This window comes from Paenibacillus kribbensis (assembly GCF_002240415.1).
Taxonomy (GTDB): Bacteria; Bacillota; Bacilli; order Paenibacillales; family Paenibacillaceae; genus Paenibacillus; species Paenibacillus kribbensis.
In genome coordinates this window covers 3,576,690-3,634,360 of record NZ_CP020028.1, presented here as the reverse complement: position 1 = coordinate 3,634,360, position 57,671 = coordinate 3,576,690, and the positions used below count along the sequence as shown (strand labels likewise).

The 57,671-nt window shown below is 46.5% G+C and carries 46 protein-coding genes and 1 other annotated feature (2 of these 47 cut by a window edge); of the genes, 31 read left to right on the top strand and 15 right to left on the bottom strand.

The window, feature by feature from the left end; translation table 11 throughout:
- From B4V02_RS16080 to B4V02_RS16070, 3 genes are all read left to right on the top strand, one after another.
- On the top strand, window positions 1-424 hold the 3' portion of the coding sequence (locus tag B4V02_RS16080) for a 3-oxoacid CoA-transferase subunit B (RefSeq protein ID WP_094155566.1). Its footprint begins 233 nt before the window's first position; only the last 424 of its 657 coding nucleotides appear in the window; the start codon falls outside the window, past its left edge; its stop codon occupies window positions 422-424.
- Between the two features lie 252 nt (window positions 425-676).
- Window positions 677-2,191 carry a peptide MFS transporter gene (locus B4V02_RS16075; protein WP_094155565.1) on the top strand — a complete coding sequence of 505 codons (1,515 nt, stop codon included), beginning with the start codon at window positions 677-679 and terminating at the stop codon, window positions 2,189-2,191.
- A gap of 53 nt (window positions 2,192-2,244) precedes the next feature.
- A complete protein-coding gene (locus B4V02_RS16070; RefSeq protein ID WP_094155564.1) occupies window positions 2,245-4,473 on the top strand; it encodes an alpha-galactosidase in 2,229 nt (742 codons plus the stop codon).
- Between the two features lie 76 nt (window positions 4,474-4,549).
- Here B4V02_RS16070 and B4V02_RS16065 read toward each other — a convergent pair whose 3' ends face one another.
- The gene (locus B4V02_RS16065; protein WP_244188340.1) at window positions 4,550-5,410 is read right to left on the bottom strand and encodes a helix-turn-helix transcriptional regulator; all 861 of its coding nucleotides are present in this window, start codon (window positions 5,408-5,410) and stop codon (window positions 4,550-4,552) included.
- Between the two features lie 136 nt (window positions 5,411-5,546).
- Between B4V02_RS16065 and B4V02_RS16060 the strand changes: the two genes are divergently transcribed.
- From B4V02_RS16060 to B4V02_RS16045, 4 genes are all read left to right on the top strand, one after another.
- Window positions 5,547-7,826, top strand: a complete 2,280-nt coding sequence (locus B4V02_RS16060) for a beta-L-arabinofuranosidase domain-containing protein (RefSeq protein WP_094155562.1) — start codon at window positions 5,547-5,549, stop codon at window positions 7,824-7,826.
- A gap of 59 nt (window positions 7,827-7,885) precedes the next feature.
- Complete coding sequence (locus B4V02_RS16055) at window positions 7,886-8,971, top strand: M24 family metallopeptidase (protein ID WP_244188339.1); 1,086 nt, start codon at window positions 7,886-7,888, stop codon at window positions 8,969-8,971.
- Window positions 8,972-9,086: 115 nt separating this feature from the next.
- Entirely contained in the window at window positions 9,087-9,599 is a 513-nt protein-coding gene (gene msrA, locus B4V02_RS16050; protein WP_094155561.1) for a peptide-methionine (S)-S-oxide reductase MsrA, read from the top strand.
- 124 nt (window positions 9,600-9,723) lie between these two features.
- Window positions 9,724-10,677 (top strand): divergent polysaccharide deacetylase family protein, encoded by a 954-nt coding sequence (locus B4V02_RS16045; RefSeq protein ID WP_094155560.1) that lies wholly within the window; start codon window positions 9,724-9,726, stop codon window positions 10,675-10,677.
- Here the strand turns inward: B4V02_RS16045 and B4V02_RS16040 are convergent.
- Entirely contained in the window at window positions 10,652-11,413 is a 762-nt protein-coding gene (locus B4V02_RS16040; RefSeq protein WP_094155559.1) for an N-acetylmuramoyl-L-alanine amidase, read from the bottom strand. The two genes, B4V02_RS16045 and B4V02_RS16040, sit on opposite strands and share 26 nt — an antisense overlap.
- A 192-nt stretch (window positions 11,414-11,605) precedes the next feature.
- Between B4V02_RS16040 and B4V02_RS16035 the strand changes: the two genes are divergently transcribed.
- Complete coding sequence (locus B4V02_RS16035) at window positions 11,606-11,797, top strand: YqzE family protein (RefSeq protein ID WP_007429871.1); 192 nt, start codon at window positions 11,606-11,608, stop codon at window positions 11,795-11,797.
- Window positions 11,798-11,892: 95 nt separating this feature from the next.
- Here the strand turns inward: B4V02_RS16035 and B4V02_RS16030 are convergent, their stop codons facing one another.
- The 4 genes from B4V02_RS16030 to B4V02_RS16015 all read right to left on the bottom strand — a co-directional run bounded on the left by B4V02_RS16030 (window position 11,893) and on the right by B4V02_RS16015 (window position 16,940).
- Window positions 11,893-12,981: a hypothetical protein gene (locus B4V02_RS16030; protein WP_094157019.1), complete on the bottom strand. Its 1,089-nt coding sequence runs from the start codon at window positions 12,979-12,981 to the stop codon at window positions 11,893-11,895.
- Window positions 12,982-13,240: 259 nt separating this feature from the next.
- The gene (locus B4V02_RS16025) at window positions 13,241-14,203 is read right to left on the bottom strand and encodes a YqhG family protein (protein ID WP_094155558.1); all 963 of its coding nucleotides are present in this window, start codon (window positions 14,201-14,203) and stop codon (window positions 13,241-13,243) included.
- Between the two features lies 1 nt (window position 14,204).
- Window positions 14,205-15,965 carry a DEAD/DEAH box helicase gene (locus B4V02_RS16020; RefSeq protein ID WP_094155557.1) on the bottom strand — a complete coding sequence of 587 codons (1,761 nt, stop codon included), beginning with the start codon at window positions 15,963-15,965 and terminating at the stop codon, window positions 14,205-14,207.
- Between the two features lie 135 nt (window positions 15,966-16,100).
- Entirely contained in the window at window positions 16,101-16,940 is an 840-nt protein-coding gene (locus B4V02_RS16015) for a helix-turn-helix transcriptional regulator (RefSeq protein ID WP_007429875.1), read from the bottom strand.
- Window positions 16,941-17,101: 161 nt separating this feature from the next.
- Between B4V02_RS16015 and fabF the strand changes: the two genes are divergently transcribed.
- From fabF to B4V02_RS15995, 4 genes are all read left to right on the top strand, one after another.
- Entirely contained in the window at window positions 17,102-18,337 is a 1,236-nt protein-coding gene (fabF, locus tag B4V02_RS16010) for a beta-ketoacyl-ACP synthase II (protein WP_094155556.1), read from the top strand.
- Between the two features lie 530 nt (window positions 18,338-18,867).
- Window positions 18,868-19,821, top strand: a complete 954-nt coding sequence (locus tag B4V02_RS16005; protein ID WP_094155555.1) for a helix-turn-helix transcriptional regulator — start codon at window positions 18,868-18,870, stop codon at window positions 19,819-19,821.
- Window positions 19,822-19,927: 106 nt separating this feature from the next.
- Entirely contained in the window at window positions 19,928-20,668 is a 741-nt protein-coding gene (locus B4V02_RS16000; RefSeq protein ID WP_094155554.1) for a zinc ribbon domain-containing protein, read from the top strand.
- Between the two features lie 368 nt (window positions 20,669-21,036).
- Window positions 21,037-22,395, top strand: a complete 1,359-nt coding sequence (locus tag B4V02_RS15995) for an MFS transporter (RefSeq protein ID WP_167383807.1) — start codon at window positions 21,037-21,039, stop codon at window positions 22,393-22,395.
- 103 nt (window positions 22,396-22,498) lie between these two features.
- Here the strand turns inward: B4V02_RS15995 and B4V02_RS15990 are convergent, their stop codons facing one another.
- Window positions 22,499-23,683, bottom strand: coding sequence for an aminotransferase class I/II-fold pyridoxal phosphate-dependent enzyme (locus B4V02_RS15990; RefSeq protein ID WP_094155552.1), 1,185 nt, complete (start codon window positions 23,681-23,683; stop codon window positions 22,499-22,501).
- A 43-nt stretch (window positions 23,684-23,726) separates the two neighbouring features.
- Window positions 23,727-23,964 (bottom strand) — a binding site (T-box leader).
- 348 nt (window positions 23,965-24,312) lie between these two features.
- Here B4V02_RS15990 and B4V02_RS15985 point away from each other — a divergent pair.
- Window positions 24,313-25,020 carry a DUF1361 domain-containing protein gene (locus B4V02_RS15985; protein ID WP_094155551.1) on the top strand — a complete coding sequence of 236 codons (708 nt, stop codon included), beginning with the start codon at window positions 24,313-24,315 and terminating at the stop codon, window positions 25,018-25,020.
- Between the two features lie 54 nt (window positions 25,021-25,074).
- Here B4V02_RS15985 and B4V02_RS15980 read toward each other — a convergent pair whose 3' ends face one another.
- Window positions 25,075-26,004 (bottom strand): ArsR/SmtB family transcription factor, encoded by a 930-nt coding sequence (locus B4V02_RS15980; RefSeq protein ID WP_094155550.1) that lies wholly within the window; start codon window positions 26,002-26,004, stop codon window positions 25,075-25,077.
- A gap of 509 nt (window positions 26,005-26,513) precedes the next feature.
- Between B4V02_RS15980 and B4V02_RS15975 the strand changes: the two genes are divergently transcribed.
- The 7 genes from B4V02_RS15975 (at window position 26,514) to B4V02_RS15945 (ending at window position 35,077) form a co-directional block, all read left to right on the top strand.
- The gene (locus B4V02_RS15975; protein ID WP_094155549.1) at window positions 26,514-27,857 is read left to right on the top strand and encodes an ABC transporter substrate-binding protein; all 1,344 of its coding nucleotides are present in this window, start codon (window positions 26,514-26,516) and stop codon (window positions 27,855-27,857) included.
- A 91-nt stretch (window positions 27,858-27,948) separates the two neighbouring features.
- Complete coding sequence (locus B4V02_RS15970) at window positions 27,949-28,839, top strand: carbohydrate ABC transporter permease (RefSeq protein WP_010348846.1); 891 nt, start codon at window positions 27,949-27,951, stop codon at window positions 28,837-28,839.
- 27 nt (window positions 28,840-28,866) lie between these two features.
- A complete protein-coding gene (locus B4V02_RS15965) occupies window positions 28,867-29,709 on the top strand; it encodes a carbohydrate ABC transporter permease (RefSeq protein ID WP_094157018.1) in 843 nt (280 codons plus the stop codon).
- A gap of 81 nt (window positions 29,710-29,790) precedes the next feature.
- The gene (locus B4V02_RS15960; protein ID WP_094155548.1) at window positions 29,791-31,176 is read left to right on the top strand and encodes an arabinan endo-1,5-alpha-L-arabinosidase; all 1,386 of its coding nucleotides are present in this window, start codon (window positions 29,791-29,793) and stop codon (window positions 31,174-31,176) included.
- 40 nt (window positions 31,177-31,216) lie between these two features.
- Complete coding sequence (locus B4V02_RS15955; protein WP_094155547.1) at window positions 31,217-32,188, top strand: glycoside hydrolase family 43 protein; 972 nt, start codon at window positions 31,217-31,219, stop codon at window positions 32,186-32,188.
- A gap of 244 nt (window positions 32,189-32,432) precedes the next feature.
- On the top strand, window positions 32,433-34,535 hold the full coding sequence (locus B4V02_RS15950) for a class I SAM-dependent methyltransferase (RefSeq protein ID WP_094155546.1): 2,103 nt from the start codon (window positions 32,433-32,435) through the stop codon (window positions 34,533-34,535).
- Window positions 34,536-34,651: 116 nt separating this feature from the next.
- Window positions 34,652-35,077, top strand: a complete 426-nt coding sequence (locus tag B4V02_RS15945) for a VOC family protein (protein WP_094155545.1) — start codon at window positions 34,652-34,654, stop codon at window positions 35,075-35,077.
- Window positions 35,078-35,164: 87 nt separating this feature from the next.
- Here the strand turns inward: B4V02_RS15945 and B4V02_RS15940 are convergent, their stop codons facing one another.
- The 4 genes from B4V02_RS15940 to nrdI all read right to left on the bottom strand — a co-directional run bounded on the left by B4V02_RS15940 (window position 35,165) and on the right by nrdI (window position 39,196).
- Window positions 35,165-35,584: a GNAT family N-acetyltransferase gene (locus tag B4V02_RS15940; RefSeq protein WP_094155544.1), complete on the bottom strand. Its 420-nt coding sequence runs from the start codon at window positions 35,582-35,584 to the stop codon at window positions 35,165-35,167.
- A 15-nt stretch (window positions 35,585-35,599) separates the two neighbouring features.
- Window positions 35,600-36,565 (bottom strand): class 1b ribonucleoside-diphosphate reductase subunit beta, encoded by a 966-nt coding sequence (gene nrdF / locus B4V02_RS15935; RefSeq protein WP_094155543.1) that lies wholly within the window; start codon window positions 36,563-36,565, stop codon window positions 35,600-35,602.
- A gap of 200 nt (window positions 36,566-36,765) precedes the next feature.
- Window positions 36,766-38,850, bottom strand: a complete 2,085-nt coding sequence (nrdE, locus tag B4V02_RS15930) for a class 1b ribonucleoside-diphosphate reductase subunit alpha (RefSeq protein ID WP_094155542.1) — start codon at window positions 38,848-38,850, stop codon at window positions 36,766-36,768.
- Window positions 38,837-39,196: a class Ib ribonucleoside-diphosphate reductase assembly flavoprotein NrdI gene (nrdI, locus tag B4V02_RS15925; protein ID WP_094155541.1), complete on the bottom strand. Its 360-nt coding sequence runs from the start codon at window positions 39,194-39,196 to the stop codon at window positions 38,837-38,839. The genes nrdE and nrdI overlap by 14 nt, the downstream gene beginning before the upstream one ends.
- Before the next feature lie 382 nt (window positions 39,197-39,578).
- Here nrdI and B4V02_RS15920 point away from each other — a divergent pair, with 382 nt between their 5' ends.
- Window positions 39,579-39,680 (top strand): DUF2500 domain-containing protein, encoded by a 102-nt coding sequence (locus B4V02_RS15920; protein ID WP_244188338.1) that lies wholly within the window; start codon window positions 39,579-39,581, stop codon window positions 39,678-39,680.
- A 69-nt stretch (window positions 39,681-39,749) separates the two neighbouring features.
- Complete coding sequence (locus B4V02_RS15915) at window positions 39,750-40,310, top strand: GNAT family N-acetyltransferase (protein ID WP_094155540.1); 561 nt, start codon at window positions 39,750-39,752, stop codon at window positions 40,308-40,310.
- Window positions 40,311-40,422: 112 nt separating this feature from the next.
- Here B4V02_RS15915 and ahlS read toward each other — a convergent pair whose 3' ends face one another.
- A complete protein-coding gene (gene ahlS, locus B4V02_RS15910; protein WP_094155539.1) occupies window positions 40,423-41,271 on the bottom strand; it encodes an AhlS family quorum-quenching N-acyl homoserine lactonase in 849 nt (282 codons plus the stop codon).
- 173 nt (window positions 41,272-41,444) lie between these two features.
- Between ahlS and B4V02_RS15905 the strand changes: the two genes are divergently transcribed.
- Window positions 41,445-41,828 (top strand): winged helix-turn-helix transcriptional regulator, encoded by a 384-nt coding sequence (locus B4V02_RS15905; RefSeq protein WP_025720753.1) that lies wholly within the window; start codon window positions 41,445-41,447, stop codon window positions 41,826-41,828.
- A gap of 145 nt (window positions 41,829-41,973) precedes the next feature.
- On the opposite strand, the gene B4V02_RS15900 is transcribed toward B4V02_RS15905, so the two are convergent.
- Complete coding sequence (locus B4V02_RS15900; RefSeq protein WP_094155538.1) at window positions 41,974-43,665, bottom strand: ABC transporter substrate-binding protein; 1,692 nt, start codon at window positions 43,663-43,665, stop codon at window positions 41,974-41,976.
- A 281-nt stretch (window positions 43,666-43,946) separates the two neighbouring features.
- Between B4V02_RS15900 and B4V02_RS15895 the strand changes: the two genes are divergently transcribed.
- The 3 genes from B4V02_RS15895 (at window position 43,947) to B4V02_RS15885 (ending at window position 49,556) form a co-directional block, all read left to right on the top strand.
- On the top strand, window positions 43,947-45,014 hold the full coding sequence (locus tag B4V02_RS15895) for a LacI family DNA-binding transcriptional regulator (RefSeq protein WP_094155537.1): 1,068 nt from the start codon (window positions 43,947-43,949) through the stop codon (window positions 45,012-45,014).
- Between the two features lie 215 nt (window positions 45,015-45,229).
- A complete protein-coding gene (locus B4V02_RS15890) occupies window positions 45,230-47,788 on the top strand; it encodes a beta-mannosidase (protein WP_094155536.1) in 2,559 nt (852 codons plus the stop codon).
- A 370-nt stretch (window positions 47,789-48,158) separates the two neighbouring features.
- Window positions 48,159-49,556 carry a helix-turn-helix domain-containing protein gene (locus B4V02_RS15885; protein WP_094155535.1) on the top strand — a complete coding sequence of 466 codons (1,398 nt, stop codon included), beginning with the start codon at window positions 48,159-48,161 and terminating at the stop codon, window positions 49,554-49,556.
- Between the two features lie 301 nt (window positions 49,557-49,857).
- Here the strand turns inward: B4V02_RS15885 and B4V02_RS26695 are convergent, their stop codons facing one another.
- The gene (locus B4V02_RS26695) at window positions 49,858-49,944 is read right to left on the bottom strand and encodes a DUF1804 family protein (protein WP_244188550.1); all 87 of its coding nucleotides are present in this window, start codon (window positions 49,942-49,944) and stop codon (window positions 49,858-49,860) included.
- Window positions 49,945-50,419: 475 nt separating this feature from the next.
- Here B4V02_RS26695 and B4V02_RS15880 point away from each other — a divergent pair, with 475 nt between their 5' ends.
- From B4V02_RS15880 to B4V02_RS15860, 5 genes are all read left to right on the top strand, one after another.
- Window positions 50,420-52,735 carry a helix-turn-helix transcriptional regulator gene (locus tag B4V02_RS15880; protein ID WP_094155534.1) on the top strand — a complete coding sequence of 772 codons (2,316 nt, stop codon included), beginning with the start codon at window positions 50,420-50,422 and terminating at the stop codon, window positions 52,733-52,735.
- A gap of 179 nt (window positions 52,736-52,914) precedes the next feature.
- A complete protein-coding gene (locus tag B4V02_RS15875; RefSeq protein ID WP_094155533.1) occupies window positions 52,915-53,946 on the top strand; it encodes an ROK family protein in 1,032 nt (343 codons plus the stop codon).
- An 18-nt stretch (window positions 53,947-53,964) separates the two neighbouring features.
- Window positions 53,965-55,176 carry an MFS transporter gene (locus B4V02_RS15870; RefSeq protein WP_094155532.1) on the top strand — a complete coding sequence of 404 codons (1,212 nt, stop codon included), beginning with the start codon at window positions 53,965-53,967 and terminating at the stop codon, window positions 55,174-55,176.
- 387 nt (window positions 55,177-55,563) lie between these two features.
- Complete coding sequence (locus B4V02_RS15865) at window positions 55,564-57,171, top strand: extracellular solute-binding protein (protein ID WP_094155531.1); 1,608 nt, start codon at window positions 55,564-55,566, stop codon at window positions 57,169-57,171.
- 30 nt (window positions 57,172-57,201) lie between these two features.
- Window positions 57,202-57,671 carry the 5' portion of an ABC transporter permease gene (locus tag B4V02_RS15860; protein ID WP_094155530.1) on the top strand. The gene runs 433 nt beyond the window's last position, so the window shows 470 of its 903 coding nt (coding positions 1-470); the start codon lies at window positions 57,202-57,204; the stop codon falls past the right edge of the window.

Below are 57,671 nucleotides of genomic sequence, written 5' to 3'. Positions count from 1 at the left end.
AGCAAGCTTTTTTGACAGTGCGCTTTCATTTTCCATCATCCGCGGAGGGCATGTGGATATCACCGTTTTGGGCGCCCTGGAGGTCGATGCGAAAGGCAATCTGGCAAGCTGGATGATCCCAGGGAAAAAGGTGCCGGGTATGGGAGGAGCCATGGATTTGGTGGTCGGAGCCAAGAGAGTGATTGTAGCCATGGAGCATGTGAACAAAAATGGGGCGCCCAAAATACTGACACAATGCAAGCTCCCCCTGACCGCTGTAAATGTTGTAAAGACCATCGTAACCGAAAAGGCTGTCATCGATGTTATTCCGGGTAGAGGCCTGATGCTGAAGGAAATTGCTCCGGGTTTGACAGTGGAAGATGTTCAAATGGCAACAGAGGCTGAGCTGATCGTTTCACCACATCTGAAGGCCATCGCAGTGTAAAGGTTATCATACTTACGATTTTACAAGCTCTTGAATTTCCTAAATGGAGATTTGAGAGCTTTTTTTGTGGAGTTTCGGCCGAAGCTTGCTTCGTCCCATAACACAGGCAGCCGATATAGACGACCTTCGTAATGCAATCCAGGTAAGAAAAGTCCACCTATCCCAACTATCCGCTACCGTTTTGGAAACGGTTATCTGCTATATTTTAAAAAGAAAGCGGTAACAGAAATACTGACGAAAGAAGGAAATGCGATGAACGATGAATTGCAGCATGGGCCAGGTTCCAACAATTCAAGGCTAGAGGAAGTCCTTGACGACAGCAAATTTTTTGGGCATCCAAGGGGTGTGGGAGCTCTGGCGGCGGGTAATTTTTTTAATTCCTTCGCTTGGGGAGCCCTGTACGCGATTTTAATTTTTTACCTCTATTCTCCCTTTACGAAGGGATTGGAATTTACACAAGGACAGGCCGCATCTATGGTGACGGCAATGGGTGCATGTAATTCAATCTTCGTTATTTTGGGAAGCTGGCTGGCGGACCGGGTATTGGGACTGCGTAAAGCCTTGATCATAGGGAACATCATAAAAGGGACGGCTTTCGGACTCCTGGCCATTCCGGCCTTTTCCCTCACCCAAGGAAGAATCTTTGCATTCATCGCTTTGTTTTTGATGTCGCTTCCAATTATGGGGGCAAGCAATGCTTCTCTGACCGGTCAACTGTATCGCAAAACCGATAATGGAAGACGTGATGCCGCTTTTACAATTCATACCATTGCCAACAATATAGCCGGACTTGTTGCTCCGGTGTTAGTCGGTCAAATTGGCATGAAAAACTACCATATCGGCTTTCTTATCGCCGCCGTGGCCGCTTTTCTCTATGGTGCCGTTATCTTTTTCACCCAACACAAGTTTTTTGGACCTCTGGGTGAAAAGCCGATCAAGCCTCTTGAGGAAGGGAAGTTCGGTAAAATATTTGTCCGGTTTGTGCTGGTCCTGATTGTTGTAATCGGCACCATTGTAGCATTGGTCCTGGCAGAAGTAATTTCTTTCCAGGGAGTACTAAATATTATTACTTCGGCGACCTTTATTATTCCGATTGTCTTCCTGACCAATCTGCTGAGTAAAAAAGATTTAACAGCTCTAGATCGAAGAAGAATGAAGCCTTTCCTCAAATTGTTCGCGGCGCAAATCGTGATGGCGCTGTGCGGAGTTATGTTGACCTCGACGGTGGCTATTTTCATAGACCAGAAAATTGACCGTAAGATTTTGGGATTTGAGGTCGCTCCGGGATCGGTAGGGACCATCTACACCGTCTTAGGTTTGGTACTGGCGCCGGTCTTTGTATGGCTCTGGACAAAGACACGCGCAACGCATATTCGTACCACATATAAATACGGCTTGGGTATCATCTTTTCAGCCCTGGGCTACGGCTTATTAACCATTCCGATTGTTCTGTTTAAGGACCAGGCTCCGTACAGCTTGCTGTGGATGGTATTCTATTACCTGTTTCTAACCTTCTCGGATAATTTAGTCTGGCCGATCGGTTCATCTTTGGTCGCTAAATTATCACCTGAGGCTTATGATACCCAGATGCAGACCGCCTGGGGGCAAGCCGGCACGATAGGGAACGGAATCGCCCTGATTTTATTCAGCTTTTACCAGACGGCGGATCAGCAAGTGAATTTATTCCCTATTATGACCGGACTTTTGCTTGTTACGGCCTTACTTATCTTTGGTTTCTCGAAGAATATTGAAAAGGACATGGTATAAAAATACAAAGTGCTGACAGAGCCATTTGTCAGCACTTTTTTGAAAGGGAGCGAATGGGCGTGCCAATCGTCTATCATGAAAAGTCTAGGCAGTTTCATCTATTTAATAATGAAATCAGTTATATTTTTGGCATCATGCCCAATCATCAGCCGGGGCAATTGTATTATGGAAAAAAAATCCACGACCGCGAGGACTTTACGCATCTTCTGGAACTGGGCTTCCGCGACATGTCCCCCTGTGTGTTCGAGGGGAACGCAAAATTTTCCCTCGAACAGGTCAAACAAGAGCTTTCCGTATTCGGCTCAGGGGATCTGAGACATTGTGGATTGCATATTCTCCAGGAAGATGGCAGCCATACGGCGTGTTTTGAATACATGAATCATGAGATTCTCTCCGGCAAACCTTTGCTTGAAGGATTACCTGCAACTTATGTGGAGGCTGACGGGGAAGCTCAAACGCTTCGTGTTTTTCTAATTGACCATTGGCTTGGTTGTCAAGTGGAATTGCAGTATACCTTATACAGCGACTTGCCTGTATTGACCAGAAGCATAAAGTTAAGCAACTCAGGAGAGCAGAAAATTCGGCTTGATTCCGCGATGAGCTTGAATCTGGATCTTCCGGACAAAGATTATGAAATGATCGAACTAACCGGAGCTTGGGGAAGAGAGCGGCATATTCAAACACACGCGCTTCATCAGGGCATTCAGAGTATTTATAGTTTGCGCGGACATAGCAGTCATCATTATAATCCGTTCATCGGATTGAAAAGGAAGGGGACAACGGAATTTTTCGGGGAAGTGATCGGATTGAGCCTGATCTATAGCGGCAACTTTTTGGCTCAAGTAGAGGTGGATACTTACGATGTCACGCGTGTGATGATGGGGATTCACCCGCATGGATTCAGTTGGAGTTTGCTGCCGGGAGAAAGCTTCCAGACTCCTGAAGTCGTGATGGTGTATGCGGATAAAGGGTTGAATCAAATGAGCCAGGCCTTTCATGAGCTCTATCGAACACGATTAGTGAGAGGGACTTGGAGAGACAGGACGCGGCCTATTTTAATTAATAACTGGGAAGCCACTTACATGAAGTTTAATGAAGAGAAAATATTGGGGATTGCGCGGTCGGCCGCCGAGTTGGGAATTGAGTTATTTGTGCTGGATGATGGATGGTTCGGTGAGCGAAATACGGATACGACCTCATTGGGGGACTGGTATCCCAACAAGGATAAATTGCCTGACGGGATTTCCGGTCTTGCCCGTAAAATAACGGATTTGGGCCTGAAATTCGGACTTTGGTTTGAACCGGAGATGATTAGCAAGGAAAGTGAGCTTTATCGGAACCACAGCGATTGGACATTGTCTGTTCCTTATCGCTCCATGAGCCCGGGTCGCAACCAATACGTATTGGACTTGACGAAGGCCGAAGTCATTGATTTTTTGGATGAAGCTATGAGTAAAATACTGGCCGAGTCGGACATCTCCTACGTAAAATGGGATATGAACCGCTCGATGTCGGAAGTGTTCTCCGCAGGCAGAGAGAGTGATTTTCAAGGAAAAGTGTATCATCAATACATTTTAGGATTGTATGAACTATTCGAACGACTGACCCGTAAGTTTCCGGAAGTGCTATTTGAATCTTGTGCCAGCGGAGGAGGCAGGTTTGATCCAGGCATGCTGTATTTCTGTCCGCAAGGCTGGATCTCAGATGATACGGATGCGATGGAGCGATTGAAAATCCAATACGGCACATCTATGGTATATCCAATTAGCAGTATGGGGTCTCATGTATCGGCGGTCCCTAACCATCAAACCAACCGCAGCACTTCGCTTGTCACACGAGGAGATGTGGCTTATTTTGGGACCTTCGGATATGAGCTGGATTTAAACCTGCTATCCGATACGGAAAAGGCAACGATAAGGGAACAGATCGACTTTATGAAAGAGAACCAGGAGCTATTACATCAGGGGATCTTCTATCGACTGGTGAGTCCATTTGAAGGAAATGCAACCGCTTGGATGATACTGGCGAAGAATAAAAATCGCGCCATTGTGGGGTATTATCGTACACTTACCGAAGTCAATGTAGGGTATAAGCGGTTGAAACTAGTCGGGCTAGATGCGGATAAAAAGTATCGTATTGCCCATGCCGACGAGCGTTACTACTATGGAGACGAATTGATGGAAATCGGCATCTTGCTGAATGACAGCACTTCCGGAGACTATCTATCCAAAGTCCCAAAGGGAGATTTTTTGTCCAGATTATTTATTCTGGAAGCTGAATAAAAGCAGATGAACAGCAAGAACTCGAACCGTCAGGTTTGGGTTCTTGCTGTTCATCGGTAATGGTATACGTCATCAATCATTTTTTGTTAAAGTGCTTGCGATAAAAAGTTTTTCGATACTGTGTGGGGGTGACGGTCTCATATTTTTTAAACAGGCGCATGAAATATTTGGAATCATCGTACCCGACTTCCGAAGCGATTTCGATAATGCTCAGGTCTGTCTCGGTTAATAGCTCTTTAGCGTGCTTTAGCCTGAATTTAATAATCTGTTCCGAAATTCCGATTCCTGTGTTTTCCTTGTAAATTCGGGATAAATAGTTTTTGTTATATTTAAAATGATTTGCAATGTGTTCGAGTGTGATATTCTCAAAGGCATGAATTCTGATCCAGTCTTGAATCGGTTGCAACTGGTTTCCGTTAAAATTTTTTTGTATCAGATAATTCATAATTTCCGAGGTCAATTCGTATAAGAGGCAGGATAAATAAGCGTTTAAGTAATTTTTATGTTTCTTTTCCTCGTATAAATCGAGCAATTGATTAAACATGATATGGAAGCGCCTGGAGTCTACTTTGTTGGTATAAACAGGCAAAATAATCAACCGGTCCAGATCGTTTTCACTAATCTCCTGGATGACCTCCGCTTCTGTTTTAAGTTTTAAACAGCTTGCCGAAAAATGAAGCCAGTGAAATTTCATACGGCCTTGGTAAACTTTAAGTCCCCGGTGAAGCGTGTGAGGAGGAACAACAAGAATCTCGCCCGATTCAATAGCATAGGGAACGTTATTGCTTTCGATGTACAGGGTTGAATCCACGGGACTGATGATTTCATAACTATCGATGATTCTTTCTTTGTGGATCCAGGGCTGATCTGTAATAAAAGTGCCAGCGGACAAGAAGGTGGCCTGCTCCAAATACTCTTTATTAACGAAGTACATCATAAGACCCTCCAATCGAATCTGCCATATAGTAAATATAATCCACCTAATCTTTTTTTAAACTACTTACTTTAAAAATGTTTTCTTGTAACATGAATGGTGTGAAAGCGATTTTAAAAGTGGGCAAGGAGGAAAACCGATGTCAAATAAACGGAGTGATCTGGAAATCGTTCAAGGGGATATTGAGGTTTTGCACCTGGGAAATTTGAAGACGGTTGAGTTCGATATTCATTTGCCGACTGAAGGCAAAAATGGTTCTAAAATTACTTGGGTGTCGAAAGATGATCGTTGGATTGACGGTTCGGGGAAAGTACACCAGCCCGAGTACGGGAAGGGGGATCGGGTGGTTCCGATTACCGCTACCTTTCAGTATGGAGAGTCGAGCCTTCAAAAGATTTTTGAAGTTAAAATTTTGGAGGAGAAAAATAGAATCCAGGTCGAAAAAGTCTTTCCCATCGTTATAAAGCAGGAAGTGAACAAGGAATTTTACTTGCCTTCCGCGGTCTCCATTCGAACCGTAAGTGGAGATGTCCTGGCCCATTCCGTGACATGGCACGGGGGAGAACATCGTTGTTTTTCGGAAGTCGGGGAGCAAAAAGCTGCTGGCTATTTGACGGATACGCTTTATGAGGTAGAGGCTGTTATCTTCATTGAGAGCCAGGTTGAAAACAAGAGCAATAAAGCACCTCAACTGCATGACATTTCGACACAAAAAGTACATCTGGAAGGCCCCTCTTTGTTGAAATCCGCGCAGAATCGGAGACTGCAATTTTTATTGACAGTCAATGATGATCAAATGCTATACAATTTTAGGAAGGCCGCCAGTTTGGATACGTTAAATGCACCGGCCATGATCGGGTGGGACTCGGATGAAAGCTTACTGAAAGGGCATACCACCGGCCATTATCTCTCCGCTCTGGCTTTATGCTATGCATCCACCGGGAATGAACGGATTCACCAGAAATTGGCTTACATGGTCGATGAGTTAAACAAAGTGCAGCTTGCCTTCGAGGCGGATGATCGTTACCATTACGGATTTCTTAGCGCCTATTCCGAAGAGCAGTTCGATTTGCTGGAAGTGTATACACGATACCCGAAGATTTGGGCTCCTTATTATACCTTGCACAAAATATTAGCTGGCTTGTTGGATAGTTATCATATAGCGGGAATAGAACCGGCGCTGGTTATTGCCGACAAAGTGGGGGACTGGATTTACAACCGGTTAAGCGTACTGCCACATGAACAATTGAAAAAAATGTGGGGCTTGTATATTGCTGGCGAATTTGGCGGCATCAATGAATCGCTGGCCGAACTCTTTACTTACACGCAAAAGGAACATCATATTGCTGCTGCAAAGCTGTTCGATAATGATCGTTTGTTCTTTCCGATGGAACAACAAGTTGATGCTTTGGGCGCAATGCATGCCAACCAGCATATTCCACAAATCGTAGGCGCATTCAAGATTTTCGAGGCTACCGGGGAACAAAAATATTATGATATCGCAAAGTTTTTCTGGGAATCTGTTGTGAACGCGCATATCTACTCCATCGGAGGAACCGGCGAAGGGGAAATGTTTAAGCAGCCGCATAAAATAGGCACGCATCTTACGGAACATACGGCTGAAACCTGTGCTTCATACAATTTGCTGAAATTGACCAAACAGCTATATGTGTATGAGAACGATGCAAAGTACATGGATTATTACGAAAGAACAATGCTAAACCATATTCTTTCTTCGACAGATCATGAATGCCTGGGCGCCAGCACGTACTTTATGCCCACTAGTCCAGGCGGACAAAAAGGATATGATGAGGAAAACTCCTGCTGCCACGGTACGGGATTAGAAAACCACTTTAAGTATGCCGAAGCGATTTTCTTCGAGGATGGCGATTCCTTATATGTCAACCTGTTCGTTCCAGCGGTATTGAATGATGAGGGTAAGGGATTGCAGGTTGTACAATCCGTACCGGAAATTTTCAACGGTGAAGTCGAAATTCGCATTGAAACGTTAACGAGAACGAATTTAAGAGTTCGCATTCCCTACTGGCATCAAGGAGAAGTCACGACCTTCGTAAATCATACAAAAGTGAATACTGTAGAGGAGAACGGTTACCTTGTTCTTTCGCAAGAGTGGAACAAAGGAGATCAAGTGACCATGAAGTTTACACCTCGGCTGCGTCTGGAGCATACACCGGATAAAGCCGATATCGCATCTCTGGCCTTTGGCCCTTATATTCTGGCCGCTGTCTCGGACCAAAAAGATTATTTTGAACTGCCGTTGAATCATGGGAATCTCCCGGAAAAATTTGAGCGAGTGGCAAATTCAAACCGTTTTATTTTCAAGGATCTGCATCTCGAATTTGCGCCACTAGCTGAACTGAACCATGAACACTACCATCTATATATTAAGACTAAATGATTAGACCAGAAGGGGGGAATTAATGAATTCCCCCTCTCTTTCTAGTTATAACGGAGGCTGTGGGTGATGAAGCGAATCGAACGTTTACTGAAGAAAATGGCGGAGGGAAGCTGCCGGCCATGTACGTAAGCAATCCGAAGAATGTCCGTTATCTGTGCGGGTTTACAGGGGAGGATTCATCTTTGATCCTTACTGGAGATGCTGTTTTGTTCATTACTGACAGCCGCTATGTGGAACAGGCCCGCGAAGAGTTAAGTGATCTGATTCAGATTGTGTGCTGGAATCGATCATTGCTGGACGAAACAGCAGAAATTATCCGTAAGCATCATATTCAAGAGATTGGATTTGAAGGCTCCTATTTAAGCTACAGCCATGGAGAGCTTTTCAAGTCGTTGGCCCAAATCAAGACCAGAATAACGGATGGTTGTGTAGAGGCGTTCAGAGCGGTTAAAGACGAGGATGAAATCTGCAAAACTTTAGAGGCCGTAAAAATAGTTGATCGGACGTTTATGCACATTTTAAATTTTATACGCCCGGGAATTTCCGAGAAGCAGGTGGCAACGGAAATGGAGTACTTCATGAAGTGTATCGGGTCCGAGGGGACTCCCTTCGAAACCCTCGTTGTATCCGGCATCCGCTCTGCTTATCCCCACGGAGTGGCCAGCGAGAAAATGATCGAACTGGGAGATATGGTGATCCTGGATTTTGGTGCCACCTTCCAGGGATATTCTTCAGACATGACCAGAACGATTGCGGTTGGCAAGCCTGATTCACGCCTTAGTGAAATTTATGATTTGGTTCTGGAGGCGGAGTTGGCGGGTGTGGACGCTATTTGTCACGGAATGAAAAGCAAAGAACTGGATTCGATGATTCGTAGTCCATTTGTAAGAGAAAATATGAATGATCGATTTAATCATGGTGCTGGCCACAGCATTGGACTGGATAACCATGAAGCGCCTTATATCAGTTATCGGTCTGAAGACGAATTCGTGGAGAATATGATTATGACGGTTGAACCGGGCTTATACTTGCCAGGTCTTGGAGGAGTTCGGATTGAGGATGACGTTCTGGTCAGAAAAGAGAAGAGCCTAGTATTGACAGGATCTCCGAAAAAGGATCTAATCCAATTGCCGTTCTATGAATAGTGCTTGATGAGTAGCTAATAGAGAAAGAATAATTGTATATTATTGATTAGATAAGTAGCATTCTATGCAAATTTGAGGCGAAAGTCAGACGATCAATGGAAAGGCTGGATTAAAAATGGAAAAAGCTACTTTTGCAGGTGGATGCTTTTGGTGCATGGTGACTCCGTTTGAGGAGCTGCCTGGCATTCATGGCATTGTCTCAGGCTATACTGGAGGGACGGTTCCCGATCCGACTTACGAGCAGGTTAAAACAGGAACTACAGGTCACTACGAGGTAGTGCAGATTACGTTTGAGCCTGAACTGTTTCCATATGAAAAGTTGCTGGAATTGTATTGGCCACAAACAGATCCCACCGATGCGGAAGGTCAATTTCAGGATCGGGGTACACAGTATAAACCTGCTATTTTTTATCATACCGAGCAGCAGCGGGAGCTTGCAGAGCAGTCAAAACAACAACTGGCACAAAGAGGACGTTTTGATAAGCCAATCGTAACGGAAATTCTTCCGGCTTCGGTATTTTATCCGGCTGAGGAGTATCATCAGAATTACCACAAGAAAAATGTGAAGCACTATAAGGAAGATCGCGCCCAATCAGGTCGTGATGAGTTTATCAACAAGAACTGGTAAACGATTTTAAATATACGCGTTTACGATGCTGAGGCAGGTCGGGATGAATTCCTTGGTCTGCCTTATACATAATTAGACGAGGTTACTCACACAATGAAGGGACAGAGAAGGAGGCTGACCCACAATGAGTAAACGACGGAAGCTGAACATGAGAAATATCATTAAAAAAGCGATACAGGCATTTCGTGATCGAAACCAGCCAACGTATGCGCATGTTTATCACCCAAGCTCTAAAATACGAAGAACCGCTGTGGTCTGTATTTCGGCCTGTTTGATGTTCATGGTGTGTGGGACTGCTTGGAGCATGGGAACTGATATTGCAAACGCAACAGACAAGCAGGAACATGAGAAAAAAATGGTTGCCATCATTATCGATGACATGGGGAACAACATGAAAGGGACAGAGCAGATTTTACAATTACCCGTTAAAATCACGGTGGCTGTGATGCCCTTTCTGCCTACAACCCAACAGGATGCCATCGAAGCGCATAAGCGCGGTCACGATGTCATCGTTCATCTTCCCATGGAGCCAAAGCAGGGAAAGCCGGAATGGCTTGGACCGGGAGCGATCAAGGCCAATATGACGGATGATGAAGTACGCGCCAAGGTGACAGCAGCCATTAAGAATGTCCCTCATGCGATAGGGATGAATAACCACATGGGTTCCAAAGTCACCTCAGACAAGCGCATTATGTCCATTGTGCTGGATGTTTGCAAGGAGCATGGGCTATTTTTTGTCGATAGCCGTACAAATTATTGGTCTGTGGTACCTGAACTTGCCGCTGAAAAGGGAATGCCACCCGTGCGCAATGATATTTTTCTGGACGATACTCATACGCTCGCCCATGTGAATCGGCAAATTACAAAGGTAATGGAATGGCTCGACAAGCACGACACCTGCGTAACGATTGGACATGTCGGTGTAGCTGGCAGGTACACGTCCTCGGCTCTCCAATCATCGGTTCCTACGCTAAAAGATCATGCCAAGTTTGTTGGCATTAGCGATCTGGTGCGTTCTGAATGGGGATGGAAGGGGAATCCTGCGGCCAACACTACCATACCGTCAAATGTGCAATAATGCCTTCGGCTATAGCCTCAGCAATGTTTTTCTGTCCACGATCCGCTGAAAGCATGGCTCTGTCTTGTGCATTACTGATAAATCCCGTTTCCACAATGACTGCGGGATGCTGGATTGTATTCAGAAGATAAAAGGGTTTTCCGTAAATGGTTTCTCTGTTCATGCAAAATAAGCGGTTTAATGAATGCTGAATTCGCTCAGCTAACAGATAACTGCCGCCTTCATCCTGATATAAAACAATCGGTCCCCGTTTGTCGGAGCGCTTGGCCCAATTAACATGGAGGCTTACAACCAAGGAGGTAGGCAGCTGCTCGGTGAGACTTTTGCGCTGGGCAAGGTCTTTTAGGTGTCTCGATTTGGAGGGAAGCCAGCGGTTATCGTCACTCAGTGCGTAATCCTTGTCCCGATTCAGGACAGCAGGATAGCCCTGCGAGCGCAAAATCAGGTACAGTTTTTGACCGATGGCAAGGTTGATGTCTTTTTCCAAAAGTTTCTTGTGACTTGTTCCGCCATCCACACCGCCATGGCCAACATCGATTAGGACAACAGGCTTGGCAAATGCATGATAGGGTGAAGATGTGCTGGATTGACCATCTGTGGTCTTGTTCAGTTCAGTGCTTTTTTTACCGGGCTGAGAAGCTGCATCAACAAAGGGCGCAAATACAGAACTGCAAAGGATGCATAAAGTCACCCCAAGTCCTGTCAGCCATATCTTGTTCAATTTCTTATTTTGCACGTTCTATTCCTCCAGTAGACGGATTGATTGCAGCATAGCTGCCTCCAAATAAATCATTAGCTTTCGGGTACAGATAATGTTGAAGATAGTATGTTCCATTTAAGGGAAACCATGCATCGTTATTCTCGTAGGGATTAGACTTCTTGAAAAATGAGCAAGCTAAAAGGAGCAGATTGAAGGAGGTAGTGGAGGATGGCGAAGAGTGACGAGTTGGTGACATATATTACGGAGCGGATTGTTCGGTATATCGAAACGCCGCGTGACGTGCGACGCAGCCAAAAACGGGCCAGAGAGCCGTGGATGAACAAATGGTTTGGCATGCTGCCGCTCGCTCTTAAAATGTGGATAAAATCCGCACGCAGAAGACGAAGGGAGCGACATTGACCTGCACAAAGAGACCACAATGGGCATAGGGTATGCCGTTTGAGGTCTCTTTTTATGTTGCAGAGATTATTTCGGAAGGCTTCGTCATGTAATAGCTAAGAGTCCAAACGATAAAATTCACCAGCTGACAGCAACTGCTTGAGGGGTACAAAACGGGCGAGGCCGTTGTGATGAGTTAGCGCATATAAAATTGGATGTGACGGATCATCCGGGGATATCCAGGATTGATACCCGTTAATGGATAAGGGCCCGCCAAAAGCAAAGTTGATGCTTGTGGCAGAAAATATAATACGTGGTGATATACGCAGCGTGTCTATCAATTGGTTTGCGTTATGGATGGCAAGTTTTTGCTTGGATTGAAGCCAGCCAAGATCGTCATAAGGGTCAAAAGGATCAGCCGAGAAAGTAACAGATTGTGCCTTTGTTTGTGAAAAATTTACAGTTGAAGGAGGGGTGTGATTGTGGAGCTTATGTTTCCAGCTTCCATCGGCTACTTCTATCGGCAACGGATCGCCGGTTACAGCATCAATACATAACTCGCTCCCTGTAGAGGAACGTACCAGCCAGTAGGCTAATAGCGGTTCCTCATACATAGGCGTGATTTGCAGCTTGTCGCTAGATGAAAATTCGGTCTCTGCGAGAGACTTAAGGGATTGGCGAAGCACATCCATACTGTATGGCCCGCCTGGACCGTTCCCGTATTCGTTAAGCTGATAAACACCATTTGTGTCTGTTCCGATAATCAGGTAGCCAATGGATTCTCCCGCACGGTTCACTTGAACAAGCCAACTGTGGGTTCCAGGTCCGAGTGGATGGTAGCTAAGCTCGGCATCTTTCCACTGGGCAAAAGGAGGCTGCGACGATAGGGATTGTATCGTGTCGTCCGCAGTCCGTTTTACGTCCGAAGGCACACCTTGCTCTTGAATAGGGGAACCAGCAGAAGCGTCACCCGAGGGAAGGGAAGGGCTGATTGACCCTGTTCCAGCCCGCTTCTGGACCGGACTTGTAGATTCCACTGGGGAAACCTGAGAGCTTGCTTTGTAGAGGAACTCTGAGCTTACATGGTTGCTCTCAGTGGCTGAGGGAGCCGCATGGATAGAAGCGAACGGACAGATTGCGGACAGGCCGATTAGAGCAACTGCGATCATGCCCACGCTATAGTGCCCGGAATTATTTTTCTTCAAATGAAATCCACCTTTCTGCCGGCCTGCTTGGCTGGCGGAGGCATTCTTTTTTATCCAGCATACAGCTTGTCCGGTGAAAAGACTGCTGCACCTTGTCGGTACAAAGCTTCTGACCGTGTTCGCTTTTTGCTGTCGATAAATAGGGGCAGGCTCAGCAAAGCTTGTCGTTCTCATAGCGGAAACCGTTCCAGTCTGAAGCACGATGTTACAAGCTGACGATACTTCTGCAACTAGCCTGCGAAGGAACGAGAGATATCGGTTACCGCAGGTGAAATATGCCGCAGTTAATGGCGGATACGAGTACCTTGGGCTCATATTGCCATACCATTTCTTTACGACGGGCTTGATGCTGCTCCATTATGGCTTCTTTTTTGTCCACTTCTTCTTTATCTTGATCTTTCTGCTCCTTGGTTAGATCTTCGTAGTAGTGGTCAATGACCTCCAATTCCTCCCGCAATCGTTCCTTTGCTTGCTCTGCCCAGCTATAATCCTGCTTCTGGAGCTGGTCAGTGAGGTAGCTTTCAAGCGAATTGGAAGCCTCGGGGACAGTTAGCTTGGCAGACTGCACATGCATATTGCCCGCCAACAGCGGGCTTAGTTGACGGGCTTCGAGCATGTCGCCAAAGTCGGACATGATTGTGCCGCTCTTGAGTGAAATGCCCAGCCAATGAAGCTCCTCTCGCTTCAAATCACAGGCAAATTCAACCTTGTAGCAGACCCCGAGCCAGGCTTCATAGACTACGGGAGAACGGGCAGTCAACTGACGGGCATCAGGCTGCTCAAACAAATAAACATATTTTCCCCCGTCCCGTGCTGCTTCAAAAATTTGATGCAAACGACGGCTTCCATAATGAAGCTCCTCTTGCAAAACACGTCCGGGCCCGAACTGCGGCAACGCCGGAACATGGCCGAAATATCGGCCCATTACCTGATCCTGAGCGGGATTGCCTGCTGCTGGAGCTGGCGGTGCCTGATTGGACAAGCGTTCCTGTTCCGTCCGGTAGGCTTCTCCATCAAAGATGAACGTGAAGGACATCGTCTGTGCTGGAACGCCGGTACGCTCTACGTACCCCCAATAGTAGGGTCGGTTGGTTAAGGCTTTATCCGCTTCGATAGAAAGCTTGACGGTTACATGGTTGGGCGATCTCTCGATTACGCTGCATCCGGTAGCTTCCAGATACGTTAGGACAAAACGCTGAACTTGCTGCGAACTCATGCTCACATTAGCGACCTCCTTTCACGCTGCGCCGAGCTTTGGTCGCAGGTACTTGCTCCATTTCCATTTTGATGGAGTCCAGCGAGTGACCCAGCTCCTGCATCTTGCGGCGAATTTCATCATCGCTGCTGGATTCAAGCATGATTTTGTACAGACTTTTTTCTATCGATTCCTTTTTCTCGAATTTCTCAAGAATGACGTCCAGTCCGCCAATGACCATTTCGAACATATTAATCTTTTCATGTAGGAGATGAAGAATATGCTCCTCAATCGTTCCGGTGGTGGACAAGTTGAAAATATGAACATCATGCTGCTGTCCAAGCCGATGCACCCGTCCGATCCGCTGCTCCACCCGCATGGGGTTCCACGGTAAATCAAAGTTAATCATATGGTGGCAAAATTGCAGGTTAATGCCTTCACCGCCCGCTTCGGTAGCGATCATGACCTGAATGCGTCCGCGGAACAGATCCATCATCCAATCCTTGCGTCCCCGGTTCATGCCGCCCCGGTAAGGAACAGCAGACAGCCCACGGTCACGGAAATAATTCAACAAATATTCCTGTGTAGCCCGGTATTCGGTAAAAATGATCACCTTTTCGTTCATCTGACGGATGAGTTCGAGCGCTTTTTCCGCTTTGGAATTGGCCTTGATCGCCTTAATGTGTGCGACCAAATCCCAGACGCGATCGCGCAGAGGAGAGTCCGGTGCCATCTTTTTGGACAAATTAACGAGCGTGACGAATACGGCATCCCGGCTGCTGCATACTTCTCGTTGAAGGGTAACGAGAGACAGCATACTGCTCAAATTTCCGCCATTCGCCTGATATTGCTCTTTGACAAAAGAGGTCACTCCATCGTACAGCGCCTGCTCCTCTGGTGAAAGCTCCAAATGAATGTTGGAAACATTTCGTTTGGTGAATTGAACCGGTCCCTCTCCGCGGCGATTGCGGATCATGACTTTGGATAGCTCATCCTTGAGTTGATCCTCATTTTTGGGCAGACGCTTATCCACCACAAAATTGGCTGAAAAATCGCCTTGCCTTCCCAACTGACCGGGCTTGAGCAATGTAATGAGATTAAACAGCTCTGACAAGTCATTTTGGACGGGAGTTGCCGTCAGGAGCAAACAATATTTTTTACGCAGTTTCATAATGAACTGGTAGTTGGATGTCTTTTTATTTTTCAGCTTGTGAGCTTCGTCGATAATGAGCAGATCATAATCAGTATCCAGCAGGATGCTGCTGTGTGGCTCCCGCTTGGCGGTATCCATAGAGGCCACGACGACCTCGGATGACCAGGAATGTGCCTTTTTCTGGGCGATAGCAGGAATGCCAAATTTGCTGTTCAGCTCACGCACCCATTGCAGGACTAAGGAAGCGGGTACAAGAATGAGCACTTTAGCAGCAAGCCCGCGAACCAGATATTCCTTGAGGATCATACCAGCTTCGATGGTTTTGCCTAAGCCGACTTCATCGGCAAGAATGGCGCGTCCAGACATCTGAAACAGCACCTTTCGAGCCGTATCCAGCTGATGGGGCAGTGGAGTGAGGTCTTGCAAATGCTGCAAACATTGAAGCTCATCAAAGCTCGGCACCAGTTTGGCTCTTTCCGCCTCAATTGCCAGCTGATACAGATTCCAATCTCCCCATGGGCCTCCCTTGTGCAGACGCTGGTCCAGCTCGTCCTGCCAGCTGCGGTCAAATTGCACCGGAACAGGTAATGACACTTGATTTTGTGTATGCGGGGAACTTGTCGACTTGGCTTTCATGATGATTCCCTCCCTCCTGGTAGTAGCACAGCTGAAGCTCTTGGCTCTGTCACATCTATGGCATCTATTTTGCACAGATCGTAGATGTAGTATGGACGGAAAAAGATATCTTCATAACAAGAGGGATGAAATCCGTTAGCTGCCCTCCATTAACTTTTGGAGTTTGCTTTCCGTAGAGGATTGCGCGTTGGGTGTGTAAATGCTGCAGCGTAGATCGACGCCCCCCTGTACCTGAAGGGAGGTTAGGTCAAACAGCATTTTACCAGCCTTGGCATGACGAAACTCTATGAGTACCTCCGGCGCGGAGCTTACCTCACTCTGATTCCAAAGCTCGTTGAACTCTCCGTAAGCCTGACTCATATTTTGTATAAATTGTGCATACCAAGGGTCTGTCACGTATTGTCCGTAATAGGCGCGGAAAATGGCAAGAAACCCTTTTACAAAATGCTCCCAATTGACGGCAAGACTCTTAAACTCCTTTTTGGTGAACAGCAGTTCAATCATATTGCGCTGCTCATGCGGCAGCTCGGCAAAATCCATAAAGACATGGGCCGCAGCCGCATTCCAGCCGACAATATGGCAGCGCCGATCTGAAATAATAGCCGGGCAGTAGTGCAGCTCCTGCACAATCTTTTGCAGTGAGGGGGATATGACCGTTTGTTCCGCAGGAGCAGGCGGGGCATGAAACCCGGCTTCCAGCGCCAAGTCATACAAATATTTGCGCTCATCGGTGTTTAACTGCAAGGCGGCGGCAATAGCGTCCAATACGGAGGCGGACACCTTGATATCCCGTCCCTGCTCCAGCCAGGTGTACCAGGTCGTACTCACACCAGCCAGCTGAGCCACTTCTTCTCTGCGCAAGCCGGGTGTTCTGCGACGTGATCCTTGGGGCAGGCCAACCATATGCGGGTGTAGACGTGCTCTTTTTGTTTTGAGAAAAACAGATAATGCTTCCAGGCGTGCTTCCGTTTTCATAGATGTTTTCACTCCATTCATGGGTCAACGAGAATTGAGCATATGCAACTCTCCCTATAGTAGTGCTAATTATACCAGGATAAATAAAAACTTGTAATAGGATAAAGTAAGGGTAAAATGAGGATTGTAAGTCAGTTATCGAGCAGGAGGAATGAATAGCTATGCAAAGAGTAGTAATAACAGGTATGGGTGTCGTTTCGCCACTGGGCAATGAAGTAGACACATTGTGGAACAATTTGCTGGAAGGCAATTCAGGTATACGTAAAATTGATAGATTCGAAGTGTCTGATTTGAAAACACAAATCGCCGGGCAGGTACAGGATTTTGACGCAGAACAGCGATGGGGACGCAAGGATGTCAGACGAATGGATCGCTTTACTCAGTTTGCATTGTATGCGGCAGAGCAGGCGCTAAAGGATTCAGCTTTGGATCTGGATCATATTAATCTGGAGCGTGTCGGGGTCTATGTAGGATCTGGAATCGGCGGTTTGGAAACAATGGTGGACAATATAGAGGTGATGCTAAACCGTGGTCCGGGCAGAGTCAGCCCGACACTGGTACCTATGATGATCTCCAATATGGCTGCTGCTCAAATTAGTATTGCGTTCGGAGCCATGGGCCCTACGCTTTCGCCCGTTACGGCCTGCTCTATTGGGAATACAGCAATTGGAGAGGCGTTTCGGACGATTCGTACAGGGGACGCGGATGTCATTTTTGCCGGTGGGGCTGAAGCCGCGGTGACTAGATTGGCCTTGGCGAGCTTCGCTAATGCGACTGCATTGTCCACACGTAACGAGGAGCCTTCTATAGCAAGCCGACCTTTTGATCAGGATCGGGACGGGTTTGTCATGAGCGAAGGTGCAGGTATTCTGGTATTGGAATCATTGGAGCACGCCATCGCGCGAGGTGCGGAAATCTATGGTGAGGTCATCGGTTATGGAGCCAGTTCGGATGCCTATCACATGGTCGCACCGCATCCCGAAGGAACCGGAGCTTACTTGGCGATGAAAGCGGCTCTTCATTCGGCCCGCATCTCCCCTGAAGAAGTGGATGTGATTAGCGCCCACGCAACGGGTACAGTCGGGGATGTCGCTGAAACCCTTGCAATCCACAAGCTATTTGGTGAATATGCCTATCAAATTCCGGTGACCGGGAATAAGTCCATGCTGGGCCATATGCTGGGAGCCGCAGGAGGCGTCGAAGCGATTGCGCTTGTACAAAGCCTGCGAGAAGGCATCATACCGCCAACGATGCACCTGGACAACCCGGACCCGGCTTGTGATCTGGATTACGTGCCTCACCAGGCGCGTAAGGCATCATTAAATATCGGGCTATCCAATTCATTTGGCTTTGGCGGTCATAATGCGGTCATTGTGCTGAAGCGCTACGAGCCATAAATGGAATGAGTGGTTAAAACCTCAGGCATTCTATCCAACTGGATGGAATCCTTGAGGTTTTTTATTCGAGAAATAACAGATTCATTTTAGATAAGAGATAGAGTAAGATGAAGGAAAACCTTTCTATAGAGATTGCTAGAAATCAGCTAAAATAATTCAATGACATAAAAATAGAGGAGTATTAAGATGAATTTTGAAGAAACTGTAACAGAGTTCTTACTCTTTAAAGAAATGGATCAGTCCAAAAAATCCAGAGGATATTATTAAGACTTGATGATTTTTTACGATTATTTGAAATCAAAGGATGTTAGTATTGTAATGCCGTAGCTGAAAAGTAGCGAAGAGGACGGAATCGTTCTGGAGAAGCGTAAGCGCTCGCCTTTGCCTTTGGATTTTCACCCTTTAAAAATAGTTCAGGAAATTCAGAGGCAACAGCGATCGGAGGAATGATCTGTTCGCGTAGCGGGCATTAATGCAAATATTTATTTAGCGCACAAAAATTGTGTTCAATTCGTGAAAGGTTTGGAAAAATGAAAATAGACAGACTGCTTTCTATCGTCATTTTGCTGCTGCAAAAAAATAGAATACAGGCGAAGGAACTTGCCGATTTGTATGAGGTTTCGATACGGACAATCTATAGAGATATTGAAGCGATCAGCATGGCAGGTATTCCGGTGGTGACCTTTCAGGGAGCAGGTGGGGGAATCGGCCTGATGGAAGGGTATCGTCTGGATCGCAGTATGCTGACGGATCATGATATCAAGGACATTGTCATGGGGCTGCAGAGCTTGTCCTCATCGCTCGGCGGTCCGAATGTGTCGCGGTTGCTTCACAAATTTGAGAGCATTGTACCAGCATCTGAAAAAGAGCAATTTCGTGTCCGCACGACTCAGTTCATCGTCGATCATTCCGGCTGGGGAAATCAGGCTGCACAGGAAGGCAAATTGATTAAGGTAAAAGAAGCAATAAGCCAGACGCATACGATCACTTTTACCTATCGAAATGCGGAAGGAGCGATCACGGAGCGGAATGTGGAACCGCACACGCTCGTTTTGAAAGGACAGCAATGGTTTGTGTATGCTTATTGCCGCGGCAGGGAGCAGTTTCGTCTGTTTAAGCTTTCCCGCATGAGTAACCCTGTAGTGACAGAGACGGCTTTCACCCGTAGAGATCTTTCCTATGAGGTGCTGCCGTGGAATGAGGGCCGGATGACAGCGTCCAGAGCTATACAGCCGTTTACATTACAATTTAACCGCAATTCCAGGCATCTGGCGGAGGACTGGTTTGGCGTGGAAGCATTGCACGAGCAGGAGGAAGGTATCTATACGGTTTCAGTCCCGTTTCCCGAGGATGCGTGGGCGTACGGATTTATTCTAAGCCTGGGGCCCGATGTGGTCGTCAAAGAACCAGCCCATTTGCGAGACAAGATTCGGGAGATGGCGCTCCGTATTGCGTCTAATTATGAGGATGATCGGGAAATATAGGGACATACTGGACTAAAGCAAGCCGAACCTGACGGATAGTTGTCAGGTTTGTTTCGTTATACTGGTTGCATATCAGATATCAGTTAGCGAAGGGAGCTTAACAGGAATGGATAAAGTATGTCAAAGCTGTGGTATGCCACTGGAGCATGAGGAGCAATATGGAACAGATGCAAAGCATGCCAAAACGGATGAGTATTGCAAATATTGTTACAAGGAAGGTGTATTTGTACAGCCTGACTTGACCATGGAAGAAATGATTCAGCAGTGTGTGCCTATCCTCGCAGGGGAGGGAATGCAGGCAGGAGAGGCGGATACGATGCTGCGCAATTACCTGCCGAACTTGAAGCGGTGGAGGTTTTTAGAGGATACGTGGCTTCATGGGGATGGACCGATTCGGGAGGAATATCGAGGGGACATCCGTTTGGTCGGGCTGAAAGCACGTACGAGCAATCTGAATGAACAAACATCCCACGGGATCATTCCAAAGATGTGGGAGCGTTTTTGGAGTGAGGACGTGCCTGGTCGGATCAAAGGTCATGAAGGACAATCTTTCGTCTATGGATGTTATACGGATTATGAAAATGGAGCCTTGGGCGAATATACTTTTTTTGCTGGAAAGGAAGCGGCCACGGATTTCCAAACTTCTGCTGATCTTGAGGAACTGATCATCCCTGCAGCACGCTATGCTGTTTTCCAGGCATCAACAGAGCCCTTTTCTGTCATCCGTGTGTGGCAGACCATCTGGAAGTGGGCGGCGACGGGACAAGCGGAGCGGACCTACACAGGTGACTTTGAAGTGTATGGCGGCCCTGGTGAACCTGTTTTGATTTACATCGCGATCAAGTGATACATGTTGTGGTGACGAAAGAGAGCCGTCCGGCCAAGGTTTGTGGTCCGGGCGGCTTTTTGCTGCTCCAGCTCACCGTATTAGCTGCCTTAACACGAGGGGCGAGTCACCGCCCATAAGAGAAGCGCCACAGCGCTGACACCCGCTCCCAATAGACATATCAGGGGAATATCTTTTAGACTGACCTTGATTCACATGGTATAATTTACTAGGTCCATTTCCACGGGCTACTCTAATTTGGAGGCGTTACGATGAGGTACAACATGCATAAGAGGGCACAAAATAAAGGGGAATACGCATCATTGGCCCTGTAAACTGCGCGATTCCCCTTGACTCATTAAGGGGTTATCCAATTGAAGAAGTTAATCATGGCAGGCAGCAATTCCAAATCTATCGTCTGGCTTAGCTTTCTTGCGTTTTTCAGCGTTCTCAATGAGACCATTTTTAATGTATCGTTGCCGGATATCGCCACCCAGTTCAGCATTGCGCCTTCATCCGCGAATTGGGTCAATACCAGCTTTATACTTACGTTTGCAATAGGTACAGCAGTGTATGGAAAGCTGTCCGATTTGTATGGTACGAAAAAGCTGCTTCTGTTCGGTCTGTGGATCTACGGCATCGGGTCCTTCATGGGGATTTTATTTCATTTATGGTATCCGGGCGTCCTGGCGGCTCGATTAATACAAGGTGCGGGAGTATCTGCGGTTCCAGCGTTGATCATGGTCATTATAGCCCGGTACATTGATGCGGAACATCAGGGAAAAGCTTTCGGTATGGTGGGATCGATGGTAGCTTGCGGCGAAGGAATCGGTCCAGTGATCGGAGGGGGTATAACCGAGTACCTCCATTGGTCCATGTTGTTCCTTTTGCCGATGATGACGCTGCTAACCATTCCATTTTTCATGAGAATGATGCCTGACGAAACTTCAAAAAGGGGAAAGACCGATATTATCGGCGCCTCTTTATTAAGTGGCGGAATTGTTGCTTTTACGCTCTTCACAACGGCATACCACTGGGGATTTCTGGTCGTCTGTGTGCTGCTATTCACCGCATTTGGCCTGCGTATTCGACATGCGGAGCAGCCGTTTATAGAGCCTGATTTGTTTGGAAAGCGGACGTTTATTGTCGGTGTGCTCACAGGAAGCCTGTTGTTAGGAACAGTCGCCGGTTATGTATCCATGACTCCATATCTGATGAAAGAGGTCCATCAACTGCCGACAAGCCTTATCGGAATCGGCGTCCTGTTTCCCGGGACAGTCAGTGTGGTACTGTTCGGAATTGTCGGCGGTGTATTGGTCGACAAATTAGGGACGGTATTCACGATGCTGCTCGGCTTATGCATGATCGGCGCAAGCTTTCTGGCCGTTTCCTTGTTCCCGGATCGAACGCCATGGCTTGTTTCTGGCACCATGGTTCTGATATTCGGCGGACTTTCATTTGTGAAAACCGTCATATCCGCCAGCGTTGCGGGAGCCTTGGGTTCCGAGGATTCCGGATCTGGCATGGGCTTGTTGAATTTTGCCTGCTTCCTGGCCGAAGGAATTGGCGTGGCCACGGTCGGGGGCCTGCTGACAAAATCATGGCTCGCCTTTCCTCTCCTTCCGACTGTGACTGATGTTGACGCATTTCATTACAGCAACTTGATGCTAATCTTGATTGCAGCTTTGGTCATGGGGGGAATCGGTTTCCTGATGCAAACGGCCAGTCACACAAATCGTCCAAAATGACGTCCGCAAGGTAGTCGAGGATGCCACAACAAGCGATCTCCTGTCAAAAGGAAATCGCTTGTTTTTACCATTGGTGGCTGTTGTATCAAACATCAAACGCAGGTTACAGGCGTTTCAAAAATACGCCGATACGCTCCAAAGCCATTTCCAGCTGTTCTCGTGACGATGCGTACGAGCAGCGGATAAAGCCCTCGCCGCCCGGGCCGAATGCGGAACCGGGAACCGTAATAACTCCTTCTTCGTCCAGCAGTCGCTTGGCAAACTGCTCTGAGCTGAGTCCCGTGTGCATAATAGAAGGGAAAGCGTAGAAGGTTCCATTCGGTTCATGACAGGGCAGTCCTGTCTGACACAGGCTTTCAACGAACCATTTTCTGCGCAGATTGTAAGATTCCATCATACGGTCTTTTTCCTCCAGCCCGTTGCGCAGGGATTCGATAGCGGCAATTTGCCCGATAATTGGAGCGCACATGGCGGTATATTGATGAATCTTCAGCATGGCAGCAATCAGCTCTCTCGGACCACATACATAACCGACCCGCCAGCCAGTCATTGCAAATGCTTTGGAAAAACCGCTGATGAGCAGGGTCCGCTCTTTCATTCCCGGCAGAGCAGCGAAGCTTGCATGCCGCTGTCCGTAGGTCAGTTCAGCATAAATTTCGTCGGATATTACAACTAAATTATGCTCCTCAACCAGGCGGGCAATGGGGAGCCAATCCTCATAGGTCATGATCCCGCCAGTCGGGTTGTTCGGATAACAGAGAATAAGCACTTTGGAGCGTGGGCTCAGCTTGGCCTTAAGCGCCTCTGCTGTCAGCTTGAATTGCTGGTCAGCGGAGGTTTCGACCTTTACGGTGTGTCCTCCGTTCAGAAACGTAATAGGCGCATACGAAATATAACATGGATCCGGAATGAGTATTTCATTGTGCTCTGTAATCAGGGCACGCAGTGCCAAATCAAGCGCTTCACTGCTGCCGATGGTGACCATGATTTCATTCGCCGGGTTATAGGACGTGTTAAAGCTGCTCTCCAAATATCCGGCAATCTCCTCACGAAGCTCGGGAAGACCGGCATTGGGTGTGTATGAGGTTTTTCCATTTTCGAGAGCTGTGATACAGGCCTTTATGACATGCTGAGGGGTCACAAAGTCAGGTTCACCGACCCCGAGTGAAACGATATCTTTTCTGCCCGTACTATATTCAAAAAACTTACGAATGCCTGAAGGCGGCATTTCCCGTACAGCTGGAGTCAAAAAATCAGTTATAGATGCTACTGTCGATACGTTCGTCATGTTGATTTCCTCCTTTTTGAAAAACAAAAAAACCCGCCCCTGTAAAAGGGACGAGTTATACCCGTGTTACCACCCTAGTTTCATTCCATACGAAATGACACTCTGTTCACGTATCCATCAATACGTGTTCCGGTTAACGCTGGAAAGGCGGCAGAGCTTACTTCAGGTTCAGCCCGCTTCTCGGAGATGGCGTTCGGCTATCCTCGGAATGTTGGCTTTCACCTGCCCCAACTCTCTGCAAATCCGCTGTATAGCTTACTCGTTCTCGTCATTGAAATTTGTTGCCGTATCAAGTTAGGTGTAATTATAAGCACAACATTTCAGGATGGCAAGTCTTTTTTTTTAGATTATAGAATTTATAAATTTTTAGCAGGGCTGAACAATTCTATAACCGCAAGAAAAACTTCCGCTAGGCGCGGTCTGGCTTCCGTGAAAGTACGTCGATAGACGGTTTCTTATAAAATGCAGCGACAGCAGGATTATCATTGACGATTGGAAGTTTACGTATATAGTGATATGAGAGGGCCTGGCTCTTTACAGGTGTCTGCACAATTACAGGCTGATTTTTAACACTTAATGCGAGTTCAAAAAGACGTATATACGTATATAGGGGCAAGGGAGGCAAAAGCTTGCTGTTTACAGGGAAGGGATACAAGCTGCCCGCTTTGTTGGGGGTGCTGCTTATAGCTACGTTGGGCTGCTTTGGGCTCATTATGTATTTGCAGTCTGCAAGTGGGACGAAGATGTATCAATTTTTGTACTGGGATATATTCCTGGCCTGGGTTCCGGTCTTTATGACTCTAATAATAATGGCATTATCCAGAATGGGGAATGTGACAGTCAGACGGGTTCTTATGTTGCTTAGTGGAGTAATATGGCTGTTTTTTCTGCCGAATGCTTTATATTTACTGACTGAGTTATTGCATGCGTTTCGTATTTACAAGGTAAATCCAGATTCGCGTTTTTGGTTGGACACCACATTTTGGTTGATCTTATTTACGTCTTTTTTGGCAGCAGGGCTTGGCCTTTTTCTTACATCCCTCTGTGTATGGAGCATCCACCGAATGCTGCAAAAGGCTTGCAATGGCTGGCTTGCGTGGGCCATCGTTTTTGTTTTGCTGTGGCTGGCCAGCGTGGGCGTATATATCGGCAGATTTGCCCGCTGGAACAGCTGGGATGCGGTGTTAAAGCCCTTGGTCATCCTTACAGATGTTTGGAAATGGGTGAGCCTGGCAGGGGAAAGACAGCATTTGCTGTCCTTTAGCTGGCTGGTGTTTGGGATTACGATCATCTTTTATCTAATGATGTATATCTCTTTAAGCGAGAAGGACCTATAGGCCGAGGATACGTATGTAATGCATACGGTCTTCGGCCTTATTGCATGTGGCGGGCTAGTCGCTGGAGTTCTCTTCCCCGTGTACATCATAAAGCACACGCACCAGCAAATCCTGACTGAAGTTGCCGAATCTTTTGCCAAAAATGGTGAGTCCCCCTTTGTTCTCCGATGGATCGGATACGGATAAACGGAGGGTAATATCGCTTTTATAGTTAAGACCAATATCGTCTATTGTGACTTCGGATATACGGCACCCGTCAATGAAGCTGCCATGCTGATTGATGCGAATTAATTTGAGCATGCCATATTGATTCAAATGCGGTGGCCACCAATCGGGATTCAGAACTCCCGGTACTTCTCCAAAATCTCCGGGGCTGGTCCAGTATCCAATAGGGATACCATTGATGTGGAACCAGATGTCAGAAGGATATTCCTCACAAAAGCACGGTGCTTCTGAGCCCAGTTCTGCGGAGAACTGAATTTCTTTAAAGGATTGATTCGCTTTCAGATAGTTGGGGATACGGTATTCCAAAAAGCCTTCGGCCATCCAGATCATTTCCGACTCCAGCCGCCCGGGATCTGCAAAATAGCGTGGATCATCAAAATCGCCGATAATGCTGTCTCGGGTCACCAATCCGCAAGTGGGGACCACTTGGTAGTTACTATAATGACCGATGCGAATCTCCACCTCATACACATTTTTTTGCTCTCTACTACGCAGATCCACCATTAGCTTTTCCTTATTCAAATAGCACATTTTTCGGGTACCGTGTTTACCGCTCACTGTATTAATTTCCACAAGGCCGCATTCTTCCAGCTTGCGAATATGCATCGTAATGGTGCCGTTGCTCAAATGCAGCTTGTTAGCAATATCATTCATACTTTGTCCTTGATAGGCGAGTAACTCGAGTATTTGAATGCGAATTTCCGAGCCTAGTGCTTTGAAAATATCCAACCCAGACATTAAGTCCTTAATATAAATCATAGCTATAGACCTTCCTTACCTATAAATTATGTAATGTAAGCGCTTATATATTTACTTTGATTTATGTTAAAATAAAATCAGAAAGAAGTAAACTGCTTTTCTTTAATTAATTTTTACTAAAAAAGAGGGGAGAGAAATAGACACAAAAATAAATTTATTTCTGAAAATATATCGTATTTAAGCTATTATATCGATTTTTGTAATAATAATCAACTTGAATACGTATTTATTTTTGCTTTTTATGTGGTTCGAATCAATGTTTTATATTTATTTAAAAAGATTTCTAAATGCATTGACGAACTGTAGAAGGGCGTGCTATATTTTGTTTGTAAACGAATTCATTATTGATAAAGTAAAATGTTAATTATATAGTGCATGAGAGGGATGATAACCACAGCGGCAGTGAACAACGGTTTATGTACCGCACAAGTAAAGGATAAAGCCGAATCGTGAAAGATTATTTTAACACCAAATGTATGCGGTTTCATTTAATTTTAGGAGGGGTCGCGTTGAGAAAGAAAAAAGGTTTTGCGATAACAATGGTTGTTCTGCTGTTGATGGTTGCTGCATTGGCTGGCTGTGGAGGAGGAAGCTCCAGTAGCGATGGAACCAAGGAATTGACGTTCATGTTCCGTGGAGGTACGGATGAGCAGAAGGCTTATAAGGAAGTTATCAAGAAATTTGAAGAGGAACATCCTGGCGTGAAGGTTAAAATGGTCGTGACGGCAGCAGATCAATATGCTACAAAGCTTAGAGCTGCGATTACAGGCAACAATCTTCCAGATATCTTTTATTTTGCCCCTGGAGACTTGAAAGCGTATGTAAATAGCGGCGTGCTGAAGGATCTTACACCTTATATTGAGAAGAGCAAGGATATAAATCTGGATAATATCTGGAAATATGGTGTGGATTTGTATCGGTATGATGGTAAAATGGCTGGTCAAGGTAATATTTACGGTATGCCGAAGGACGTAGGTCCATTCGCACTTGGCTACAACAAAACCATGTTCGAAAAAGCGGGCATTCCTGTACCTGATAAAGACAAACCGTATACTTGGGATGAGTTTATCAAGGTCAGCCAAGAGTTAACCAAAGATACAAATGGTGATGGTAAACCGGATCAGTATGGTACAGGCTTTAACGTTCAGTGGGCATTGCAAGCCTTTGTATGGAGTAATGGTGCGGATTGGCTAGACGCGAGCAAAACAAAAGTAGCGATTGATGATCCGAAATTTGCGGAAGCGCTTCAGTTCTTTGCCGATATGCAAAACAAATATAAAATTACGCCTGGAATCGAACAATCACAAACGTTGGACACATATCAACGCTGGATGAAAGGTGAAATGGCATTTTTCCCTGTAGGTCCATGGGATATGAGTACGTTTGAAAAGCTGCCTTTTGAATATGATTTAATGCCATACCCAGTTGGGTCGACTGGCAAACCGGCAACATGGATTGGCTCTTTGGGTATCGGTGTTTCTTCTAAAACAAAATACCCGGATGAAGCCGTAGAACTGGTTAACTATTTGACCACTTCCAAAGAAGGCATGAAGCAGCTCGTTGATGCGAAGGTACAAATTCCGAATCTGCTGGATATGGCGGATGAGTGGGTGAAGGATACAAAAACCAAGCCTAGCAATAAGCAGGAATTTATTGATATCGTAAATGACTATGGCCGTGCATTGCCTGGCAACTATACGTATAACGCGGAATGGTATGATATTTTCTTCACGGATATTCAGCCAGTGCTGGACGGTAAAGTTACGGCAGCCGATTATGTGAAGCAGGAACAGCCTAAGATGCAGAAACTGCTGGATAAAGCGGTGGAGCAAGAGAAAAAATCACAGAAATAATACGCAAGTAACGGATTGAGGATGATGTTAGCGGCTGATATCATGCTGCTGGCATCATCCTCTATCCAAATTAGAAACAGAGGTGAGTCCTGTGATAACCAAATCTAATCTCTATCGCAAAGAGAAGATATACGGATATTTATTTATCCTTCCTCCTATTCTCGGTTTGCTAATCTTTACGTTGTTCCCGTTTGTCTATTCGTTATACGGCTCTTTTACAGACTGGGACGGATTAGGACAAATGAACTTTATCGGTTTCGACAATTTTAGAGATTTATTTACGGATGAGCTCTTTTACAAATCGATGTACAATACTCTTTTCTTAATGCTGGGTATTCCAATTGGTCTTGTACTGGCTTTACTGCTGGCACTGGGATTGAATCGCAAAATTCCAGGCACGACGACATTTCGTGTGATCTACTATATTCCGGTTATTTCTTCGCTGGCTGCGGTTTCCATCATGTGGAACTGGGCATACAACGGAGACTACGGTCTGGTGAACCAATTCCTGGAGTTGTTCGGCATTAAAGGTCCCAACTGGCTGATGGATAAGGATACGGTTAAGCCAGCCTTGATCCTGATGACAGTCTGGAAAGGTCTTGGCTACACGATGCTACTGTACTTGGCCGCTCTGCAAAGCGTATCTCGTTCTTATTATGAAGCAGCAGAGCTGGATGGAGCCAGCGGTTTTCAAATGTTCCGCAACATTACATGGCCAATGGTAAAACCGGTAACCTTTTTCCTGGTCGTAACTAATATCATTGGTGGTTCGCAAATCTTTACTGAAATGAACATTATGACACCTACAGGTGGTCCGGAATATTCATCCGCCTCAATCGTCTTCTATATTTGGGATAAGGCATTTAAAAACCTGCAAATGGGATATGCCTCCGCGATGGCTATGATTCTTGGCATCTTCATTTTTATCGTAACTTTGATTCAATTCAAAATGAATGAAAAATCGTCCTTTGATGGGGATTGATTTTCGCGGAAAGGAGTGAGTCTGATGATGTCCCATAGTCAAAGAACGAAAGTGACCAATACCATTATCTTTATTGTATTGGCCATTGGAGCGATTGTGATGATCGCACCACTGCTGTGGATGCTGTCCACTTCGGTGAAGGAAAAGCAGGATGTCTTTGCTCTTCCGCCGGTATGGATACCAGAGGTGTTCCAGTTTGGCAAGTACAAGGAAATTTGGGAAGCAGGACCTCTGCTAAGCGGGATCAAGAACAGCGTGATTGTGGCTGTAAGTGTTACCGTTGTAGGTACCTTTACATCCAGTGTGGCTGCCTTTGCCTTTGCAAAGCTGAGATTTCCTCATAAAAATAAACTGTTTCTTGCACTTATCGCATCTATGATGATTCCATATCCAACGGTTATGATTCCGCAGTTTATGATGTTTTCCAAGCTAGGTTGGGTAGATACGCTGTTGCCTCTGATTGTTCCCGGTTTGTTCGGAAATGTGGTTATGATCTTTTTCCTGCGGCAGTATTTGCTCAGTGTACCGGATGCCATTATTGAAGCAGCTAAAATTGACGGCAGTTCTTATTTCCGACTGTATTCGTCCATTACGTTCCCGCTCATTAAGCCGGCAGTTGCGGCCCAGCTTATTTTATGGTTCATGGGAATCTGGAACGATTATTTGGCGCCGATTATCTACTTGAACTCACCAGAAACGCAGACATTGCAGCTGGTTATTGCGAATTTTAATGCGACTTATGCCATTCAGACGGACTATCCGCTTATTATGGCAGCTTCCATTATAGCGTTGTTGCCTGTATTGATTATATTCCTGATCTTCCAAAAACAAATTATTGAGTCGGTTGCCATTTCCGGTGTCAAAGGATAAGTGGGTACATGGAAGGCACCGGGGAGCGATGGAAGACGATTGCAATATGTAATGAATAAAGGAAGGAGGAGAAGAACGGTTATGGTTATGCTGCTGATGCTGGGCCTATCCGGCTGTGGGGATAACACCCCGGACCCTGTGTATCCGCAGGCTCCGCCTCCTGATCACTTGTATGATCAAAGCGTGATAAACGATGAACACCGCTGGACCATTAACAATGCACATGATCCGGCGATTATCAAAACAGATCAGGGCTATTATGTCTACTCGACGGATGTAAAGACAGGTGGAGAGCTGAGACCGGGTGTTATGGTGCGCAAATCGAACGACCTGATTCACTGGAACTGGGTTCAGTATGCATTGCCCGGCATACCCAAGGAAGCGGGGGCATGGTCATCCGCAACGAATCTGTGGGCGCCAGATGTTATCAAGATGGGGGATACCTATCGGATGTATTACTCTGCCTCTACCTTTGGCAGTAGGCGGTCAGCCATCGGGTTGCAGACATCCCAATCCCCGGAAGGCCCTTGGAAGGACGAGGGGCTGGTCGTTACAACGGATGAGCATGACAAGCTGAATGCGATTGATGCTAATCCGGTGTTGGATGCGGAGGGGAATCCGTGGATGGTGTACGGTTCTTTTTTTGGCGGTATTTATATTACGCGGCTTGATCCCTGGACCGGGAAGCTTCAAGAGCCAGGTTATGGCACAAATATCGCTGCCAGAGACCGGGCAACTGAGGACGGTGCAGTGGAAGGACCTTACATTGTGTACAATCCAGCCTTCCGTAAATATTACTTGTTCGTCTCGTATGATTCTTTGTTTGAGGACTATAATGTGCGCGTTGCCCGCTCGGACTCTATCACAGGGCCTTACGTGGATATAAACGGACATGATATGGCTGACACCAGTTATTTGCCTCAATACGAGATTGGCAATAAGGTACTGGGCGGTTATCGATTCAGCGAAGGAGAAGGCTGGGTTGCGCCAGGTCATAATTCCGTGCTGAAGGACGGAGAGGATTATTATATGGTTCATCATGCGCGGGGAGAAACGGACAAGAGTTGGCCGTACCTGCATGTACGCAAAATATTGTGGACGGCTGATGGCTGGCCTGTCGTATCCCCGGAACGGTATGCAGGCGAGAAGGAGCAGGATATACCTCAAAGATTATTATCCGGCAGTTGGGAACGCATCGTCATGAAGCAGGAAGTCGATGGTCAGGTGGAAGCTGCACCACTTCGTCTGGAAGACGGAGGACGGGCAACCAGCGGAACTCTTAAAGGCCAGTGGACCTTTGACGGCAAGCGTACTTTAACACTGAATTGGAGCGATACATCCGAAGGAACCCGGGAGCAACTGTTATTGCTTCCTTCATGGGATTGGGAGCTGGGTCGCCAGACGCTCGTTTTTACAGGCATGAACAATAAGGGAATTTCCATTTGGGGTAAGCGTATCAGCAATTAAAGTTATGAACTACATATTACACATGGAGGAGAGAAAAACCATGAATCAACCTGTACCTTTTATTAATCCGGTCATTGAGCAACGGGCAGACCCCTGGATTTACAAGCACAGTGATGGATACTATTATTTTACCGGCTCTGTGCCGGAGTATGACCGCATTGAGGTGCGGCGGGCCCGGACCATTCAAGGATTGAACACGGCAGAGCCTGTCGCAGTGTGGCACAAATATGAGACAGGCCCATTAAGCGCGAACATTTGGGCACCGGAAATTCATTTTATTCATGATAAATGGTACATTTATTTTGCAGCAGCTCGTACAACAGAAACGAAGGAAGGCCTGTTCGACCACCGGATGTTTGTGCTGGAAAATGATTCTGCCAACCCACTGGAAGGAGAGTGGGTGGAGAAGGGACAGATCAAAACCCGATGGGAATCCTTCGCTCTTGATGCAACAACCTTCCAGCATAATGGAGTTCTGTATTATGTGTGGGCCCAGAAGGACCCGGACATTGTTGGTAATTCCAATCTGTACATCTCTGAAATGAGTAATCCGTGGACGCTGCGCGGCGAGCAAGTGATGATCTCTACCCCTGAATATGATTGGGAGGTCATCGGTTTTAAGGTGAATGAGGGAGCAGCGGTTCTGAAACGGAATGGACGGATCTTTATCAGTTATTCAGCCAGCGCGACCGACCACAATTATTGCATGGGTCTGCTGACGGCAGATGAGAATGCGGATTTGCTCGATCCGAAATCGTGGGCGAAGTCTCCTGTGCCAATATTCTGCACGAATGAGGAAACAGGTCAATTCGGGCCAGGCCACAACAGCTTTACAGTGGCACCTGACGGTAGCGATGTTCTCGTATATCACGCCCGTAATTACAAGGAAATTACAGGTGACCCGCTGTATGATCCCAATCGACATACACGCGTGCAGCCGTTGAAGTGGAATGAGGATGGAACCCCTGATTTTGGCATTCCAGTACCAGACGGAGCTCCTGTGAATAAATAAGAAATATAATCTTGCTACGTATAACAAGGTGAATAAGATATCTTCTAAGCTAAAGGCTAGAGGGTATCTTTTTTTATTTGTGAAAGCAAGGGGACTTCTTTTTACATGATCAAAATGTTTAATATTTTCCACGGGATGGAAGCTGCAAATGTATGGTAAAGTGTAGTTTATAAAAGAGTGTATCCAGAAGTTTTTTTCCAAAGTCTCCTGTGCATACTAATCCGAATCACACGAGGTGAGAAAAATGCTGCAATCATTAAAAGCCATAGCTAACTATCGGAAAGAAAATGATCTAGCCTGGGATATGCCGACTTGGCTGAAGCTGCTCGTTTCGGCTGAGGAGCGTATTGTCAATCTGGAACGCATCCGCTCCATAGGAGAACTAAAGGATTCCAATCCTGTCCTGGATTATGTGGAGCGTACGTTGCTCATTTTGGACGGTCTTCCATTGTCTTTCTGGATTAAAGAGCTGCTGGAGGATGTGCTGGTATGGTCTGAGGCGGCTAAAGGGGGGACAGGGCGTGAACGTCTGCGCTGGCAGCAGGAGGGCATTAATTTATTTGTGCATAATATTGGCTCTTCCCAGCTATATGTCAGACAGGCCCAAGCGGAATCCCCTGCGTACCCGCGCAACAGCATGACTCGGATTTTGATTGAGACGCACGGACTAATCGGACAGTATATACGGGGTGAAATTCCTTTTGCAGAAAATCGGCCGTTGCTGGAAATTACTCGCAAGGGCTGGCTAAGCGCTGAGGAACTGGAGCTTGTGTTACGCGCTCTGAACGAATGTATTATCGCTGGGGTAGATCCTGCTCTATGGGAGCAGGTACGCAGTGAAGTGGAGCAGCTGATCGGCTGGATCGCGTGGGATAACGCACCTGTGGCTTGGGGCGTAAAAGAACGGCTAGAGAGATTGCGGTCCGTTTCTATTCATGAAGGCGAGCCGTTTGAACAGGCTTACGCGGAGTTGGAGCGTGAGTTGAATGTAGAAAAGGCGCTTGCTCCGCTGGAAAATCGTACGCTTTGGTATGTAGAGTCCGCTTTACAGGATTTTTCGCTCGAAGAACTGGTAAAGGTATTTTTACTTACATTGAGAGAGAGTACGGGGAGAGAGGGTACAGGACAGGAGCAGCCAGCTACGGTACGTCATATCAGCTTTGAATCTCTCATGAACACGATGTATTATGATTATCGTGGTGTCAAGAAAATTAACGTATACAAAAAACGAATGATTGAGAAATATTTAAGTGCGCTGTCCTGGCAAGATCTTTTAAAAGGAAAGCGCAAACATAACCCTCATCTGAGTGTGATCGTGGAGCATAAGGAAGAGCTGCCGAGCACCGTATTTTTTAATTTTGCATTTTCATCTGCGGCAGAGAAGCTGATTGACTTTTGTATTGAGGCAGAAAAAACGCCGCTGTATGACAAAGCAGTATTGCTGCTGTTCGATCTGTTCGGATTACGGCGTGATGCGTATGATCGTTTTCACAATGAGGAGACGTATCTTGCGGATATGAACCAGACCGTAGATTACAAAAGGGTCATTCTGGATTACGTGACTGGAACCCGCATTCTGGATATAGGGCCTGGCGGGGGCGTGCTGCTGGATCTGATTGAGCAGGAAAGACCGGATGCAAAGCCGCTGGGGCTTGATATCTCAGTAAATGTGATTGAAGCATTAAAACGGAAAAAACAATCGGAGGGTCACCGTTGGGATGTTATCAAAGGGGACGCGCTCCGATTGGAGGAATTTGTGGAAACGGGGAGCATGGACACGGTCATTTTTTCTTCCATTCTCCATGAGCTGTATTCTTACATCGAGCGAGATGGGACCCGGTTCAATCCGCAAACGGTGGAGGCGGCTTTGCAGAGCGCCTATCGTGTGCTGGCACCCGGCGGGCGCATCATTATTCGTGACGGTATTATGACCGAACCGTCAGAGCAGCGCAGACGTATCCGCTTTCTGGAGCCAGACGGGATGGAATGGCTGCTGCGATTTGCCGAAGATTTTGCAGGTCGCCATATTGAAATGGAGCTTGTAAGTGAGTCTGAGGCTGTTATGCCTGTCAATGATGCGATGGAATTTCTGTACACCTACACCTGGGGGGCAGAAGCCTATGTACATGAAGTGCAGGAGCAGTTTGGTTACTTTACCCCCTCACAGTATGAGGAATGCATTCGTAACACGCTTGGATCACAGGCGATTATTCGAGTGAACCGCCACTATTTGCAGGAGGGTTATACTAAGGCGTTGTCCGGACGTATTGAGTTGACGGATGAACAGGGACAGCCGGTTCCTTTGCCAGACAGTACTTGTCTGATCGTGATTGAGAAGCCTCAATAGGGCAGGAATTACTGGATGGAAGAAAGCTATAAAACAGCTCTGTTTTTCTTAACAAGTTTTGCATATAATACAGGTGAAGTGCCTGGTAAAATGACAATAAAGGAGCTGTGTTGAAGATGTCCAAACGTTTGATTCCCTACATCACCATGGATGGAAATGCAAAAGAAGCGATCGAATTTTATGAAAAGGCATTGGATGCGCAACAGCTTTTTGTTCAAACCTTCGGTGAAATGCCGGAAAACCCGGATTTTCCGATTCCCGCAGAGGTCAAAGGTCGTATTGGACATGCTACCCTTAAAGTTGGAGAGACCGAGCTTATGTTTTCCGATACCTTTCCCGGATCGCCGTTTAGCAGCGGGAACCAGGTGAGTATCTGTATTACAACCGACAGTGTGGAGCAAGCCGAAAAAATGTTTGCTGCTCTACAGCAAGGAGGACAGGTGGGCATGCCCTTGCAAGAAACTCACTTCAGTCCGGCCTATGGGAATGTAACGGACAAGTTTGGGGTCACATTCCAAATTTTCACAGAGGCTCGGTCGTAAAAAATGGAAAACGGTCAGATTTCGCTGTCTAGGCGATCTGGCCGTTTTTTTGCATCATTACCCTCGTTCTAGAGGTTTGGCATAGCTTTAATATGATTCAAAGAATAGCTGCATCCCTGGTGCGTCAGCAGGTCTTTCTTGAAAACCAAATTTTTTATAAAAGCTCTGCTTATTTTTTGCACTGGATAACTGGACCCACCTGATTCCGCTGGACTTACACTTTTCGAGAAGCTGATTTAAAATGGCTCGTCCCATCCCCTTGTTTTGATAATCGGGATGAACAATTAAATCACAAATGAAAGTTTGGTAGACACCATCTGAAAGAATACGACCAAACCCAACCAAATGATCGTTCTTATAGACAGTAATCACATACCAGCTATTACAAATCGCACTGTAGAGTATTTCTGGAGTATAAACTCCATTGCCATTCCAACCTGTAGTTTCATAGAGTGAAAAAAATTCTTCTTTACGTGGAAGTGTGCTCGTACATTCAAATGGCTGCATAGCTATCGCTACTCCTTACTCACCAAAATTAAAATCATCATCGGTCAGCGGCTCTACATTCATGGCGCGCACATAGCCGTTTCCTTTTTTGGAAAAGAAGTCATGCTGCTTGGTGTGGGTGCTAATGCCGTTGAATACGATCGGATTAACCTCTTCGTCTTCAAACAGCGGATCAAAGCCGAGGTTCATCATGGCTTTGTTGGCGTTGTAGCGTAAAAAGACTTTAACATCATCAACTAGCCCGATCGGGGCGTAAATTTGCTCCGTGTATTGCTCCTCATTATTGTGCAGATAGCGCAGCAATCCGACCAGCGTCTGGTAAAGATCGCGTTGCTCTTCCTCGTCCAGCTCTGCATAAATTTCCTGTGCCAGCACACCTACATATACACCGTGAATACTTTCGTCGCGCAAGATCAGGTCGATAATTTCCCCGCTGCAGGTCAGCTTGCCCTGCCCTGCCAGATAGAGAGGGTAGAAGAAGCCACTGTAAAATAAATAGCTTTCCAACAGCACCGAAGCGGCCATCGCGAGATACAGGTCTTTCGGTGTATGGATATTCATATAATACTGACGAATGGTTTCCGCTTTGGTCTGCAGATACGGATTTTCTTCTACCCAGTGAAACACACCGTCAATTTCCTCTGTGGAAGCCAGTGTTGTAAAGATGCTGCTGTACGATTTGGCATGAATTTGTTCCATCATCGCCATGAAGCTTAGTACGGCTTTACGCTGAAGCCCGTCCACATGCTCCATAATTTGCGGCATCCCCACGCCGCCTTGAATGGTATCCAGCAGCGTCAAGCCGCCAAGCACCTTCATGTAGGCCTCTTTTTCGATATCACTGAGGGTCACCCAGGTCATCTTATCGTCAGACAGTGGAATTTCATCATCTGTCCAAAATTGCATAATATTCTGGTTCCAGAACATCAGAGTGAAATCATCGTCCGAGCGATTCCAGTTTACAGCTTGTATACCTGTCATTGTTTAGCATTCTCCCTTCAGCTTGCGAGATTCCCCAGGATCTCAATAAAATGATGCAGGCGAATCATCGTATGCTTGACATACGGAAGCTGCATCCGCAAGGCCGTGATCTGACCAAACCTGCACTGGCCTGGACGTCACGCTGGATACAGCTTCTAATGAAAAGCATTTTTATATATTTATTTTCTAAACATCATGCTTTAGATCGAGCAGGTGAGGCACTCTTCCACAGACAGCTTTTTGGTACGTGTGTAGTACAACGATTTAAGTCCTTTATGTGCAGCATACAGATAGCAACGGGCTAACTGACGTGTGGTTACATCACTGTTCACATGAAGTACTGTCGAAATCCCTTGATCCACGTGAGGTTGAATTTCTGCGATCAAATCAAGCACTTTGAACTGATCCATTTGATAAGCGGATTTATAGAAGAACACATTATCCTTTTGCAAATAAGGCATTGGATAGTAAGTCGTCGAATTGGCATAAGTACGTGTTTCAATCTGCTCAACAATCGGCATCACGCTGGATGTTGCATTTTGAATATACGAAATGCTGGCCGTCGGCGCAATCGCCATACGATAGGCGTGGTACAGTCCATTTTTCATGACGTCGGTTTTCAGCTTGTCCCAATCCGCAGGAGTCGGAATATCAATCTCCTTGAACAGCTCTTGCACACGTGCGGTTGTTGGACGGTAATCTGTATTCAGATAACGGTCAAAATACACGCCAGTCGCATAATCCGATTCCTCGAACCCGTAGAAGCTTTGTCCGGTCGCTTTCGCGATTTCCATACTTTTCTCTATGGAATGATAGTTCATCGTCATGAAGAAGGTGCGGACAAAATCCTTCGCTTCGTTGCTTTCATACGCAATTTTGTTTTTGGCCAGGTAGCCGTGCAGATTCATGACACCCAGACCCACGGAATGCATTTCGCGGTTCGCTTTGGCAACACCCGGTGCATTAGCCACTTGTGTCATATCGCTGACCGAGGTGAGCGCAATCATGCCCTCATGAACGGATTCGCGGATTTTGCCATGCTCCATCACATTGACAATGTTCAGGGAAGCCAGATTGCAGCTCACATCGCGGCGGATGATATCCTGCTTGCCATAATCTGCAATTTCGGAAGTTTCCTGCAACTGGAATATTTCCGTGCACAGGTTCGACATCTTCACTTGACCCACATTTTTAAGGGCATGTGCCTGATTGGCGTTACTTTTATTCATCATGTATGGATAGCCGGATTCCAGCTGAATCATGGCAATTTTCGTCAGCATGTCACGTGCGCTCATCGCTATTTTTTTCTTCACCCGATCGTCGGCAAGCAGCGTATCGTACATTACATCCAGATCCATGTCGTCCAGATGCGTTCCATAGGCCTTGTACACACTGTACGGAGCAAATACATGCAAAGGTTCATTATCCTGAGCCAGCTTGTAAAAGCGGTTTGGCACCAGCAATCCGATGGAGAGGGTTTTGAGACGCACTCTTTCGTCCGCATTGATTTTTTTACTATCCAGGAACTCCAGTACATCCCAACCAAAAATGTTGTAGTACGCCGCGCCGGAGCCCTTGCGCTGCCCCATTTGATCCGCGTAGGAGAATCCGTCTTCCATCAGCTTCAGCACAGGCATAATACCTTTGGCTGCACCTTCTACGCCTTTGATTGCTTCGCCCCGTGACCGCAGCTTCGACAGGTTGACCGCAACGCCGCCGCCGATTTTCGACAACTGCATGCATGTGTTCAGCACGTAGTTGATCGAGTTAAGAGAGTCGTCCATTTCGAGCAGGAAGCAGGATACCAGCTCTCCACGGCGACTTTTGCCTGCATTCAGGAATGTGGGTGTGGCCGGCTGGAGGCGCTGCTCCATCATCGAGCGGGCGAGCAGCCGCGCCGTATCAACATTACCGCGTCCCAAATGCAGTGCGACTGCTGCAACCCGGTCAGGATAATGCTCCAGATAGACCTTACGGTCATTGCTTTTCAGTGCATAATCGGTATAAAACTTGGATGCCGCCATATAGGAAGGGAATTTAAACTGATAGCTATGCGTGATATGGAAAATATCTTTAACTTCATCTGCTGTATAGCTATTATAGAAATTCTCGTAATAATCATTCTCAATCATGTACAGCACTTGAGCCGCTGTATCTGCAAACTTCAGGCTGCGTTCCTGAACTTCCTTCATAAATTCTGCGACAGCCTCTTGATCCTTTTCCAATTGGAAAAAGCCGTCTGTATCGCGTTTCATCAACATGTTGTTCAATTCAATATGCCGCAACTCGGCTCACCTCCTGTTTAAAACGCTCTACATCTCCGAACGTTCCAGATAATTCAAATTTACTAATCACAGGGACATTATAATGATCAGCAATCAAATCTGCGCTTTTTGCAAAGCATTCGCCCCAATTGCGGTTGCCGCTTGCAGCTACACCGACAAGGTTTTTAGCGTTTCTTTGCAAAAAGGAAGATACCCTCTCAGGTATCTGACCAAACCCTGTCGTATATGTAATGAGTACGTATGGTTCATCTATAGTCATTTGCTCCTGGATCTGAACCGCCGGAAGCTTGAGCTTTCCAATAAATCTTTTTACATTGCCGGTCTTGGAATCATAAGCAATCAGCATTGTAGGCATCCTCCTTAACAATTAACGAAAAAAAGAAAACGGCATTACCCGCCTCTATATGTACATGTATTTTCATTCCTGTAAGTTCAAGATATCGGGCGAAAACACGTTTTTCACACTATATTTAGAGCACATTTTCTATTTTATATCTATATATAGTTTTGTCAATCGCTCCAAAGGGGATCAGAGGGCCCAGATCGGGTATAAGTCCAAGCGGGGTGCGGAAAAGAGCGAAAGAACTTTTTTTTCGTAAGTATGTTAAAAAAGTATTGGAGTTTTTGAGGTTGAAGATGTACCATTTGTCAATGGGCAATAGAATGGAAAATTTACATATTATTATATTACCTTTGAGTTTGACGGGGGTGAACGTAAGGAGCTGGAGGTGAAGGATACGGACTTCGGTATGATTGTGGTCGGGGACCGTGGGGAGCTTCATTATAAGGGTACACGTGTTGTGGGGTTTGTGAGAATGATGGAAGCGTAAAGTATAGTGTAAAGTATATTGTAGAGAGCTGGAATGACTGAAAAAATACATACCGGAGGGAAGATGACGATGCCGCACATTATTGGGGAACGAATTGTATTGAGAGAATACCGTCTGGAGGATATACCTGATATACGAAAATGGGTCAATGACCCGGAAATTACATATGGCTTAAGCGATGTGTTTATCTATCCGCATTCACAATTCAGTAGCGAATCCTTTGTACAGATGATGATTGACGGCAACTCCGAGATCAAGGGCTTTATCATTGCTCATAAAGACACACTGGACTATATCGGACAACTGGATTTATTTAAAATCAACTGGGTGAATCGGCACGCCACACTTGGTATTGTGATCGGACGTGACGGTGACCTGGGTAAGGGCTACGGACGGGAAGCGATTCGGCTAATACAGAAATTTGCATTTCATGCTCTGAACCTGCATCGGCTGGAGCTGGAGGTCTATGCGTTCAATGAACGTGCATACCGTTGCTATCTGGCTTGCGGTTTCAAAGAGGAAGGTCGGCTACGGGAAAAGCTGTTCAGAGAAGGTCAATACTATGACATTATTCAGATGGGGATTTTGCGGAGCGAATATGAAGCTGCAGAGCAAGCGAAGGAATCTTGAAAGTGAAACCGTATAAGTTATTTTACTCGGTTTAATCCGGACAAAACGAGCGAATCATAGAAGCCCGCGAAATTGCGGGCTTTTGGGGTGGATACCTGATATATTAAACTTTTTATTCGTAATATCCCTCGGTTGATTTGCGGAATTGTTTGAATTGATTAATATCATGTCCGAACCATACTTGAGAATTCGTCCGTGCAGCCAGTGTGCGAATTTTTTCCACCGTATCCCGGTAACCAAGCAGATCATAAATAATACCTGGCGGCTTGACGGGTGGACCGTAGCTTTCCGCTGAATAGATAGCGTCCGAAGCAAGGATGATCCCCCCTGTCTCCGGCAGTTCAATATGCAAGCCTATCATCCCCCAAGCATGCCCGCTGCCAAAGTTGAGAATGTTGATACCTTCAGCCAGTTCCAGGTTATCCTGATGGCGTTTGATTGTTTTCCACTGCAAGTGATTTTTGATCCATGCATCAATGTCCGCCCAGACATAAGCTCCTTCCTTTACATTACGGGCATAGTTCTGCAGCGCACCGTTCAACTCATCCTCATGTACGATAACGGTAGAATTCGTAAACATTTCCAAACATCCCGCGTGATCCAAATGCAAATGGGAGGCAATGACGTACCTAATTTCCTCAGGTCTTACATTCAATTGCTCCAGCCGGTTATGCAGGTAACATTCCTCACTGGCCACCCAAGGGGATGCCAATTGCGTTGATTCGGCCCAACGCCCTTCGCTGCCCATCGAGTTCGGATTACATGCTGTATCAAACAAAATCTTTCCCTCAGGGTGGTCGATCAATACTGTATAGATGGGGAATTCAGTGAACTCTGTTGAGGCATTAGGATTGTTAATCGTGGCCGGATTATGCATGGCGATTATCCAGTTCTTGTCCATGCTCATTCGTCCGTTATCCATCACATACAGCTTAGGCCGCGGTTTAATAATATTTGACATGTTCGTTTCCTCCCAATGAAGAGTAATTTCCAAGTGAATCTCTAGCTTCACTCTTGACGGTTACGCTGCCGTAGCGGCAGGTATAGACATATCCTAATATAAAATCTAAACTTACATAAGGAGGCACTTTAATGTGTCCAGGGTACTTTTAGGTGCATAGGAGGGGAAAGGATTTGACATCTTCAACCACAAATAAACAACCCGACATCACGCTGGCGGGTTGTGGCTATAGCAGAGTCCTTGAGATTATTTCCAACAAGTGGACGGCACTCGTCATTTACGCATTGGAGAATGGGCACATCAGATACGGGGATATTTCCAGAAGAGTCGAGGGCATTTCCAAAAAAATGCTGACACAAACGGTGCGTAAGCTGGAGCGGGATGGGCTAGTCCAACGCCATATTACACCAACAGTACCCCTTACCGTGGAATATTCGCTAACCCCTTTAGGCGAAACCTTACTTCAACCAATGAAAGAATTAAGACAGTGGGGCAGAACGAATTATTCGCATGTAGAGGAGGCGAGAGGCAATTATGATCTGAAATACAGTAAGTGAAGATTTGCAAAAGAATCTCTAATGAGTATCGTTCTACATAAAAACGGAGTAGTCGGATGGTGCTGTACAAGAGAAGTCCCATCCGACTGCGTAGTGGCACGAAGTAGTAACGATAGGTAACTTTTAAGTTCAGCTTATTTGATCGTTATTTCTCCCCGTACCATAGCTTCAGCCGATTTTGGATCAGGCCAGTGTAGACTTCTTCAGCCTTCGGTACACCTGCCTGGTCCAGTTCCTGCAGCATACGGTCATAGACGGTGTCGAACTGATCCGGCTTGGCAAGTATAGCCTCAGGAATCCGTTTGCGCACAATGTCCTGCGACTTCTGATAAATGACATTGTAGTTCGTATCGGTCGGAACCGGCATATTGTAGGCGGCACCCCACTCTTTTGCCGGGAAATCCTTTTCGTTCGGGAACAGGTCCTTCCATGTCTGGGCCTTGTATGCCTGAAGGGATTCTTTTTCGGCTTGGCTGTAATTTTCGGTAATCATTTCCGGATAGTTGGTTGTATAGTAATTGCCAGAAGGGTCTTTGACGCTGTCCCCGTAATGAGGTCCCCATATCCAGTACAAACCGATACCTGACTCTCTAGTAAAAGAAGCATTATCGGTGTTTTTGCGTTGCTGTACGGCAGCCGGAATGACTCGTTTGCCGTTTTCTACATTGTAATGCTGGCCTTCAATGCCCCAGTTGCGCAAAATTTGTCCTTCGTCGGAGGCCAGAAAATCCAGAAACTTGATGGCACGCACCGGATTTTTGCACGAAGTCGTAATTCCGATGCCGTATGCAGCGTCAAAGCCAACTGGCTGGAGGGAATGATCCTGATATTTTTCATTTAAGGTGACTGGAAAATGAGCGTAGGTAAATTCATCCTTGCCTGCAGCCTTGAGGGCGTTTTCGGCATCCTGATAGTTCCATTCCTGATCAATGAGTCCAATGACCCGACCTGCAGCAATCTTGGATTTGTACTGATCACTTTTTTGCACAAAAGTATCCTTATCCAGCAATCCTTCGTTGTACATATGATTCAGCCAACGGAAATATTCCCGTTCTTCCGGGCGCTTGTAGTGAAGGATGGCTTTGTGTGTTTTCGGATCAATATAATACTCGCCATCATCCGGTCCGCCTGTAGCGATCACGGCGGGATTCGTCACGGTAATCTGAATTTTCCAGTCTTCGGCATCAAGTGAGAGGGGAATGGTAGGCTGGCCGTTGGTGGTGGGATATTTGGCGACATAGTCCTTGAGTGCTTTTTCAAAATCCTGGACGGTGCGAATTTTGGGGTATCCGAGCTTTTTAAGTGCCTGATGCTGGATTTCAAAGCCGGCCTGTGCATCAAATGCGATGTGATCTACGCCCAAATTGGTTGGGATCGTATAAATGGCAGGATCTTCACTGCTATATTTGATACGGTTAAAATAGTCTCCGTATACTTTCTTAATATTTGGACCGTATTTGTCAATCAGGTCGGTTAAGTCAATGAGTGCTCCGGCATCGACCATCTTTCCGACTTCCCCTTTGGGATACACGAGGTCAGGATACTCTCCGCTGGCGACCATCAGTGCAAATTTTTCCTCACCTCGACCATTGACGGCATATTCGGCATTGAGTGTAACGCCCGTTTTTTTGATAATTTCCTGTCCGACCGCGTCTTTCATGTTGTTCCAGTTGGAGCTGGAATCACCGCCAAAAAAAGTTAGGGTCATGGGACTGGTGTCATCGGGATCTTCTTTTGATGCCGTACCGCCTGTTCCGCTCGCACAGCCCGTTGTCACGAGCAGCAGCACAGCCAGGAGCAGGATGGAGCTTTGTCGTACCAATCTGTTCTTGAACATTTGCAATCCCCCTTTTTAAGTATGATTCACATAATGTAAGTGCTTTCATTAGTAAATTGTAGGAAATAAACTACCTTACGTCAAGTGATTTATGGTGATTTGTTATGCTGTTTGTTTTTTTATTATGCAAACATATTATGGCGGATGGTGTGGATTTGTGCAAATCTATCGTTTGATGATCTAAAACAAAGTATGCTACGATGGTACCAGTTTATAGGCACACCCGTGTATTGAAAACAGGCAGAAGCAGAACTAGATTCCGAATAGGGTTGGGTGAGAAGATGCGTGGAAAAGTAACATTGCAGGAAATTGCGGATGCGGCGGGCGTTTCAAAATTCGCTGTTTCTCGTGCATTGTCAGGCAAGCCCGGCGTAAGTGAAGAGACAAGGACGGTGCTGGTCAAGCTGGCTGCCCAGATGGGCTATTTTCGCAACCATCCAAAAGTGACCGGGCTAGAGCCGCGTGATACGGATGCCAAGGAATGGTCGGGCACTGTGCTGGTGTTATTTCCAAATATACGACACCAGAACAGGGAATCCAGATACTGGGGACCTGTGTTTGAAGGAATCTCCGAGCGTCTGAAGCGCAAGGGAATGGATATGGTCACGTTAACGGAGCCCTCGACTGAAGATATGTTTTCGTTGCTGAATCCGGAAGCGATCAAGGGGATTATTACGGTAGGGTCGGTTTCAACGCCGATGCTGCTGAATATTTATCGAATGGGGATTCCAGTCGTCATGGTAGATCATTGGGATTCTGCATTTTTAAGTGATACGGTGTTTACGGATAATCGCACATGCATGAGTGAATTAATGAAGGATTTGCTGTGCAGGGGCTATACACGTTTTCAATTTGTCGGTCAAATTGACGATGCTCACAGTTTCTATGAACGTTGGGAAGCTTTTCGCTCCACATTGGAAATGAGCGGCGTACAATTACAGCAGAACAAGGCCTTTCTTCACGGGGGAGTGCAAGCGCTGGAGGAGGAATTGGACAAGCTGAACGAGAGCGAGTTGCCGGAGGTGTTTGTGTGCGCGAATGATGTGACTGCTGCACAAGCGGTGGATGTGCTGAAACGGAAGGGAATTGATGTCCCGAGGCGCTGCGGGGTGACGGGATTTGATGATACGAACGAACAGATGCCGATTTATGCCACGGTAAGAGTGGATAAGGAGCTGCTGGGAATGCGTGCGGTCGATCAATTGCTATGGCGAATAACCAACCCGGATTCGCCTGTCGAAAAAAAGCTGCTGCACGCAGAGCTGGTTATACGGGAACGACATGCGCCCCGCAACAGTCGGGGAAAAGATGACCCTGAGCGTCCAATCAGCTCAATCAGATCTAGTTGATGTTCAGATCGCATTAGATGTACTCCGTTGATGTGGAGAAATAAAGATGTCGCTTTTTAGCCTGTTTAAGGCCAGAGAGCGACTTTTTTTGGTTGCTATACAAATGGTTTTGCGAAAAAAACAATTTGACTACTTTGTTAGCTTGATGTTATTTTTGTTATGTTGAAAGAGAGACCCAGATGTTCCCAATCATCCTTACAGGGAGGCTTGTGGCAATGTTCAATGAGATAGAACTGGATTGCTGGAGATTTAGGGAAGCGCAAAGTGATGAGTGGTTTAATGTGGAAGTGCCGGGTTGTGTGCATACCGATCTTTTACGACTTGGCCAAATTCCTGATCCGTTTATCGGGATGAACGAGGCAGAGGTACAGTGGATTGACAAGCAGGACTGGATCTATGAAGCCTGTTTTGAGATCCATGCGGAACAGCTTCAATGTAGGCGGATAGAATTGGTGTTGGAAGGACTGGACACCTATGCAGATGTAAAAGTGAATGGGCAACATGTATTGTCGACCAATAATATGTTTCGGCAATGGAGACAGGATGTGAAGGAGCTTGTTCAAGTAGGGGGAAATCGGCTGGAAATTTATTTCCGTTCACCGATTGCTGAAGATGTCCCCAAGCTGGAACGGTTAGGCTATGCACTTCCTGCACCAAATGATCAGTCCGAAGCTGGTGGTTTGGCAGACAAAAAGGTAAGCGTTTTCGCGCGTAAGGCTCCCTATCATTATGGCTGGGATTGGGGACCGAGGCTGGTGACAAGCGGCATTTGGAGAGAGGTGCGGATCGAGGCCTGGTCCGGTATGATCGTGCGAGATTTGTTTATTCGACAGGATGAAGTGAATGCAGAAGAGGCCAGGCTCACAGCGGTCATAGAAGTCGAGAACGCAGGAGAGGCGACGGAGGCCGAGCTGCGTATCCTCGTTGACAGCAAGGTGTGGTCGAAACCTGTTCATCTGCAGAAGGGAAAGCAAACCGTAGAGCTGGAGCTAGATATGAGCAAACCGAAGCTGTGGTGGTGCCGAGGGCTGGGAGAGCCCCATCTATATACGTTTACAGCCGAACTTGCGGAGCGGGAGCAAGGAGCTGTAATAGCGGAAAAAACGGTGAAAACAGGTCTGCGTTCGATCCGTCTTGTACGTGAACCGGATGCGGAGGGAGAGAGCTTTTATTTTGAGCTGAACGGAGTTCCGGTGTTTGCCAAGGGAGCCAACCATATTCCGAATGACAGCTTTGCCACTAGGGTTACGAAGGAACGGTATCGGCACGAAATCGCCAGCGCGGCTGCCTCCCATATGAATATGTTGCGGGTTTGGGGTGGTGGCATTTATGAGGAAGACGTATTTTATGAGCTTTGTGATGAATATGGCTTATTGATATGGCAAGACTTTATGTTCGCATGCAGCATGTATCCAGGGGATGAGACTTTTGTGGATAATGTGGCACAGGAAGCTGAAGACAACATCAAGCGACTGCGGAATCATCCCTGTATTGCGTTATGGTGCGGCAATAATGAGATTGATTCGGCATGGGCGCATTATGAAGAGAACGGAGGCTGGGGCTGGAAAAAGGATTACACGCCTGAACAACGGGAGCGTCTGTGGGCCGATTATGAAACGCTTTTTCACCGGATTTTGCCAGAGGCGGTACACACCTGGAGCCCGCAGACGGCTTATTGGCCCTCCTCCCCGCTTATTGGCCTGACCGCAGATCGAAACCAGCATGCGCATCCGTCTTCGAAGGCCGGGGATGTTCACTACTGGGGGGTGTGGCACGCATCTGAGCCGTTTGAGCATTACCATGTACATGTGGGACGTTTTATGAGCGAATATGGTTTTCAGTCCTTTCCCGAGTACAAGTCGGTACGTGCTTATGCGGAGGAGAAGGATTTGGAGCTGGAATCCGCGGTCATGCTGGCCCATCAGAAGAATGGGGCAGGCAATCGCCTGATTAAACAATATATGGAACGGTATATGCGGGAACCCAAGGATTTTGCGTGTTTTCTTCCTATGAGCCAGATTTTACAGGCAGAGGCGATGAAAATGGCTATAGAGTCACATCGCCGTCACAAGCCCTATTGCATGGGAACACTATATTGGCAAATGAATGACTGCTGGCCCGTTGCATCCTGGTCGAGTATGGACTATTTCGGTCGTTGGAAAGCACTTCAATATACGGCGAAGCGCAGCTTTGCTGATGTGCTGTTGAGCGTGGCGGATGCAGAGCAGGGCAATAAGGAGCTGCATATCGTTAACGATACGCTAAAGACGATTGCAGGTACGCTGCGGCTGACGCTTTTGCATATTCGTGGCAGTCAAGTGATCTGTGAAGAGGACATTCAGGTACAGCAGGCAGCGGGCGCTGCAGGGATCGTACATACACTGCCAACCGACAAATGGCTGAACGGCCTGAACCGTGCAGAGCATATGCTGGTCGCGTGTCTGACACAAAATGGTGAACAGGTGGCCTCCTGTGAAGTTTATTTTGCAGATACCAAAGAGATGGATTTGCCGCAGACGAATATTAAGATAACCGAGGTACCGGGAAGCAGAGGCAGCAGCTTTATACTTTGTTCGGATGTGCTTGCAAGACATGTGTGGCTGTCAGCGGAACGGGAAGGCATTTTCAGCGATAACCATCTGGATCTGGCCCCTGGTATTCCGAAGATCGTGGAATTTTTGGCGTTGAGTAACGGTAACGGTGCCTCAACATTTGAGGCCGTTTCACCAGGTGCGTTGACGGTGCATTCGTTGGTAGATTGGATACAAGGTTAGAGCAAGATACTGGATTTCTGAGGAACCAAAAATTCCCGCTTTAATACCATTTATACTTAATATGCTAGTTATCCTTATTTCTATTGCGGGTGGAGTGCCATTAATCGGAATATTGTATAGGGGATATATACTTCTAGGTATACTTCTTGCTGAGAAAAAGAATAAGAACAACAACACTGAGAAAAAAATATAGAGAATCACACTCTCCGTTAACCGCAAAGGTTAGCGGAGAGTTTTTTTTGTTTCATTTTATGCTAAAAATTGAATACTTATATTAGTTGCATAGTATATTGACAGATGGTTAATTATGGTGAAAAATGAAGTATGTTTTTAAAAATTATGGAATATTTATGCGGAAGGTGGCTATGGCATGAAGCAAACACCTACGATTCGGGCGGAATTAGACAGATACCTCAAACAAGAGGGATTGAGTCTAATACAATTTGGACATATTGCAGGGATGAATCGGGGAATAGTAAGTAGTATTGTGACAGGAAATAAGTCTATGTCTGTAAACCAGCTTGACCGAATTACTGAGGCTATGGGTTTACCGGAAGGCCACTTTTACGACTTGTTCATAGAAAACTACATCATAGACGTACCCCCGAATATGAGGCGAATCGAGCCATTTTTGTATCGCTGTGCGGAGCTGGATAAGTTGGATACGATCCGTCGAGTGTTGGGAGCCATCATGGATAATCTACTCTATTCGCCCAAACTATTTGATATTGCGGAAAACCTATTCGCAGAGGGACGACATGAAGCGGCGCTGCTGTTATATGAGAATGTAGCACAAACGGAGAAGTACCAGCACTCTGAGCGCTTGGCAGTCTGTCAATATCGTATATTCACTATTCAGGTTGGAAATGATCAAAGCCGTAATCTCAGTGCAGCTACGCTATTTGAACCCTTTGTTGAACGTCTGGATGAAATAGACCAGCTTGACGCGTTGAAGGATTTGGCTAACGTGTATAGGTCTTTGCGTAAATGGGTCAAGGTTGACGAAATGGCAAGGAAAATGAGAGGGAAAGCGGAAATCCAATATTCCATGAAACATCAACAGAACAGCCGAGAACGCAATGAGGCTGCAAAGAAGCTAAGTCGTCCAATGTTTGTATACATCTCCTATGGCGATTTGTTGTGTGCAGGTGTTTGTGAAGCTCAAGGCGATTATCAACAAGCTCTACAATATACATACACCTACGCTAATTTAGATTGGGTAAAAGAGACGGACGAGGATACCCAGCATTGGATCGGCTTGTTTCAACATTGGGCAGAAGTTAATACTTACGTATTTAAGCTTTTGTCTGGGGATACAAGTGTGCTTACGGATTATGTTGAATACATTGCTGCATCAACCAATAAAGCCGATAAAGAAATGGTTACTAAGTTGTTGAACGTAATGTATGCAGCTAACCGATATAACATAGATGTAGATAATATACTTCTAAGGTTTAAAACGGAAATTGATTTTTTTGCTCAAATGAACCCATCTGCCGATATGTATACTTATCAAGTAGTACCAGAGCAAAAAACACGTTTTAAATATGAACTTGCTAAATACTATTTGAATAGAGGCAACTACTCTTACGGCTTCAAATATCTGTTAGACGTGTTATCTAAATCATTATCCAATAACAAGGAGTCCTTTTTCATTAGATGCATAAGATTATTTGAACGGTTTAAACAATTTGCAGATGTTAGATCTTTTGAAAAGTATGAAATTTTAGTTAGTGAAGGGCAAAGAGAAAGATTATTTTACTATTGATATTTATTAATTGTTTTCAGTTTTAAAGCCCCATCGCTTCATAAAATAATATTAAACAAGTCCGGCTAGTAATATAAAAAAGTTATTTCAATTGGTTAGTTTATTGTTATGTGCCAGCCCCACTAACCTTAAATGAACTGACCCCAAAAAGTTAGACACAGGACAGACTTAGGCTGCTACAGAGGACTGGATGCGGTATTCTACCGGCGACAGTCCTCTGAGCTTTTGCTTGGTTCTTCGATGGATTCCAAAGAAATTCTCTATCACGGAGTTGTCCAGGCAGTTTCCTCTGCGTGACATACTAAATGCGTTCCCAATTCCGGATGGATCTATCTGGTACGTCATGCTTCTTAGCCGCAGTTTTATAACTCAACCGATTCTCATGCATATCTTCTAATATGTATTGCTTTTGCTCTCCAGTAAAAGTCCTGTGTGTTCCCTCTGTGATTAATCCCGCAGCCCCATGCTTGGAGTATGCTGCTACCCATTCATTAACCGTTACATGGTTCATCCCATACTTCCGCGCTGCTTCGTTCTCAGACAGCCCTCCCTCAAGTACATCTATGTTAAATATAAAACTTAGTGCTAATCCACAAATCCATTCTAATACTAGAATCTACTCTCACTCTTTCATGATATGTACAGCGCTTTCATTGTGTTAATATATATAACAATAAATAGCTTAAGAATGAATTGTTAACGGATAATTTGTAAGAATTCTATCTATTTGGCATCTGAATTTGGTAAAATAGGTTCAAAGTATAATCGAAAGTGTATTAAAACTGACATCATAAGTATGCTTATTGTTGAATGAACTCTATAGAGGGGGTCGTGAAAGCATTAGGCGGTAAGGGGGAAACGTGATGCGAAAGAGCTGGTACAGGAGATTGCTTTTTTCCTATTTCCCAATTTTCATGTTGACAGTGTCGATTCTCATTTTCTTATCCTTCCTGATCGTGAACGAGATATCACGCAATGAAACTAGCAAAGCGAATCGGATCACGACCGGATTTGTGATGGACAGTGTGGAAAATTCACTGACGAAGGTAGAAATGGACGTTTTAAGCGAGGCGGAGACGAACAAGAGCTACAGCACTTTCCTGAACGGACAAGCTCAAAGCGGCAGCATGATGTTATATGAGCTGGTAGGGAGTCTGCGTACGCTGAAAGATAATCATGAGCTGGTACACTCTATTTATATTTACCGAACGAAAGATCATAAGGTATTAACCATGAGTGGTCTTCAGGAGGCTTCGACCTTTGCCGATTATTCGTACATTGAGCAGGCGCTTCGGTCGGAGGATCGGCAGTGGTCGCCTGTGCGGGAATGGAAGGAGCCGGGCCAGCATACATCAGAACGTGTGATTTCCATGCATAAGCGGCTCCCCTTGCCATTTGGGGGACAAGGACTGTTGGTGATCAACATCGGTGTGTATCCGTTGGAGCAAGTGATCGCTCAAATGACGAACCCGGCTGTTTCCTATCTGTTGATTAACGATGGCAGCGGACATACGATTTATCCGGCTGTATCCGATACCAAGGATGCTGTAAAAGCAGAGGACGGGCAGCAGCTGACTCAGCTGCTCTCCCCCCGACTGGGATGGAGCTTTGAAAGCGGCATTCGTGCTGGGCAATTGTTCGAATGGGTGTCTGTGATCTCCTACGTCTGGATTGCGGTCGGATTGGCGGTGGTTATATTGGCGGTGGTCTACATTATTTATGTGACCCACAGAAATTACAGGCCAATTCAGTTGATGATGCAGCGTATCCAGCAACTGCCAGGCCGTCCCGGTGAGGAAAACAATAAGGATGAGCTGTGGATGATTGACCATGCGCTGCAAAGTCTGATTCGGCAAACGGTTGATTATGAACAGCAGGAGCATGCGAATATACTCATTCGGCGACGGCAACTGTTCCTTGATCTTATGGAAGGTACAGCCGCCGAAACGGTAGAATTCCGGCTGGATCATCTTTCTCCTTTTGCAGATGGCGGGAAGAGGGAGGCTTCTCCGATCTACACTGTTATGGTGGTGGAGCTGCACGATCTGGACCTGCCGCAGACAGCGGACGGGAAATCAACCGGTAGCGGACATTCGGAGGAGCATGGGGATGAAGATCAACGTTTAAGCCTGTCGCTGCTAGGCGTGATACAGGAGCTTGCAGCCACCTATGGATGGCAGGGCTGGGCAGAATGGATGAGCCGTGAAAGAATCTCCATTTTGCTGCGGAAAGAAGAAAGCGTTGGGGAAGGTCTGCTGGGGGTGAAGCTGCAAGAGATGGCACAAACGGGTTGTGAGTGGCTGCAGGGCCATCTGGGTGTACAGCTTACAATTGGAATTGGCAGCCAAACTTACGAATTGGAGCATATTCAGGATTCCTATCGGGCCGCTGTTTCTGCTTTGCGGTATCGGTTAACGCTCGGGGTGCGCGATATTGTGACCAGTGATCAGGTTCCGCAGGCTAATGAAATTCCATTGTATTCGTATCTGCCGCTGATTTCGGAGACGATTCGTTCTTTTCGACTGGCAAACCATGATTGGCGTATACAACTGGAAGGACTGTTCGGGGCGATGGAAGCCGATAAGTTGAAGGATGGAGATATTTTAACAGTAGTGCGGTGGCTACAGGAGCTGCTGGAACGGGAAATGCGCGAAATGAAGGATGTATCGGGTGCGCTGGATCGTTATTTTAACGGGGCGGAGGGACAGCGATGGAAAGCCGAGGTTGAATCGGCTTCTTCATTGGCTATGATGCATACACTAATGCTGGAGCGTATGACCACTGTATATCGGACTTATGTTGCAGCCAGTGAAACCAAAAGCTATCGGGCCATGGTCAGCGAGATGAAGCAATATATTGAAGAGCACTATACGAATCCGGATTTGTCATTAAATCATTTGAGTGAGCGTTTTGATGTGTCGCCCAAATATGCCAGTCATCTGTTTAAAACCGAATTTGACATGAAATTCGTTGATTTTTTGACACGGCTGCGTATGAACCACGCCCAGCAAATGCTGTGTAACACCACGGAGACGGTTCAGCATATTGCAACGCAGGTTGGCTATGCCAATTCAATTACCTTTGGGCGGGTATTTAAGCGTGTCGTTGGTGTAACGCCGGGAGATTATCGCAAGCTGAGATTAAAGCCAGGGGATTCAATAGCAGGGGGAGCGCTATAGGCGCTCGCCTTTTTTTGCTTGAAAGCCGGGGAGAACGAGTCGGTTTATGGGGCGGAATTTAGTTTATTGCGGTACAGGGGTGCAAATGCCATACTTATGTCCATATCTTGAACCTACAGGGCGTCAATGGCCGATAGAGTAGCAGGCATAATGGCGAACCGGAATGACGGAGGATGGCTATGGCGGACATATTTGTACACAAGCAACACAGGGATGAGCCGAAGGTTTCCGGCTGGGCGGCAGGCATTGATGTTGGCGGGACGAAGACACTGATCTGTATTGGCACAGCGGAAAGGCAAGTAGTGTTGAGACATAAATTCCCGACGGTTCATACGAAGGATGTTCATTTTTTCTTTGAGCGTCTGTTCTGGGAGCTGGAGAACTGTCTGGAGCAGACAGGGCTGTCACTGGAACAGTTGAAAGGCATTGGCATCGGCTTTCCCGGTATGGTGGATAACGATAGCGGAACGATCACTCACGCTCCAGCGATTCAATGGAGCTCTGCAGATAGTACGCATGTAAATATACGATCTATCATTGCACAGCGATATAGCGGTTGCCTGGTGCTGGATAATGATGTGAACATGGCTGCGCTCGGAGAACAATGGCTGGGGGCAGCCCGGGGATTACGCCATGTCATGATGGTAACGGTAGGGACAGGCATTGGTAGTGGCCTTATTTTAAATGGGGAGCTGTACAAGGGTGCCGCAGGCGGAGCTGGTGAAATGGCGTACTGGATTGCAGGCGAGGAACAGGCGCGGCAAGCGGCAAAACAGAAAGGGACAGACGAGTTTGGTGTGTTCGAATCTTTAACATCCGGCACAGCGATTACACGCAGTGTAAAATCGGCGCTCGCATCCGGTATGCCTGGTGCGCATATGATTCGGCTGGCAGAGGGAGACAGGGACAAGGTCGGGGCTCGCCATGTTTTACAAGCGGCGGCTGAAGGGGATATCGAAGCACAGACGATTGTGGAGCCTGCGCTGGCGCATATGGCGATGGCTTTGACGAATGTGATCAGCCTGCTGAACCCGGAAATGATCGTTATAGGTGGTGGAGTGGCAGAAGGCAACACGTATTATTTGGATGAAATTCGGCAAAGAGTAGCCTTATGGACGGATATTCCTTGCACCATTGTACCTGCTGAGCTGGGTAATGAAGCCGGGGCCATCGGAGGTCTGGCGACCATTCTGGGCAGCGCGGTACGCTAACAACAGGGAGGTTTCCAGATGGCTGGCTCACAAATGCTGAAGCTGCGCAGCTTCTATTTGTTTATTGGTTTGGCGGGGGGCATGTTTAACCCTTATTTGACCCTGCTGCTGGTTCAAAATGGGTTGACGAGCAGCAGCGTTGGTGTTTTGATGGCGATCGGTACGCTTGTCTCCATTTTGGTTCAGCCGATATGGGGAATGATTGTGGATCAATATCGTCAAATGCGACTGGTCCTTATTTTGAGTGTAGCGGTACCGGGAGTCATGGCTGTATGCTATCAGTCAGAGCATTTTGTGCTGATGGCTTTAGTTTATTCCATCATGGCCATATTTACGGCAACACAGGCACCGATTGCGGATTCCTATGCGATTGTGGCGGCTAAAAAGGCAGGCACAACCTACGGCAGCATACGATTTATGGCGAGTATAGGCAATGCGGTGGGTGGCTACATCGGGGGACTGTTTGTGTCCCTTTTATCTGTGACGATGCTCTGGGTGCCTTTTTTGGCGCTGAACAGCCTTGCGGCCTTGACGGCGCTGACGCTGCCGAAAAAAACGGAAGAAGATCTCGTGCTGCGCAAATCACTTTCGGACGGGATGGGTCAATTGCTCCGCAACAGGACCTTTTTAATGTTTTTGGGCGGCAGCTTTTTGGTGAATCAGACATTGACTGCATTCAATACCTATTTTGTACTGGCCTTTAAAATGTCAGGAGGACTTCCGAGTTTAGTCGGGATTGCTCTACTGATCGCCTCCATTACGAACGTCCCTTCTATGCTGCTCGCTTCACGAGTGATTCGAAAAATCGGGTTGGAGAGAACCCTGTTGCTAGGGGCCGTCGCTTATATGTTCCGATGGGGGATTCAGTGGGTCTTTCCTGATCCTGCCGTTATGATCGCTGTGCAGGTGCTGCACGGGCTATCGTTTGGATTTTTCTACATTGCTGCGGTTGAATATGTATCGCATGTCACTGAAAAGGATATGCAGGCGACCGGACAAAGCGTGTTCAATATGGTGTTTGCCGGACTGGCAGGGATTGTAGGCAATTTGCTAAACGGGTTTCTCCTTCATGCTGGAGGGCCGCAGCTGATGAATTTGGCGTGTATGATCAGCGCGACCTTAGGTGCGCTAATGATGGTGTATGTATCACGCAGCCGTAAGGATGGGAAAACAGGAAAGGTACGCAAGTTATCCATGAGTCTCCCATCAGAGATTTCACAGCAGGAATAGCGAGCTTCGTACATCGTTGAAGCTTGGTAAAATACAGTGAGGGCATCGCATCCGATGAGGGTGGGGTGCTCTTTTTTTCGCAAAAACAACTTCCAAGTCACTTGATATGGAATTATATCTTACACGGATCGAACAAAGAAAATGGTTTATTCGCAGGAAAACAGTGGTCTTATATAAAAGTAAGCGTTTTATCACATTTGGTAACCGCTTTCAAATAAACAGTTTATGCTCAGGAAACTAGTTTATTGTCAGTTTTCCTGCGGTCATGTCATACTAAGGCACATCCCGAACCAAAGAGACAGACTCATGCCGATGCATGATATGCCATACTCTCATCCATAAGAAGAGGCGACGAACGGGAAAAAGCAGACAAAGGGGTGTCCAGGAATGAGAAGAAGCAAGGCTGGAGGATCATTGAAGAAGCTGCGTCTGCTGCTTGCAGCTACGGTTGCACTATCGGTTGTATTGAGTGGGTGCTCGTCAGGTGAGGCGGACAAGAGTTCGACCGCTGCCGAAGACAAGGGTGGTTCATTGAAGGTTGAAATTTTTGACAGAGGCAACACACCTCAAGGCTATACCATTACTGACAGCTATTTGACCCGTTATGCAAAAGAAAACTTTGGCAAACCCAATAACATCGATTTAACATACGTGCCCGTTCAGCGCTCGGAAGAGGTCACCAAGCTGAATGTCCTGATGGCCAGCGGAGGCGATGTACCTGATATCGTATTTACTTATGATTCCGGCACCTTTGAACGGTACGCAGAGCAAGGTGGATTGACGGACTTAACCCCACTGCTGGATGAGTATGGTCCCAATCTCAAAAAGTTTCTTGGTGAGGATACGCTGAGCTACGGACAGGTAGAGGGCAAGCAGTTCGCTATTCCGGGTAAACGTACCATCTTAGGAAAATACTCTTCTTTTATACGTCAGGATTGGCTTGATACGCTGAAAATGCCTGTCCCTCAAACGACAGATGAGCTATATAACACGTTAAAAGCTTTTAAGGAAAAAGATCCCGGCAAGACGGGGGGCAAGGCCGTTCCCATGGGGATGACGATGGAGCCTGGGCAATATGATCCGCTGCTGTGGTCTTTTGTTAAGCCGGTGACGGATGAGCAGAAATATACGCTGACCCAAAAGCTGGGTTCCCGTGATTATCCGACGCTGCTGCCTGGATTCAAGGATGGAGTCCGGTTTCTGAACAAGCTGTACAATGAAAACCTGATCAGCAAGGACTTCGGTCTGGATAAGGACAAAAAACAGCTGACTCAGGATATACAAAGTGGAAATACCGGCTTTTTTAGCGATGATTATGACAACATCTTTTATAACGATGCAGCTTATTCCAATCTGTTGGCCAACCAGCCCAAAGCGAAGCTGACGCCAATAGATCCTTACACGAACAGTGAGAGCAAGCATGCCAAGCCGGAATTTGCATCCAACGGCCTCTACATTATGGTGCCTAAATCCAGTGAGCATGCGATTGAGGCCATCAAGTATCTGGACTGGATGTCTTCTGAAAAGGTGCTGCGCGACATGCAGAACGGGGTGGAAGGCGAGAACTATACCTTGAAAGACGGAATCCCGGTTGCCAAGGAAAACCCTACACAAGAAGCACAGGATCGTATCTATAATCAAGGTGATGTGGTCATTATTGCGAATGGCAAGATCGCAGGAGACGATAACAAAAACAAGGAAGCCTTTATTATGGCTATGCCGCCTCAGTTCCAGGAGGATGTTCGCAAGGCCATGGATATATCGAACACAGATACCGTTCCTCCGGTGAAATTTGACCATCCGATTAAGTCCGAGTCCAAATACAGCAACTCACTGCTGGATAAGTTTGATGAAATGGTCGTCAAATCTGTGATGGCACCTCCGGCACAGTTTGATGCAGTCTACGATGCGTCATTAAAGGATTATATGGTGAGCGGCGGCCAGGCGATACTCGATGAGCGTACCGAAGCCTACAAGGCCATGACAGGCAAGTAAGAAGGCGGAAAGTAAAGGAGGAGACAGCGCATGAAAGGGAACGTTTACTTCCGCAGATATTGGCAATTATACGCGTTGCTTGTGCTGCCCCTGGCCTACTTTATTGTTTTCAAATATGGTCCGATGTGGGGCGTACAGATCGCTTTTAAGGATTTTAACTTTTTTCAAGGGATTACGGGAAGCGAGTGGATCGGGTTTGATGCATTTCGGGAAGTATTCCGCATGGACGATTTTTATAGAACGCTGCGTAATACCATTGTATTAAATCTGCTTGATCTGCTGGTTTCGTTTCCGGCACCTTTAATCCTGGCGATTTTACTCTATGAAATGAAAGTGGTCTGGTTTAAAAAACTGTCGCAAACGATATTGTATATCCCCCATTTTATTTCGTGGGTCATTATCGGCGGGATTGTGTATCAGGTGTTTGGTACGCAGTCCGGCATGATTAACAATGTACTTACCACGCTCGGCTTTCAAGCGATTCCATTTTTGACAGATAA

Excerpts from the sequence above, each read along its gene's own strand:
- B4V02_RS16075 (WP_094155565.1), top strand. The coding sequence starts at position 677 with ATGAACGATGAATTGCAGCATGGGCCAGGTTCCAACAATTCAAGGCTA.
- B4V02_RS16070 (WP_094155564.1), top strand. The coding sequence starts at position 2,245 with ATGGGCGTGCCAATCGTCTATCATGAAAAGTCTAGGCAGTTTCATCTA.
- B4V02_RS16065 (WP_244188340.1), bottom strand. The coding sequence starts at position 5,410 with ATGATGTACTTCGTTAATAAAGAGTATTTGGAGCAGGCCACCTTCTTG.
- B4V02_RS16060 (WP_094155562.1), top strand. The coding sequence starts at position 5,547 with ATGTCAAATAAACGGAGTGATCTGGAAATCGTTCAAGGGGATATTGAG.
- msrA (WP_094155561.1), top strand. The coding sequence starts at position 9,087 with ATGGAAAAAGCTACTTTTGCAGGTGGATGCTTTTGGTGCATGGTGACT.
- B4V02_RS16045 (WP_094155560.1), top strand. The coding sequence starts at position 9,724 with ATGAGTAAACGACGGAAGCTGAACATGAGAAATATCATTAAAAAAGCG.
- B4V02_RS16035 (WP_007429871.1), top strand. The coding sequence starts at position 11,606 with ATGGCGAAGAGTGACGAGTTGGTGACATATATTACGGAGCGGATTGTT.
- B4V02_RS16020 (WP_094155557.1), bottom strand. The coding sequence starts at position 15,965 with ATGAAAGCCAAGTCGACAAGTTCCCCGCATACACAAAATCAAGTGTCA.
- B4V02_RS16015 (WP_007429875.1), bottom strand. The coding sequence starts at position 16,940 with ATGAAAACGGAAGCACGCCTGGAAGCATTATCTGTTTTTCTCAAAACA.
- fabF (WP_094155556.1), top strand. The coding sequence starts at position 17,102 with ATGCAAAGAGTAGTAATAACAGGTATGGGTGTCGTTTCGCCACTGGGC.
- B4V02_RS16005 (WP_094155555.1), top strand. The coding sequence starts at position 18,868 with ATGAAAATAGACAGACTGCTTTCTATCGTCATTTTGCTGCTGCAAAAA.
- B4V02_RS16000 (WP_094155554.1), top strand. The coding sequence starts at position 19,928 with ATGGATAAAGTATGTCAAAGCTGTGGTATGCCACTGGAGCATGAGGAG.
- B4V02_RS15995 (WP_167383807.1), top strand. The coding sequence starts at position 21,037 with ATGGCAGGCAGCAATTCCAAATCTATCGTCTGGCTTAGCTTTCTTGCG.
- B4V02_RS15990 (WP_094155552.1), bottom strand. The coding sequence starts at position 23,683 with ATGACGAACGTATCGACAGTAGCATCTATAACTGATTTTTTGACTCCA.
- B4V02_RS15980 (WP_094155550.1), bottom strand. The coding sequence starts at position 26,004 with ATGATTTATATTAAGGACTTAATGTCTGGGTTGGATATTTTCAAAGCA.
- B4V02_RS15965 (WP_094157018.1), top strand. The coding sequence starts at position 28,867 with ATGTCCCATAGTCAAAGAACGAAAGTGACCAATACCATTATCTTTATT.
- B4V02_RS15960 (WP_094155548.1), top strand. The coding sequence starts at position 29,791 with ATGGTTATGCTGCTGATGCTGGGCCTATCCGGCTGTGGGGATAACACC.
- B4V02_RS15955 (WP_094155547.1), top strand. The coding sequence starts at position 31,217 with ATGAATCAACCTGTACCTTTTATTAATCCGGTCATTGAGCAACGGGCA.
- B4V02_RS15950 (WP_094155546.1), top strand. The coding sequence starts at position 32,433 with ATGCTGCAATCATTAAAAGCCATAGCTAACTATCGGAAAGAAAATGAT.
- B4V02_RS15945 (WP_094155545.1), top strand. The coding sequence starts at position 34,652 with ATGTCCAAACGTTTGATTCCCTACATCACCATGGATGGAAATGCAAAA.
- B4V02_RS15940 (WP_094155544.1), bottom strand. The coding sequence starts at position 35,584 with ATGCAGCCATTTGAATGTACGAGCACACTTCCACGTAAAGAAGAATTT.
- nrdF (WP_094155543.1), bottom strand. The coding sequence starts at position 36,565 with ATGACAGGTATACAAGCTGTAAACTGGAATCGCTCGGACGATGATTTC.
- nrdI (WP_094155541.1), bottom strand. The coding sequence starts at position 39,196 with ATGCTGATTGCTTATGATTCCAAGACCGGCAATGTAAAAAGATTTATT.
- B4V02_RS15915 (WP_094155540.1), top strand. The coding sequence starts at position 39,750 with ATGCCGCACATTATTGGGGAACGAATTGTATTGAGAGAATACCGTCTG.
- ahlS (WP_094155539.1), bottom strand. The coding sequence starts at position 41,271 with ATGTCAAATATTATTAAACCGCGGCCTAAGCTGTATGTGATGGATAAC.
- B4V02_RS15900 (WP_094155538.1), bottom strand. The coding sequence starts at position 43,665 with ATGTTCAAGAACAGATTGGTACGACAAAGCTCCATCCTGCTCCTGGCT.
- B4V02_RS15895 (WP_094155537.1), top strand. The coding sequence starts at position 43,947 with ATGCGTGGAAAAGTAACATTGCAGGAAATTGCGGATGCGGCGGGCGTT.
- B4V02_RS15890 (WP_094155536.1), top strand. The coding sequence starts at position 45,230 with ATGTTCAATGAGATAGAACTGGATTGCTGGAGATTTAGGGAAGCGCAA.
- B4V02_RS15885 (WP_094155535.1), top strand. The coding sequence starts at position 48,159 with ATGAAGCAAACACCTACGATTCGGGCGGAATTAGACAGATACCTCAAA.
- B4V02_RS26695 (WP_244188550.1), bottom strand. The coding sequence starts at position 49,944 with ATGCATGAGAATCGGTTGAGTTATAAAACTGCGGCTAAGAAGCATGAC.
- B4V02_RS15880 (WP_094155534.1), top strand. The coding sequence starts at position 50,420 with ATGCGAAAGAGCTGGTACAGGAGATTGCTTTTTTCCTATTTCCCAATT.
- B4V02_RS15875 (WP_094155533.1), top strand. The coding sequence starts at position 52,915 with ATGGCGGACATATTTGTACACAAGCAACACAGGGATGAGCCGAAGGTT.
- B4V02_RS15870 (WP_094155532.1), top strand. The coding sequence starts at position 53,965 with ATGGCTGGCTCACAAATGCTGAAGCTGCGCAGCTTCTATTTGTTTATT.
- B4V02_RS15865 (WP_094155531.1), top strand. The coding sequence starts at position 55,564 with ATGAGAAGAAGCAAGGCTGGAGGATCATTGAAGAAGCTGCGTCTGCTG.